Raw genomic sequence first — 54,958 nt, forward strand, 5'->3', positions numbered from 1 at the left:
ATGGCCGCTTTATAGGAGCCACCAGCTCCCCATGTCAACACGAGAGATGAAAGTTTTTCGACAGCCGTTCGTTTTTTTTCCGGCTCGCGATTCTCGGGCGTTTTGCCCGCCTTTCTCACGCCCCGGCCCTACACAGGCTGGCCGAGGGCAAGCGCTCGCCCGCAAACAGCCGCAATTTTTCCCCACAGCCACGGCGAGCGCACGGGAGCCTTTGCCAGGACCAGCCCCAAGATTGATTCCCGCGCGTGACGCAGGCATGCTCTTCTCTATATAGGGGCCATGCTCGTTAACGGCATCGAGCCCGGCGCCCGTCGGGCGTTTCAATGGATTCGCCAGACGCCCGATGAACGCCCCTCCGGACCTCAGAGCGCCGCATGAGCCGCTGACGCCGGAAGCGACAGCACTGCTCGTCGATCTCGGGATCGAGCCGCCGATCACCCCGGCCGGGTCCACGCCCGCCGGCATGGACCGCCGCGGCGTCTCGCTGCGCTGGCTCTTCGCCTGCCTGCTGGTCGGCTCCTGCGGCGCGGCGCTCCTCGGCGGCGCCATCCTGGTCGCGGTGCGCGGCGACACCAGCTTCGCCGAGCGTCCGGAGCCCGTCACTCCGCATCAGACCACCTCGGCCGGCGGCGGCGCCCGCAAGGGCGACAAGCTCGTCGCCGAGCAGCCGATCGCCTCGGCGCGGCACAGCGTGCGCGCCCCGATGTCCCAGCGCATCGGCGACCGCGAGGTCATCCGGGTCCGCCCCTTCGTGCGCCTGTCGACCAATCTGTCGCTGACCAGCGGCGTCTACGCCGCCAACATCCCGCCCTTCAATCCGCTGCGGCTTTTCGCCGAGGGCGCGCCCGGCAGCGAGCGCTATGCCGAGCCGGTCACCGAAATGCCGGATGCGGACGTCTCGATCACCAAGCGCGACCTCGCCGACCTGCCGATCATGCCGGGCAAGGCCAATCTCACCGACGCCGACGTCGTCAACCAGATGGAGGAGGAGCGCGCCAACCTCGCCGCCGCCGACCGCCGCGCTGCGCTGCCGATCCCGCCCCAGCTGATGCTGAGCCGCACCCTGGCCCAGGGCAACCAGGCCGCCGGCGCAGGCGCCGGCAATCTCCTGTCTTACGCGCCCGCCACCGACACCTCCTTCTCGAACATCGAGGTCCGCGTCGTCCCGGAGAACGTGACGAACGCACCGAAGACCCCGATGGCCGCCACGCGCGAGCCGCAGGTCGAGGAGAAGCTGCTGATCACCCGCCGCGGCGAGAACTTCGAGACCGTGATACGCAATGCCGGCGCGAACCGCGACCAGATCGTCTCGATGATGAAGGCCTTCGACGGCCGGGTGAAGGTCGCCGCTCTGCCGGAAGGCCAGGTGCTGCAGGCGCTGTTCGCGCCCGGCCCGCGCCCGGGCGATCCCCGCCAGATCATGCGCGTCGCCCTGCTCGACAACGGCCGGCCCTCCGCCGCGATCGCCGTCAACGACAAGGGTCTGTTCGTCCCGGTCTCCCTGCCGAGAAGCGAGACGATCGGCCCGCAGCAGAAGTCGCAAGTCGGCAACCAGGATGACGAGGAGGAAGAGGAAGAGGAGGCCGGCACCGGAGCCCGGCTCTATGAGAGCCTCTACGAGACCGGCCTGCGCCATGACCTCCCGCGCCCGCTGATCGATGAGCTCGTCCGGATCTTCTCCTATGATCTCGACTTCCAGCAGCGCGTGCGCGGCGGCGACAATCTCGAAGTCATCTTCACCGATGACGACGACGGCGAGCGCGCCGAAATCCTGTCGGCGACCCTCACCGTCAACGGCGAGACGCGCCAGGTCTTCCGCTATCAGGCGCCCGAAGACGGGCTGATCGACTATTTCGACAATGACGGCCGTTCGCTGAAGAAGTTCCTGCTGCGCAAACCGATCACCGATGCCGAGATGCGCTCGGGCTTCGGCATGCGCTATCACCCGATCATGCGCTATTCGAAGATGCACACCGGCATCGATTGGGCCAACAAGATCGGCACGCCGATCCTGGCCGCCGGCAACGGCACGATCATCAAGGCGGAATGGGATTCCGGCTATGGCCGGCGCATCGAGATCCAGCACGCCAATGGCTACGTCACCACCTATTCGCACCAATCGGCCTTCGCCAAGGGCATCGCGCCGGGCGTCAAGGTTCGCCAGGGCCAGGTGATCGGCTTCCTCGGCAACACCGGCCTCTCGACCGGGCCGCATCTGCACTACGAGGTCATGGTCAACGGCAACTTCGTCAACCCGATGAAGATCAAGGTGCCGCGCGGCCGTGAGCTCGATGGCAAGGCGCTCGCCGAATTCAAGCGCCAGCGCGACGAGGTTCAGGGCCTGATCGAGAAGGCCGGAGGCCAGACCGCGCAATTGCGCTGATATTCCACCCCCGTCACAGGCCAGATGCTCTCCTCGCTGCTCATCGTTCTGCCCGTCTTCGGCCTGATTGCGATCGGCTATGCCGCGCGCTGGGTGAAGCTGCTGCGCGAAACCACCGGCGAAGGTCTCTCCGACTTCGTCTTCGTGCTCGCCGTCCCCTGCCTGCTGTTCAAGACCCTGGCGACGGCCGCGATCCCGCCGGACCAGCCCTGGGGTTACTGGATCTCCTATTTCACCGGCCTCGCCATCGTCTGGCTGATCGCGCAACTGGTGGCGAAGCGCCTGTTCGCCCGTAAGGGCCCGGAGCTCGTCGTCTCCGGCTTCGCCGCAGCACAGTCGAATACCGTCTTTGTCGGCGTGCCTATGATCCTGAAGGCCTATGGCGAAGCCGGCGCTGTCCCGCTCGGCCTGCTGCTCGCGGTGCATTTGCCGGTGACCATGACGGCCGCGACCCTGCTCGCCGAAGGCCGCGGCACCTCGCCGCTCCTGCTGCTCAAGCGACTGTTCACCCACCCGATCGTCGTCGGCATCCTGCTCGGCAGCGCCGCGCGCCCCTTCGTCGCCCTGGTTCCAACGCCACTCTGGTCGATCGTCGACCTGATCGCGGGCGCCGCCGTCCCCTGCGCCTTGATCAGCCTCGGCATCGCGCTTCGGCGCTATGGCCTGGCCTCGGGCATCGGCCTGCCGACGGTGCTGAGCTTCCTCAAGCTCGTGCTGCACCCCCTCATCGTCTTCCTGCTGGCGACGAAGGTTTTCGCCATGCCGGCGGCCTGGGCCGGCGTCGCCGTGCTCTTCGCCGCCTGCCCCTGCGGCATCAACGCCTATCTCTTCGCCGAACGCTACAAGCGGGGCGTCGCCGATGCCTCGAGCGCGATCGCGCTCTCGACCGGGCTCTCGCTCTTCACCACGATCGGCTGGCTAACCTTTTTGGGGGTCGGCTGAGCTCACCCAGCCTCACAGGCTGTAGCGATTCACGTGAAACCAAGTTGCCGCCGGATCGCTTCCGCACTCGTCCCCTGAGCCCGCAGATCGGCGAGGCTCTGCGACAGCCGGCTCTTCGCCAGCTTCTGCCCGGTCTCGTCGCTGAGCAACCGGTGGAAATGGTAGCGCGGCGTCGGCAGATCGAGCAGGCGCTGCAGCAGGACATGGATATCGGTCGCAGCTTCCAGGTCCTTGCCGCGCACGACATGGCTGACGCCCTGCAGCGCGTCGTCGACCACCACGGAGAGATGATAGCTCGTCGGCACGTCCTTGCGCGCCAGCACGACATCGCCCCAGCGCGCCGGATCGACGGCGACCTCGCTCTCCGCGACATTCTCGTCGAAGAGGCGATAGGAGAGCGCCGCGCCGGCCATGCGGGCCAGGGCTCGGCCGATGGCGAGGCGTAAGACATGCGGCTCGCCTGCCTCGCGGCGCCGGTGTGACTCCGTCTCGCTCAGGGCACGGCACGTCCCCGGATAGAGTGGCGCACCATCGGCATCGCGAGGCCAGGGCGTTCCGGCCTCGGCTTCGCGCCGGCGTACGGCATCCTTCACCTCCTGGCGCGAGCAGAAGCAGGGATAGACCAGCCCCATCGCATCGAGCCGATCCAGCGCCCGGCGATAATCGTCGAAATGCCGGGATTGCCGCCGCACCTGCGGCGCGAAGCCAATGCCGAGCCAGGCGAGGTCCTCATCAATGCCCTGCTCGAATTCCGGCCGGCAGCGCGTCAGGTCGATATCCTCGATCCGCAGTAGCAACTCACCGCCGAAGCGCGCCGCCAACCGCTGATTCTCCAGTGCCGAATAGGCATGGCCGAGATGCAGCCGCCCGTTCGGACTGGGAGCGAAACGGAAAACGGGTGGAGACGACGCCATCTCCTCCTGTCTATGGTCCGCCGCATCTCCCGCCAAGCCCGCCCTCCTGACAGGACCGGGACTGGTGATCGGCGATAGACCGGACCGACATGACGACGATTTCCTGCAACGCCGATCTCGAAGAAGGCATGGTCGCCCTCGCTGCGCTCGATCCTGCCTGGGAACGGATCATCGCCCGTACCGGCATCCCGCCCTTGCGCCGGCGCGACAGCGGTTTCGTCAGCCTCGCCTCGATCATCGTCTCGCAGCAGCTCTCGGTGGCGAGCGCCCGCGCCGTCTGGGCAAGGGTCGAGAGCGTGCTCAGCCCCCTGACGCCGGAGCGCGTCCTCGCCGCCAGCGACGATGAGATGCGCCTGTCGGGGCTGTCGCGGCCGAAGCAGAAGACATTGCGCGCCGTCGCCGCCGCGATCGCCGAGAATAAGCTCGATCTCGCCGCGCTGGAGACGGCGACGCCGGACTTCGTCCATGCGCACATGACCGCGGTCTCCGGCATCGGCCCCTGGACGGCGGATGTCTATCTGCTGTTCTGCCTTGGCCATCGCGACGGCTTCGCCGCTGGCGACCTCGCCGTGCAGGAGGCGGCGAAGGTCGCTTTTGCACTGCCGGCGCGCCCGAAGCCGGTCGAGTTGACCGAACTGGCGGAGGCATGGCGGCCCTGGCGCGGCGTCGCCGCGCGGCTGCTCTGGGCCTATTATGCGGCGCTGAAATCCCGTGAGGGCATCAACGCCTGAAGCGGCTAAAGCATCGGACCGAAAAGTGGAATCCACTTTTCGGAAAAATCCGATGCAATAACAACGAGATAGATCACCATTATCGCGTCTTGTCGGACGCCGGTGATCTAGCCGCGCGCGATCTTCAGCGCCGTCTGCGCCGCATTGCGCAGGAAGCCCGTGTCGCTCATCACCGTGACCAGCCGCGCGCCGAGCGCGATGCCTTGCGCGGCGCGCTCGGCGCTCGCGGCATAGAAAGCGACCGGCTTCTTCACCGCATTGGCCCGCGCCACGATATGGCGCATCGCATCGTCGACTTCCTTGGCCGCGGCGTTGACGGAAGCCCCACCCGAGAGCGCGATCGAGAGATCGGACGGGCCGACGAAAAGCGCATCGATCCCCTCAAGAGCGAGGATGTCGTCGACGATCGCCATCGCCTCGCGCGTCTCGATCATCGCGAAGGTCAGCGAGAAGGCGTTGGCCTGCCTGAGATAGCTGTTTTGGTCGAGGCCGGAGGCGCCGAGACCGCCATAGCTGCCCCAGCTGCGCTCGCCGAGCGGAGGATACTTGGCATAAGCCGCGAGCCGGCGCGCATCCTCGATCGTGTTGATCATCGGCGCGATCACGCCCGATGCGCCGGAATCGAACAGCTTCGAGACGTTCTGGAACTCGCCGACCGGAATGCGCGCCAGCGCCGGCTTGCCGGCGGCGTTGATCAGCGGAATCGCCCGGATCACCTCGGCCAGCGTGATCGGGCCGTGCTGCATGTCGAGCGTGACCGCGTCGAAGCCCTCCTGCGCCAGGATCGCGGCGATGCTCGGATCGGGCAGGCCGCACCAGGCGGACAGCAGCGTCTCGCCCTTGGCGAGGCGATCGGCGAGCGAGGACAGCACGGTCGGCTTGGCGGCGGTCATGGGCGCATTCATCCGGTTGCCCGCTCTTCACCACTGGCGGGTCCGTGACCCTGGACCGAACCAGCGGTGAAAGGCAAACCATGCGGCATGCGCCATGCTCAAGGGCGCAATGCGTGGAGGCCGCGCAAGCGGCCGCCCCGTCAGCGGCCGGCCTGGACCTCGTCGGCGGCCTTGATCAGCAGCTCCGTCATGGTCCGGCGGATCTCGTCATCGGCGACCGTGACGCCGCCCGCGGCGAAATCGGCCTTGACCTTGCGCAGAACATCGTCGTCGCCGGCCTCCTCGAAATCGGCGAGCACCACCGACTTGGCATAGGCGTCGGCATCGGCGCCGTTCTTGCCAAGCTTCTCGGCCGCCCACAGGCCAAGCAGCTTGTTGCGGCGGGCCGTCGCCTTGAAGCGCAGCTCCTCGTCATGCGCGAACTTGCTCTCGTACGCGTCCTTGCGCTGGTCGAAGGTGGTCATGTGGCTCTTATCCTCTTCGGAGCGGCAAAATCATGCTGCGGCGCGATATCAGCTTCGCCATATAGCAACCTGATGGCGGTGCGGGCTAGAGGCTCAGCTGTTCAAGCTGACCCGCACCGTCGAATCCGGCGCCGCGACGTGGCCCCCGGCGCTTTGTTGCGTTTGCAGCGCGAAAGGCCCATATAGCGCGAGTGTGGCCAGTTCTTCAGGAGCAAGGCCCACATGAACCAGCCAGACCGGCGCGCCAGGATCGAACTCGACAGAGCAACGAGATTGCGCGAGAGCGTGCTGAAAAGGGCCATGATCCCGCCGCGGGCAACCGCGACCAGAGAGAGGCCGACCCTTTGGATTTCCTCAAGCCACGGTATATCCCGATGAACCGCCGCCGTCGCATTTACGAAGGCAAGGCGAAGGTCCTCTATGAGGGACCGGAGCCCGGAACGCTGATCCAGCATTTCAAGGACGACGCGACCGCCTTCAATGCCAAGAAGCATGAAGTGATCGACGGCAAGGGTGTGCTGAACAACCGCATCTCCGAGCATATCTTCAGCAACCTGAACGACATCGGCGTTCCCACGCATTTCATCCGCCGGCTCAACATGCGCGAGCAGCTGATTCGCGAGGTCGAGATCATTCCGCTCGAGGTCGTGGTCCGCAATGTCGCGGCCGGCTCGCTCTCGACCAAGCTCGGCATCGAGGAGGGTACCCAGCTGCCGCGCTCGATCATCGAGTTCTACTACAAGAACGACGCGTTGAACGATCCGATGGTCTCGGAAGAGCATATCACCGCCTTCGGCTGGGCGACGCCGCAGGAGATCGACGACATCATGGCGCTCGCCATTCGCGTCAATGATTTCCTTTCCGGCCTCTTCCTTGGCGCCGGCATCCGTCTCGTCGACTTCAAGATCGAGTGCGGCCGCCTCTGGGAAGGCGACATGATGCGCATCGTCGTCGCCGACGAGATCAGCCCCGATTCCTGCCGCCTTTGGGACATCCGGTCGAAGGACAAGATGGACAAGGATCGCTTCCGCCGCGACCTGGGCGGACTGATCGAGGCCTATACCGAGGTGGCACGCCGCCTCGGCATCCTCGGCGAGAACGAGAAGCCGGGCCCGGCAGGCCCCCGGCTCGTGCAATAATTGCCGCGCCTCGTGCAGTGAGCGTGACGGCTACAGAGGCTATGATCGACGGACGGGGGCGCTTGCGCTCCCGTTTGCGTTTTGGCGCGCTCGCACTCGGCCTCCTGCTGATCGCCGGCTGCGCCGATCATTTCGGACCGGGCCTCGTCCAGCTCGCCGCCGGGCGCGGCTGGGAGCCGCTGCCGATCCAGAACTGGGTGGTGAACGACGGCATCAACCCGAAGGCGATGGTCTTTTGCACGCCGCAGGACTGCCAGCGCCCTGGCGTGGCCGCGTTGCTGAGCTTCGAAGGCCGCGAAGCCGCCGATATGGCGAGGACGCTCGCGCTCAACCCGGTGCGGCTGGCGCGCGAATTCTCGAAGCGTCCGAAGGCGAAGCAGGCGCAGAAGCCGAAGAGCACCACCACCGTCTCCCGCTTCAAGCAGGAGGGTACCGACGGCATTCTCGTCGAGATCCGGGCCAAGGAAGGCGGCCGGCTGGCCGCGACCGCGATCCTCTACGCCCGCAAGGACAATACGCTCGCCATGGCGATCGCGGTGACCGACGATTCGCAAGCGGCCCAGGATTTCGCCCGCGCCACCTGGGCGAGCCGCTGACGCGGCCGATCGATCCGCAATCAGGAGGCCCCGATGGGCGACAAGCCACAGCTCGACCCTCTTCTGGTCCAGGATTTCGTCCGCGCCGCCCATGGCAATCTCGAGCGGGTCACGGCCCTCGTCGCCGAGCATCCGACCCTCGTGAACGCGGTCTGGGATTGGGGCGGCGGCGATTGGGAGAGCGGTCTTGGCGCCGCAGCCCATACGGGTCGGCGCGAGATCGCCGAGTTCCTGCTCGCACGGGGCGCTCGAATGGATGTCTTCGCGGCAGCGATGCTCGGGCATCTCGACCTGGTCCGCGCCCATCTCGCCGCCCTGCCTGCTGCCCTGACTGCATCTGGTCCCCACGGCATCCCGCTGCTCACACATGCCAAGATGGGCGGCGACTCTGCGAGGCCCGTGCTCGATTATCTGCAAGGCCTGCTGGACAACCGCGTCACCGCCGCCGCGTCGGCGGACGCGACAAAGAGTTGAGCCCTCGGCGATTCGCCGCTAAGGCACCCGCACAATCCCGCCCGGAGATCACAATGAAAGCCCGCGTCACCGTCACCCTCAAGACCGGCGTGCTCGACCCGCAGGGCAAGGCGATCGAGGGCGCGCTGAAATCCCTCGGCATCGAAGGCGTCGGCTCGGTCCGCCAGGGCAAGGTCTTCGACATCGAGCTCGACGGCGCCGACAATGCCGCTGCCGAGGCTGCGCTCAAGGCGGCCTGCGAGAAGCTGCTCGCCAACACCGTGATCGAGAATTACCGCGTCGAGTTGCAGGCGTGAGCCTGGACACGTCGATGATCGTACCGGCGACGCCGGCCGATATCGACGCGATCATGGCCTGCGAGCGCAGGCCCGGCTATGAGGCGACCGTCGGGCGCTGGAGCCGCGAGGAACACCTCGCCGGCATGGCCGACCCAACGCATCGCTATTTCGTCTCACGCCAGCCGGATGGCGCCATCGCGGGCTTCGTGATGCTGCAGGAGGTCGGCCTCGCAGCCGATTCCATCCTGGTGCGCCGCATTGCCGTCGACGAGCCGCGGCGTGGCTATGGTCGGCAATTGCTCGGCCATGCGCTGCAAGTGATCTTCGATGAATTCGATGCCCGCAGTGCCCGTCTCGGCGTCCGCGCCTACAATGCAAGTGGCATCGCTCTTTACTCTGCCCTCGGGATGAGGGAGGAGAACCGCCGCGAAGAGCCGGGACATAATGGCAAAACCGTCACGGTGATCACCATGACGATGGATGCCGAGAGCTACCGTCAGCCGAAAAGGGCGAATCCATGAAGGCCGCCGTCATCACCTTCCCCGGCTCGAACCGCGACGGCGACGTCGCCAAGGCGCTGCGCCAGGCCGGCGCGACCGTCGAGAATGTCTGGCATGGCGATCATCAACTGCCGGCCGGAACCGATCTCGTCGTCCTGCCGGGCGGCTTCTCCTATGGCGATTATCTGCGCTGCGGCGCCATCGCCGGCCGCGCCCACATCATGGACGCGACGCGGGCGCATGCGGCGCGCGGCGGCCTCGTCCTCGGCATCTGCAACGGCTTCCAGATCGCCTGCGAGTCCGGGTTGTTGCCGGGCGTCCTCGCTCGCAACGCCAATCTGAAATTTGTCTGCAAACGCCAGCACCTCAAGGTCGAGCGCAACGACACGGCCTTCACCTCGGCTTATGCCAAAGGCCAGGTGATCGATGTCTGCATCGCTCATGGCGAAGGCAACTACATCTGCGATACCGAGACCCTCGCCCGGCTCGAAGGCGAAGGCCTCGTTGCCTTCCGCTATTGCGATGCCGACGGCCAGATCACGGCCGAGGCCGATCCGAACGGCTCGCTCAACCACATCGCGGGGATCTACTCGCCGAACCGCAACGTTCTCGGCCTGATGCCGCACCCGGAAAACCTGATCGACGGCCTCGTCGGCGGCACCGACGGACGCGGCATGTTCGAAAGCCTGGTCGGGGCTAAGAACGCGGCCTGACAAAGCGCGTCATTCTCGGGCGAAGCGCAGCGCAGACCCGAGAATCTCGTGCCGGAAGAGATGCCTTCTCGTCCTGAGATGGTCGGGTCAAGCCCGACCATGACGCGCTGACGCGCGTCATTTCACCAGTGCCGCAGCCTTCGCCAGTATCCGCGACGCCGCCTGCCCGTCGAGCGGGCCGACATGCTTCTCCAAAATTCGCCCGTCCGGCCCGATCAGGAAGGTCTCGGGCACGCCGTAGACGCCCCAGTCGATCGCGGCGCGGCCGGCGCGATCGACGCCGACGGCCGAATAGGGATTGCCGAGCGCGCCGAGGAAGCGGCGGGCATTCTCGGTCTCGTCCTTGTAGTTGAAGCCGACGAGCGCGACCTTGCCCTGCTTCACCGCGGCCGAATCCGCCATGGCGACGAGGAAGGGATGCTCGACCCGGCAGGGCGCACACCAGCTCGCGAAGACGTTGACGATCGTCGCCTTGCCCTTGGCGAGGTCAGTGATGCTGAATGTGGGCACCGGCTGACCGTCGCGCTGCAGCCCTTCCAGCGGGGTCAGCGTGATCGCCGGGGCCGGCTTGCCGATCAGAGCCGAGGGCACCTTGCTGGCATCGCCCGAGAACAACCCCTTGGCGAACACCGCCGCCAGCGCCGCGAAGATCAACAGCGGGATGGCGAAGAGCCAGGGCGAGCGCCGTGGCGGCGAAACCGAGGCTTCGCTCATGGCGTGCCCACCGCTTCGGCGGCCGGCGCCGCGTTCCTCCAGCGCCGCGAGCGCACGCCTCTGCGCGCGCCGGTCGAGCAGGATGGTTGCAGCCAGGCCGAGCAGGATCACCGCAGCCGCCAGATAGGCGGCGAGGATGAAGCCTGCATGCTGTCCGAGCAGGTCCATCATTGCGCCGCCTGCAGGGAAAGCCGGTCGAGCCGCTCGGCCTCGAAGATCGTCAGCGTCCGGACTCGCCGGCGCAGGATCTCGGCCTGCATCGCGGCGCAGTGCAGCGCCAGCGCCAGCAGCGTGAAGCCGAGCGCGGTGATCACGAGCGGCCAGAGCATCGAGGCGTGGATGGTCGGCCCGCCCAGCCGCAGCACCGAGGCCGGCTGGTGCAGCGTGCTCCACCAGTCGACCGAAAACTTGATGACCGGGATGTTGACGCAGCCGACCAGCGTCAGGATTGCGACGGCGCGCCCGGCGCGCGAGGGCTCATCGATGGCACGGCGCAGCGCGATGACGCCGAGATAGAGCAGGAACAGCACCAGCATCGAGGTCAGGCGTGCATCCCAGACCCAGTAGGTGCCCCACATCGGCTTGCCCCAGAACGAGCCGGTGAGCAGGCAGATCAGCGCGAAACAGGCGCCGATCGGCGCCGCGGCCTGCTGGGCGACATCGGCCAGCGGATGGCGCCAGACCAGGACCCCGAGCGCCGAGAGCGCCATCATCGAATAAAACATCAGCGCCAGCCAGGCGGCCGGCACATGGATGTACATGATCTTGATGGTCTCGCCCTGCTGGTAGTCGGACGGGGCGACGAACCAGACGAGATAGAAGCCGATGGCGAGCAGCAGCGCCGCGGTGCCCGAAAGCCAGGGCAGCAACGCGCTCGACAGGCGCATGAAGCGCGCCGGATTGGCCAGTTCGGTAAGGCTCGCCATGAAGGTGGTGGCCGGCTCTGCTCTTTTTTCGACCAGAGAGCATGTAGCAATCGCCGGCCCGGCTCACAATCGATGAGCGACGCCTGCGACGATGAGGCCCCCGATAGCGCTAATCCTTTTCGGAGGCGTTCGACCCAATGCCTGCGTCGTTCTCGAGAACGCTGAAGCTGCCGGAACGGGCGCCATCCGCAGCGACGTCGAAGCCCTCCGCACTCAGGCCACGCCTGAGCAGTTCCCGCACCGCGGCCGCGCGGCTCGGCATGCGCTTGTCGAAGCGCCAGTTCTCGACGGCGCGGAGCTCGTCCGCGCTCAGCATGATCTGCAGACGTTCGCCACGCTCTAGGTCAGACATTGCGCGCTCCCCATCACGCTAAAAATGAGTAAGTGATGGTATAAGCACAAAAGACGCTTTTGCAAGGGGTGGCGCCGGAAGCGCCACCTTAGCGCCATGCCACTGCATCACCTTCGCAGCAACTTACTAACATATTGAAATAATTTAACTTTTTTCTTGAATTGCTTTAGTCCCTGCGCTATCTCTCAGTTCAGGAGGGATAGTCATGCTCATCAAGCTTTCAGACCCCATGCGTCGCGATATCGAAACGACGATTCGCTTGAAGGCCGGTGAATCGCGGATCATCGACGTCTTCGGCGTGGCGGGCGAGGTCCAGCTTCGTTTTGCCGAAGACAATGTTGCACTCGAGGACATCGCCTCTGTCGTTGCGCAGCTTGCGTCCCAATCCGGCTGTGCGCTCGAACTCAATGCCAGCGACGGCCAGCCAACCTTGAACTGAACTCACTCCGGCTGGCGCAACGCCGCCGCAGCCGCGACGCAACCCATCACCGCCGACGCCAACGACAGCGCTCCGAGGATCAGCAGCGGGCTCTGCAGCGACATCGGGCTGCGCGCCGCATCGGCGGCCGAGACACCGAAGATCAGCACCGGCACACAGAGCGGCGCGACCAGGATCGGCAGGATCAAGCCGCCGCGGCGCAGGGTCGCGGTCAGCGCCGCCGCCGCCGCGCCGATGAAGCTCAGCGCCGGCGTTCCCAGCGCGAGGCTCGCCGTCAGCGGCACGACGCCTTCGGCCGGCAGAGCGACGAGCAGGCCGAGCAGCGGCGCAGCGAGCGTCAGCGGCAGGCCCGTCGTCAGCCAATGCGCCAGCGCCTTGGCGAAGACGGCGAGTTCCAGTGGCAGCGCCGCGCCGCGGATCAGGTCGAGCGAGCCATCCTCCTCATCGGCCTGGAACAGCCGGTCGAGCCCGATCAGCGTCGCCAGAAGCGCGCCAAGCCAGAGGATGGCCGGGCCGATCCGCGACAGCAGGTTGAGGTCGGGCCCGAGCGCGAACGGGATCAGCACGACGACGGTCAGGAAGAAGACGAGCGCGAGCTCGCCGCCGCCGCCGGCCCGGATCGCCAGCGCAAGATCACGCCGGAGGATGGCGAGAAAGGCGCGGCTCACGGCCCGATCCTGAGTTCGCGCGCGCCGTCGAGGCCGAGCGGTCCATGGGTCGCGGCCAGGATCGCACCGCCCGCGGCCAGATGCGCCTGCATCAGTTGGGAGAGCATCGTCTGCGAGCCGACATCGAGCGCCGCCATCGGCTCATCGAGCAACCAGATCGGCCGCGAGGCCACCAGGAGCCGCGCCAGCGCGACGCGCCGGCGCTGGCCGGCCGAGAGATAGCCGACCGGCAACGGCCCGACATGCGGCAGGCCGACCGTGGCGAGCGCCTCAGCGGGATTCTGCCCCGGCGAACCAAGCAGCTCCTGCGCAAAACGCAGGTTCTCGGCCGCGGTCAGCGCGGTCTTGAGCCCGTCGCGATGCCCGACCAGATGGGCGGCCTCTGCCAGCGGCATGTCGTCGAGACCATCGAGCCGGATCGCACCCGCCTCGGGGCGCAGGCGTCCGCACAGCATGGCGATCAGGCTCGACTTGCCGGCGCCGTTGCGGCCGGTGAGCGCGATGGCCTCGCCGTTTTCCAGACGAAAGCCGACGCCGTCGAAGATCGCGCGACCGCCACGGCGGCAGGCGAGCGCTTCGGCCGTCAGGGCAAACGTCTGGAATCGAATCTGCGTCACGCCGAGCCTGTCTTCCGAAGCGTCATTAGCTCCTCGTGCGACGCATATCGAGCCTGTAGCGGGCTTCTTGGAATTGATCTATAGAACCCGTGGCTACGCCGCACGCCGATCCGGCGCGGGGCTCGGGCACTCCCGGGGCGGCGTGCGCGTCATGCGCAACAGGCCTTCGACCGGATTCATCCGCAAGGAGGAATTCGGCTCGTGACCGCAACCCCTTGATCAGGATGTAAGCCAAAATGGCCTCGCTCGATTCATTCAAGTGCCGCAAGACGCTGACCGTCGGCACGAAGAAATATGTCTATTACTCGCTGAAGGCGGCCGAGAAGAACGGCCTCGCCGGCATTTCCAAGCTCCCCTTCTCGATGAAGGTGCTGCTCGAGAACCTGCTGCGCTTCGAGGATGGCCGCTCCGTCACCAAGGCCGATATCGAGAATTTCGTCGGCTGGCTCGACGACAAGGGCAAGGCCGGCAAGGAGATCGGCTTCCGCCCTGCCCGCGTGCTGATGCAGGACTTCACCGGCGTGCCGGCGGTGGTCGACCTCGCCGCGATGCGTGACGGCGTCGTCGCGCTCGGCGGCGACCCCAAGAAGATCAACCCGCTGGTCCCGGTCGATCTCGTCATCGACCATTCCGTCATCGTCGACGAGTTCGGCTCGCCCAAGGCGTTCAAGCAGAACGTCGATCTTGAATACCAGCGCAATGGCGAGCGCTACCGCTTCCTGAAATGGGGCCAGGGCGCCTTCGACAATTTCCGCGTCGTGCCGCCGGGCACCGGCATCTGCCACCAGGTCAACCTGGAATACCTCGCCCAGACCGTCTGGACGGCGAAGGAGAAGGTGAAGAAGGGCAAGAAGACCGAGACCGTCGAGGTCGCCTATCCCGACACCGTGGTCGGTACCGATTCGCACACCACCATGGTCAACGGCCTGTCCGTGCTCGGCTGGGGCGTCGGCGGCATCGAGGCCGAGGCCGCCATGCTCGGCCAGCCGCAGTCGATGCTGCTGCCCGAGGTGATCGGCTTCAAGCTCACCGGCAAGCTCAAGGAAGGCATCACCGCGACCGACCTCGTGCTCACGGTCACGCAGATGCTGCGCAAGAAGGGCGTCGTCGGCAAGTTCGTCGAGTTCTTCGGCCCCGGCCTCTACAATCTGACGCTGGCCGACCGCGCCACCATCGCCAACATGGGCCCGGAATACGGCGCGACCTGCGGCTTCTTCCCGGTCGATGCCGAGACCCTGAATTATCTGGAGACCACCAGCCGCAAGGCCGCCCGCGTCGCCCTCGTCGAGAAGTATGCAAAGGCCCAGGGGCTGTTCGCGACCCGCTCGACGCCCGACCCGGTCTTCACCGACACGCTCGAGCTCGACCTCGCCACGGTGCAGGCCTCGATGGCCGGCCCGAAGCGTCCGGAAGGCCGCGCCGATCTCGGCGCGATCAAGAGCGGCTTCGCCGCCGCGATGGACAGCGACTACAAGAAGGGCAGCGAGCTTTCGCGCCGCGTCAAGGTCGAGGGTGAGAAGTTCGATCTCGGCCATGGCGACGTCGTCATCGCCGCCATCACCTCCTGCACCAACACATCGAACCCTTCGGTGCTGATGGCCGCCGGCCTGCTCGCCCGCAACGCCGTGGCGAAGGGCCTCAAGGTCAAGCCCTGGGTCAAGACCTCGCTGGCGCCGGGATCGCAGGTCGTGGCCGAGTATCTCGCCAAGGCCGGCCTGCAGAAGGATCTCGACAAGCTCGGCTTCAACCTGGTCGGCTTCGGCTGCACCACCTGCATCGGCAATTCCGGCCCGCTGCCGGCGCCGATCTCGAAGGCGATCAACGATCAGGGCCTGATCGCCGGCGCCGTGATCTCGGGCAACCGCAACTTCGAGGGCCGCGTCTCGCCGGACGTGCAGGCGAACTATCTCGCCTCGCCGCCGCTGGTCGTCGCCTATGCGCTGGCCGGTTCGGTACAAATCGACCTGACCATCGAGCCGCTCGGCATGGGCAAGGACGGCAAGCCGGTCTACCTCAAGGACATCTGGCCCTCCAACAAGGAGATCCAGGCCTTCATCGCCAAGAACGTCACCAAGGCGATCTTCAAGGCGAAGTATGCCGACGTCTTCAAGGGCGACGCCAACTGGCAGAAGGTCAAGGCGCCGACCGGCCAGACCTATGCATGGGACGACAACTCGACCTATGTACAGAACCCGCCCTATTTCCGCGGCATGGGCAAGCAGCCGGTACCGGTCACCGACGTCGTCGGCGCCCGCATCCTCGGCCTGTTCGGCGACAAGATCACCACCGACCACATCTCGCCGGCCGGTTCGATCAAGGCCGCCTCGCCGGCAGGCGCCTATCTCACCGAGCACGGCGTCGCCGTCGCCGACTTCAACCAGTACGGCACGCGCCGCGGCAATCATGAGGTGATGATGCGCGGCACCTTCGCCAACATCCGCATCCGCAACCACATGATGGGCCCGAACGGGCGCGAGGGCGGCTACACCATCCACTATCCCAGCAAGGAAGAGCTGCCGATCTACGACGCCTCGATGCGCTACCAGGCCGAGAAGGTGCCGCTGGTGATCTTCGCCGGCGTCGAATACGGCAACGGTTCCTCGCGCGACTGGGCGGCCAAGGGCACCAACCTGCTCGGCGTCAAGGCCGTGATCGCCCAGAGCTTTGAGCGCATCCACCGCTCGAACCTGGTCGGCATGGGCGTGGTGCCGTTCACCCTGCAGGAGGGCACGAGCTGGGCCTCGCTCGGCCTCAAGGGCGACGAAAGCGTGACGATCAAGGGCCTCGCCACCGTCAAGCCGCGCCAGACCCTCGAAGCCGAAATCACCTATGCCGACGGCAAGGTGAAGAAGGTTCCGATCCTCTGCCGCATCGATACGCTGGACGAGCTCGACTACTTCAAGAACGCTGGCATCCTGCACTACGTGCTGCGCGGCATTGCCGCGTAAGATTCGGCGGCGACGATACTGGACGCCCGGCCCTCGAGCCGGGCGTCCCTCTTTGGTCGTGACGGTTGTCCTATTCTGCACTGAGGTGTAAGGGGGCGGTCACAGTCATCCTCGGCGGGGGGCTTGGGGCAGGCGCGGGGCGAACGCGCCCGGACGCCATCCGCCATCATCATTCCACGACGGAGCACCCGCATGTCCGCCACGTTCGAGACGGTCGCCGGCATCATTTCGGAGACTTGCGACATTCCTCGCGAGAAGATCACGCCCCAGAGCCACGCGATCGAAGATCTCGGCATCGACTCCCTCGCCTTCCTCGACATCGCCTTCGCGATCGACAAGGCCTTCGGCATCAAGCTGCCGCTGGAGCAGTGGACCCAGGAGGTCAACGAGGGCAAGGCGCCGGCAGAGCAGTATTTCGTGCTCGAGAATCTCTGCAAGCGCATCGACGACCTCGTCGCCGCCAAAGCCGCCTGAACGAGCACCGGCTCGAAAGAGCCACCGCTGGACGTTGAAGCGCCGCAAGCGGGGCAAGACCCCGATCGCGGCGAGACGGGTTGGAGCCGCATGCGCCTCGAATATTTCGACATGATCGACAAGGTCGAGAGCTTCGATCCGGCGAACAAGCGGATCCTGACCCGCTCGACCGTTCCGGCGCAAAGCCCGGTCTTCGAGGGCCATTTCCCCGGCCACCCGCTCGTTCCCGGCGTCCTGCTTACCGAGACCATGGCGCAGGCCTCCGGCTATCTGCTGCTCGGGCTCAACGGCCTGACGCAGATGCCGTTCCTGATGATGGTCGACAAGGCGCGTTTCCGCACTTTCGTCGAACCCGACGCCGTGCTCGACGTCAGCGCTGAGCTCGTCCATGAGGGCTCCGGCTACGCTGCGACAAAGGCGAAGATTTCGATCGCCGGCAAGCCGATCTGCGACGCCGAATTGCGCTTCCGCTTGATGCCGTTTCCCGCCGATATGCGCACCCTGATGCAGGCTCGCATCGCTGCCATCGGCCTCTCGCCGGAGGCAGTCTGACATGGCCCGCGACGTCGTCATCACCGGCATCGGCCTCGCCTCCAGCCTCGGCGAGGGCATCGAGGCGCACGCCCAGGCGCTCGCCTCCAACGCTGCGCCGATCGTCGACAGCCAGGGCTTCGCGCCCTATCCGCTGCATCCGCTGAAGCCACTCGAGCTCGACCGGCAGATCCCGAAGAAGTCTGACCAGCGCCAGATGGAGCCCTGGCAGCGCCTCGGCGTCTATACCGCAGGTCTTGCCCTCGACGATGCCGGGCTGAAGGACGACGCGGAGGCCAAGAGCCAGCTCCAGGTCATCGTCGCCGCCGGCGGCGGTGAACGCGACCACGCCGTCGACGCCGCCGTGCTGACCGGCCTGCGCAACGCCAACCAGCCCGGAGCCTTCCTCAACGAGCGGCTGATGGGCGATCTCAGGCCGACCTTGTTCCTGGCCCAGCTCTCCAACCTGCTCGCCGGCAATATCGGCATCGTCCACGGCATCACCGGCGCCTCGCGCACGCTGATGGGCGAGGAACAGGCCGGCGTCGACGCGATCCGCACGGCCCGGGCGCGGATCGAGGCCGGCCAGGCCGAAATCATCCTCGTCGGCGGCGCCTACAACGCCGAGCGCCGCGACATGCTGCTGCTGCTCGAGCTCGGCGGCTTTCTGCGCGCCGCGGATTTTGCTCCCGTCTTCTCCCGCAACGATGTGCCCGGCATGATCACCGGCAGCGCCGGCGCCTTCCTCGTGGTCGAATCGGCCGAGCGGGCTGCAGCGCGCGGCGCCAGGGCCCATGCCCGCCTCAGCCATGCGGCCGCTCATCGCAGCCGCCGCCAGCCCGGCTCGGTCGCCAAGGCGCTGGACGAATTGCTCGCCGGTTTCGGCCCGCTCGCATCGGACGCACTGGCGATCTCGGCTGCGACCGGCTGCGCCGGGATCACCGAGGAGGAGGCGGCCGCGATCGCCAAGGCCGCGCCAGCTGCGCGCCGCATCGCCACCGGCGACTTCACCGGCCATTCCCTCGAAGCCGCCTTCCCGGTCTCGGTCGCACTGGCAGCCGCAGCCCTCTCGACCGGCGCGGCGAACGAGGCGATCGTCACCGGCACCGCGCATTGGCGCGGCGAGGGCGCTGCCCGTCTGGTCAAGGCTTAAGGAGAGGCGTCATGGGTGCAAACCATCGCGACAGCCAGGGCCGGCCGATCGTCGCCGTCACCGGCCTCGGCATCATCACCTCGCTCGGCCAGGGCAAGGATGCCAACTGGGAGGCCCTGACCGCCGGCCGTTCCGGCATCCACCGCATCGAGCGCTTCCCGACCGAAGGCCTGCGCACCACTATCGCAGCGACCGTCGATTTCCTGTTCGACGGCTCCTTCGCCGCGCCGGAACTTTCCGAGAAGCTCGCCACGCTCGCCGCCGAGGAAGCAGTGGCGCAGAGCGGCCTCGGCGCCGCCGGCGATTTCCCCGGCGAGCTCTTCATGGCAGTGCCGCCGGTCGAGATGGAATGGCCGCAGAAGCAGGAGCTGGCGCAGGCCGTCGATGGCGACGCCGACTATGACGCGCTGCTGCGCGTCGCCGCTCGTCATAAGCACCAGGCGATGCATGAGCTCTTCCTGTTCGGCGGCGTCGCCGAGCACATCGCCGAGAAGTTCGGCACCAAGGGCTCGCCGATCTCGCTCTCGACCGCCTGCTCCTCGGGCGCGACCGCAATCCAGATGGGCGTCGAGGCGATCCGCCGCGGCGAGACTGAAGCTGCGCTCTGCATTGGCACCGACGGCTCGGTCCATGCCGAGGCGCTGATCCGCTTCTCGCTGCTCTCGGCGCTCTCGACCCAAAACGACCCGCCGGAAGCCTCCGCCAAGCCGTTCTCGAAGAATCGCGACGGCTTCGTCATGGGTGAAGGGGCCGGCGCGCTGGTGCTGGAGGATTACGACCACGCGCTCGCACGCGGCGCGACCATTCTCGGCATCGTCGCCGGCTGCGGCGAGCGTGGCGACGGCTTCCACCGCACCCGCTCGAGCCCGGACGGCAAGCCGGCGATCCTCGCCATGCAGGACGCCCTCGCCGATGCCGGCCTCACCCCGGACGATGTCGACTACATCAATGCCCACGGCACTTCGACGCCGGAGAACGACAAGATGGAGGCGATGAGCTGCTCCGCCGTCTTCGGTGAGCGCATGGCGAAGCTGCCGATCTCGTCGAACAAGTCGATGCTCGGCCATACGCTGACGGCCGCCGGTGCGGTCGAGGCGGTGATCTCGCTGCTGACCATCGCCAATGGCCGCATCCCGCCGACGATCAACTACAATACGCCTGATCCGGCGATCGCAATCGATGTCGTCCCCAACCAGGCTCGCGACGCCAAGGTGCGCACCGTGCTGTCTAACTCCTTCGGCTTCGGCGGCCAGAACACCTGCCTCGTCCTGACGGCGGGGCCATCAGCAGCATGACCAAGGTTCTCGTCACCGGCGGCGCCAAGGGCGTCGGCGCCGCGATCGTGCGGGCGCTCGTGGCTGATGGCCACGATGTCGACTTCACCTATCGCTCCTCGGCCGAGCAGGCGCAGGCGCTTGCCGCAGAGATCGCCACCGCCGCGCCCGGCCGCACCGTGCGCGCTCTGCCGCTCGATCTCTCCGACAAACCCGCGCTCGACGCCTTCTGCGAGCACTGCGAGGACGAAGCCTGGTTCGGCCTCGTCCACAATGCCGGCCAGCCCTATGACACGCTCGCCGCCATGCTGGTCCAGGACAAGGCGGAAGCCGCGATGCAGGTCAATTTCTGGGCCTTCACCCGTCTCGCCAAGAGCCTGATGCGCGGCATGATCCGCGCCAGGGCCGGCCGCATCGTCGCGATCGGCTCGGTCGCGGCGCTGCGCGGCAATCCCGGCAACGCGGCCTATGCCGCCTCCAAGGGTGCGCTGATCTCCTATGCCAAGACGCTCGCGGTCGAGACCGGCAAGCGCGGCGTCACCGTCAACGTGATCGCACCCGGCTTCGTCGACACCGACATGATGGCGCCCTACGCCGCCTATCGCGACAAGATGGAAAGCCAGATCCCGGCAGGCCGCTTCGCCAGGCCGGACGAGGTCGCCGGCCTCGCCGCCTTCCTGCTGAGCCCCCCTGCGGCCTACATCACCGGCACCGTGCTGCCGATCGATGGCGGGGTTACCGCGCAGATGGGCGTGCATCGCTAACGTTGGCGCCAACGCTTCACGTGAAACATGGTAAACGGCCGGCGCTTGGCGGAGAGTAGAAGATCGCCTAAGTTCACTTCGAACCGGAGTGAACCATCATGACGGCAGCCTTCACGATTCGCCTCGACGCCGAGACCCTCGCCAAGCTCGACGCGCTGGCATCGGATACCGACCGCTCACGCAACTGGCTCGCTGCCAAGGCGATCGAGAACTACATCAAGCTCAATGCTTGGCAGATCGAGCAAATCAAGGCCGGTCTGGCGGAAGCCGATCGAAGTGAATTCGCGACCGATGAGGAAGTCGACGCTGTCTTCGCAAAGTACCGGACGAAGCCGTGAAGCTTCGCTGGACCAAGCGAGCTCTCGCTGAAATCGACGCGATCTTCGCTTATGTTTCCACCGACAGCCCGACCGCAGCGGAGCGTCTTGCTCTCCTCATCGAGACCAAGGTGCAATCACTGCTTGATCATCCAAATCTCGGCCGGCCCGGCCGTGTTGACGGCACCCGCGAATTCGTGGTGACGGGTACGCCCTACATACTTCCCTATCGCGTCCGTAACGGGCGCGTCGAAATCCTCGCTGTCCTGCACGCCTCGCAGCAATGGCCGGACCAGCTCTGAAAGACGATCCATGCTCTCGCTCCAGCTTCATGGCGACCGCGATCTCCGCCTCGAACAGATCGAGCCGCCACCGCCACCGGCGGCCGGTGAGGTCCAGATCCGCGTGCGCGCCGTCGGGCTGAACTATCTCGACCTCTGGGGCTTCCGCGGCATGGCCTTCGCCAAGCGCAAGATGCCGCAGGCTGCCGGCGTCGAAGCGGCTGGCGAGGTCGTCGCCGTCGGTGAGGGCGTCTCGCGCTTTCGCGAAGGCGATACGGTAACGATGTACGGCGCCGAGACCTGCGGCCAGTGCAAGGCCTGCCGCGAGGGCCGCGACAATCTCTGCGAGAACGTCGCCGGCATCATGGGCTTCCACATCGACGGCTTCGCCCGAGAACTGGTCAACCGGCCCGAGCGCCTCGTCATCAAGGCGCCGAAGGGCGTCTCCTTCGAGGAGGCCGCCTGCGCGCCGATCGGCTTCGGCACGGTCCAGCACATGCTGTTCGACAATGCCGGGCTCGAACCCGGCGAATCGGTGCTGGTCCATGCCGGCGGCTCCGGCATTGGCACCGCGGCGATCCTGATGGCCAAGGCGATCGGCTGCACCGTCTACACCACCGTCGGCGACGACGAGAAAGGCGCGAAAGCCAAGGCGCTCGGCGCCGATTTCGTCGTCAACTACAAGACCGAGCGTTTCGAGGGCGAGGTCCGGCGTCTGACCAAGCGCAAGGGCGTCGACGTCGTCTTCGAACATGTCGGCGCCGACACCTGGAACGGCTCGCTGCTCTGCCTCAAGCGCGGCGGCCGCCTCGTCACCTGCGGTGCCACCTCCGGCCCCTCGGCGACCATCAACCTGATGCAGCTCTTCCAGCAGCAATATCGGATCACCGGCTCGTTCGGCTGCCGGATCGAGAACATCTCGCAAGCGCTGGAGAAGATGGCCGCCGGCATGAAGCCGGTGATCGATACGGTCTTCCCGCTCGCCGAATTCGAGCAGGGCCTCGCCCGGATCGAGGCCCGCAAGGTCTTCGGCAAGGTCATCGTCACGCTCTGATCAGGCCCTTCGAGCCGGCGCGACTTGACGCGCCGGCCACAATCCCGCAAGTCGCGCCGCGATGGCGAGGTCCTTCCCGGACGCTGCGCCGGCGCACCGGGCGGGGATCTTGAGGCAACTGAAGCAATTTGCGACGCGCATCGGCGCTGCGCTGATGATCGGGCTCATCCGCGCGGTCTTCGCCTTCCTGCGCGCGCTCGGCCTTGAGCGGGCTTCCGATCTCGGCGGCTGGCTCCTGCGCAGCGCGAGCCCGCTGATCCCGGTCAACCGGGTCGCCTATGCCAATGTCCGCGCCGCCTTCCCCGGCATCGACGACGCCGAAGCCCGGCGCCTCGTCCGCGGTGGCTGGGAGAATCTCGGCCGCACCGTCGCCGAATACGCCCATCTCAAGACGCTGTTCGACTATGACTACCACAACCCCGACCCCAATGGCCGGGTCGAGGTCGTCGGCATCGAGCATTTCATCGCGCTCAAGGACGACGCCAAGCCGGGGCTGATCTTCTCCGCCCATCTCGGCAATTGGGAACTGCCGGCGATCTGCGCCGCGACCTACGATCTCGACACCACCGCCGTCTTCCGCGCCCCGAACGATCCGGCGATTGCCGCCGTCGTCCACGAGATCCGCTCCGGCGCCATGGGTGGGCTCGCCGCCGCCAAGCAGGGCGCCGCCTTCGCCATGCAGGGCGTGCTCGAGAATGGCGGCCATCTCGGCATGCTGATCGACCAGCATTTCACCCGCGGCGTGGTCGTGCCTTTCCTGGGACGTCCGGCGCTGACCAATCCGATCCTCGGCAAGTTCGCCCGCCGCTTCGAATGCCCGGTGCATGGCGTGCGCGTCATCCGCCTACCGAACCGGCGTTTCCGCATCGAACTCACGCCGCCGCTCGATCTGCCGCGCGATACGAATGGCGAGATCGACGTCACCGGCGCCATGGCGATGATGACCGCCGTGGTCGAGGGCTGGGTCCGGGAGCATCCCGAGCAATGGCTCTGGATGCACCGGCGCTGGCGTCCGAACCTGATCGGCGCCGAGGCGCTGGCACGTTTTCGCGAGCAGGCGCCGCAGAAGCCTGTTTTCAAGGCAACGTGATTTCCAATTGAGTGGAGAGTAGCGCTTTTGGTAACCGCCTGCTTCTATACAGGCGTCGAGTTTGAATGATGGTCCGCCACATCAGCAACATCGCTGCTGCCGCTGCTCTCCTGCTCCTCGCAGGGCTCCCGGCGCATGCCCAGCAGCCCACGGCCCAGCCGCAGGCGGTGGTGGAGCTCTTCACCAGCCAGGGCTGCTCGTCCTGCCCCGCGGCGGACGCGCTCTTCACCGAGCTTGCCAAGGACCCAAAGCTGATCACGCTCACCCTGCCGGTGACCTATTGGGACTATCTCGGCTGGAAGGACACGCTCGGCCAGGAGGTCTTCAGCAAGCGCCAGAAGCTCTACGCCAAGGCACGCGGCGACGGCCAGATCTACACGCCCCAGGCGGTGGTCAATGGCACCGCCCATATCGTCGGCTCCGACAAGGGCGGCATCGACAAGCTCGTCAAGGAGCAGGGCAAGGACGGTTTCCCGGTCAAGATCGACCTCGTCGAGGCGGACGGCACGTTGCGTGTCGGCTTGGGCACGGCCCCGTTCACCGGCGAGAAGCCGGCCGTGGTCCTGCTGCTGCAGGTCAGCCGCACCGCGACCGTGCCGATCGAGCGCGGCGAGAACAGCGGCAAGACCGTGACCTATGCCAATGTCGTGCGCGGCATCAGTCGCATCGGCGAATGGAACGGAGCAGCTGCGTCGCTGACCGTGCCGCTCGAGACCGTCCGCTCAGCCGCAAAGGCCGATTCCTATGTCGTGCTGGTTCAGGGCGATCCCTATGCCCGCCAGAGCGCGATCCTCGGCGCGGCCCGCGGCCCGGCCAAGTAAACGGCCAAAGGAAGCCGGCCTCTACAGGATCACCACCTTGTTGGGCAGTTCGTCGACATCGTCGGCGGCCGGCGGCGCATGCGCGGTAAGCACGGCGCCGACATCGCGCACCGCCGCGATCAGGCCTTCTCGCAAGGCGTCCTGCGCCGCCGCAGCGAGCAGCGGCTCGACGATCTTCTGCCAGGCCTCGCCATCGACCTTGGCGGAGATGCCGGCATCGGCCACCACTTCGGCATAGCGCTCCTGCACGGCGATGTAGAGCAGCACGCCGGTGCGTCCCCGCGTCAGCGTCAGCCCGCGCGCGGTGAACTCGCGCAGCGCCGTCTCATGCGCCTGCCGCCGCTTGACGAAGCCAGGCACGAAGCGCCCGCCGCGCCCATACCAGAGCAGGGTCGCAAGCAGCAGCGCCGCCGCGATGAGCTGCGTCAGGAAGATGCTCGCGGCGCTCAATGTCGTCAGCAGCAGGAATGGCCAGGGCACGACCAGCGCGAGCGCCAGCGCCAGCACGAGCGGCACCGCGACATAGCTGCCGGCGGCGCGGTCGACGACGACGACGATCTCGCCGGAGGTCTGGCGCTCGGCCTCGCGCACGGCTTCGGCGATGGCGTCGCGATCGTCGGAATTCAGCATCTCACCAATCCCCCGAGGCACCGCCACCACCGGACGAGCCACCACCACCCGAGAACCCGCCCGAGCCCGAGCCGCCTCCCAAGCCGCCCGAAGAAGAGCCCCCGCCCCAGCCCGAGCCGCGGGAGGGCGGCAGGACGATCCAGCGGCCGTCCCGCGTCCGGTGCCGGCGCGAGCCGCCGGAAGAGCGGCCGAGCTCCCGCATGAAGCTCACGATCAGGATGAACACCATGATCATGACGAAAATCACCGCGGCGGTCTCGACCCAGGAGGATTCGTCGCTGCGAATCTGCGCCCGCCGTTGCCATTCCTCGGCATCGCCGGTCAGGATCGACAGGATCGCGTCGACGCCGCCCTCGATACCCCCCGCGAAATCGCCGTTCTTGAACTTGGGCGCGACCGCGGTGGTGATGATCACCTTGGAGAGCGCATCGGTCAGCGCGCCCTCGAGCCCATAACCGACCTCGATGCGCACCTTGCGTTCGTTCGGCGCCACCAGCAGCAGCAGGCCATTGTTCTTCGCCTTGTCGCCGAGCTTCCAGGCCCGGAACAGGCCGTTGGCGAACTCCTCGATCGGGTAGCCCTGCAGCGAGGGCAGAGTCGCGACCACGACCTGATCGCTGGTCTTCTCCTCATGCGCCCTGAGCTTCTGCTCGATCCGGGCGGAAGCCTCGGCGTTGAGCAGGTTTGCATTGTCGACGATGCGGCCAGTCAGGGCGGGGTAATTGGGCTCGGCCGCGGCCGCGAGGAAGGGGATGAGGAGGAAGAAAAGTAGCGAAAGCCACGCCGAAACGATCGGGCGAGCGCGCCTCTTCCCTTCTCCCGAATGGGAGAAGGTGGCGCGGAGCGTCGGATGAGGGCCTGCGCTATCCGCAGAAGGCACAACCACGCCGCTGCTCCCTATCCGGAAAGGGCGGTCCCTCACCCCTGCCCCTCTCCCACACGGGAGAGGGGTTCCTCGCGCCTCATCACGACCGATAGAGCTCACGGAACGCTGGCAGTCAGAACTTCACCGCCGGCGGCCGCTCCGCGCCGGCCGTCGCCGAGAAGCTCTCCATCGGCTTGGCGCCCCAGAACAGGCGGGCCCAGATCACGCCCGGGAAGGTCCGGATCTCGGTGTTGAAGGCCTGCACCGCCTGGATGTAGTCGCGTCTGGCGACGGCGACCCGGTTCTCGGTGCCCTCGAGCTGCGACTGCAATGCCAGGAAGTTCTGGTTCGACTTGAGATCGGGATAGCGCTCGACCGTCACCATCAGGCGCCCCAGCGCGCCGCTGAGCTGGTTCTGCGCGTCCTGGTATTCCTTGAACTTGGCGGGGTCGGTGATGGTCGAGGCGTCGACCTTGACCTGCGTCGCCTTGGCGCGTGCCTCGATCACCTGGGTCAGAACCTCGCGCTCCTGCTGGGCGTAACCCTTCACGGTCTCGACCAAGTTGGGGATCAGATCGGCGCGGCGCTGATACTGGTTCTGCACCTCACCCCAGGCCGCCTTGGCCTTTTCCTCCAGCGTCGGCACGTTGTTGTAGCCGCAGCCCGCCAAAACCAGGCCGAACAGCCCGACCAGCAGCATGACGAGGGGCCGGCGAAACACCGGAGACTGCGAGAGCACCATGACGAACCCCTTCGGCTAGGCAGGACAAATCAGGTTTCGACCATAGCTGCGCCGCGAGGCAGAGCAAACCAACGCCACAAGCATGGCGCGTAGGCCGGCAAGCAGGCTAGTCTGTGCAGCCAACGAGGAGGCGTGGGCCATGCAGCTTACATCGTCCGCATTCGCTACCCGCTCGATCATAGCGCTCGGCCTTTGCTTCGCCGCAGCAACCGCAGCCCCTGCCCAGACCATGGCGCCAGCGCCGGAAGCCGCGACCGGCCGCACCGCCAAGACGCTCGGCACGGCGCAGCGCTACATGGCCGCAGCCGCCAACCCGCTCGCCGCCTCGGCCGGCCGCGAGATCCTGCGCGCCGGCGGCAGCGCGACCGATGCGGCGATCGCGATCCAGCTCGTGCTCAACCTGGTCGAGCCGCAGAGCTCGGGCATCGGCGGCGGCGCCTTCTTCGTCTATTGGGACGAGGCCGGCCGCCAGCTGACGACGCTCGACGGGCGCGAGACCGCGCCGAAAGCCGCGAACCCCGAGCGCTTCCTCGGCGCCGACGGCAAGCCGATGAAATTCGCAGACGCCGTCGTCGGCGGCCGCTCTGTCGGCGTGCCCGGCACGGTCAGGCTGCTCGAGGAGGCGCATCGGCGCTGGGGCAAGCTGCCCTGGGCCGAAGTCTTCACCCCGGCGATCAAGCTGGCGGAGGAGGGCTTTGCGATCTCGCCGCGTCTGGGCGGCCTGCTCGCGCTGGAAAAGAACCTCGGCAAGGACGCCCAGGCCGCCCCCTATTTCTACGAGGCCGACGGCAAGCCGAGAGCGGTCGGCACCATCCTGAAGAATCCCGCCTTCGCCGCGACGCTCCGCGCTATCGCCGGCCGCGGCGCCGACGCCTTTTACGAGGGCGCGATCGCCGAAGACATCGTCGCGACAGTGACCGGCCACAAGGACAATCCCGGCGATATCACGCTCGACGACCTCAAGGACTATAAGGTCGAGGAGCGCGCGCCGCTCTGCGGCCGCTACCGCGCCTATACGCTCTGCGGTATGGGCCCGCCGAGTTCGGGCGCCATCGCCGTGCAGCAGATCCTCGGCATCCTGGAGACGAAGGACATCGCCCGTCTCGGTGCGGGCGCTGAAGCCGCGCATATGTTCGCGGAGGCCGGCAAGCTCGCCTTCGCCGACCGGGCTCTCTATCTCGGCGACCCCGCCTTCGTCAGCGTCCCGACCCAGGGCCTGATCGACGAAGGCTATGTTCACGAGCGCGCTATGCTGGTCAGCCCCGACAGGGCGATGGCCAAGGCCGCCGCCGGCAACCCGCCGAACAAGCGCGCGCTCCTGCTCGCGCCCTCCGAGGGCATCGAGAACGGCACCAGCCATATCTCGGTGATCGACGCCGCCGGCAATGCGGTGTCGATGACGACGACGATCGAGGACGGCTTCGGCTCGCGCCTGATGACCAAGGGCGGCTTCCTGCTCAACAACGAATTGACCGATTTCTCTTTCGCACCCGCCGAGGACGGCAAGCCGGTCGCCAACCGGGTCGAGCCTGGCAAGCGCCCGCGCTCGTCGATGGCGCCAACCATCGTCTTCGACGCCTTCGGCCGGCTCTACGCCGTCACCGGTTCGCCCGGCGGCAGCCAGATCATCGGCTATGTCGCCAAGACGCTGGTCGCGCTGCTCGACTGGAAGATGGACCCGCAGCGCGCCGTCGACCTCGCCAATTTCGGCAACCGCAACGGCCCGACCGAGCTGGAGAAGAGCAGCGAGGCGGAAAGCTGGAAGACCGCGCTGGAGGCCAAGGGTCACGAGATCAGGCTGATCGAGATGACCTCGGGCATCCAGGCGATCGTCAAGACGCCGGAAGGCTATCTCGGCGGCGCCGATGGGCGTCGCGAGGGCGTCGCGATCGGCGATTGAAGCCGACGCTACCCGCAGCGTGACAAGCGTCGCGAGGGCTTGCCGCGCTCCGACCAGACCAGCACGTCGCCGTCCCGGCTGAGATTGATCCGGCGTTTCTCAGTCATGCCTTCGCCGCGGCAGGTCGCTGCAATGTCCCAGCGACCGTTGCCGCCACCGACCTTGTCGAAGGTGCAGGCGAATTCGAAACCCTCGACGCCGCGCGCCGTGAAGCGCATCGGAATCTCGTCGGTGGTGCCGAGCTTGTTGCGGCACCACCCGGCTTCGCTGGCCCAGCGGCCGGCATAAGCGGGCTGCTGGGCAGCTGCAGTGTGAATCAGGCCGAGCGACGAGAGGCTGATGAGCAAGGCGTAGCGGAGCATGGCATCCCCCATCATGGTGACGATGCCAGATTTGGCGAAGTCAGACGGGTTTTGTCCAGATCAGGCCCGCTCGGGCCGCCTCGGCTCGCCGCCCGCCCCGCGTCCGGCAATGACCCAGTAGACAAAGCCTGTGGCGGCGCCGACCAGGAAGAGCGCTGCCACGACCTGCAGCTCACGCGCGCTCGGCGTTCTGGTCATTCCGAGCATGGCAAGGGGCAGCAGTGCCGCCAGCAGGCCGGTGAGGCCACTCTGGATCAAACCACTGCGCAGGCGGAAGAGCTCGGACCCGACCGCGACCAGCACCACCGGCAGGACCAGGATGGCGAAGCCGAGTCGGCCGAGCAGCGAAAAGGCCGCCTGCGCCGTCGGGCCGGGATCGAAGCCGCGCTCGGCCTGGTCGAACAGCGTCGCGAGCAGGCGCTCGAAGCCGCCACCGATCAGCAGGCCGAGATCGGGCGAGGCGACGCCGGCGATCATCAGCGCGACCAGGCCGAAGCCGATCGCAAACAGCAGCGCGAAGGGGATCAGCAGCAGCCAGCGCAGCATGTCAGTGCGCGACCGCTGTGGTTTCGGCCTCGTCCTGCTCCAGCATCAGCCGGGCCCGGGCCGAGAGCTTCTCGGTCTCGCTCTTGAGCTGGCCGCAGGCGGCGAGGATGTCGCGTCCGCGCGGCGTGCGCACCGGCGAGGCATAGCCCGCCTTGAAGACGATCTCGGAGAAGCGTTCGATCCGCTCCCAATCCGAGCATTCGTAGCGCGTGCCGGGCCAGGGATTGAACGGGATCAGGTTGATCTTGGCCGGAATGCCCTTGAGCAGGCGCACCAGCTCGCGCGCCTCGGCGTCGCTGTCGTTGACGCCCTTCAGCATGACGTACTCGAAGGTGATCCGCTTGGCGTTCGACAGGCCGGGATAGTTCCGGCAGGCCTCGAGCAGATCCTTGATCGGGTACTTCTTGTTGAGCGGCACCAGTTCGTTGCGCAATTCGTCGCGCACCGCATGCAGCGAGATCGCCAGCATCGTGCCCATCTCGTCGCCGAGCGGGCCGATCTGCGGCACCACGCCCGAGGTCGAGACGGTGATGCGCCGGCGGCCGAGCGACAGGCCCTGATCATCGGTGATCACGCCGATCGCATCGCGCACGCCGTCGAAATTATAGAGCGGCTCGCCCATGCCCATGAAGACGATGTTCGAGACGAAGCGCCCGCCATCATTGGGAACGAAGGCGCCCTCGGGTGCACTGCGATGCGGAAAATCGCCGAGCCGGTCGCGCGCCACCATCAATTGCGTGACGATTTCTTCGGTGGTGAGATTGCGGACGAGCCGCTGCGTGCCGGTATGGCAGAAAGTACAGGTCAGGGTGCAGCCGACCTGGCTGGAGACGCAGAGCGTGCCGCGATCGACCTCAGGGATATAGACGCACTCGATCTCGGCGCCGCGATCGCGCGGGCCGGTCGGGGCCATGCGCAGCAGCCATTTGCGGGTGCCGTCGCTGGAGACCTGCTCGGCGGTGACTTCCGGCAAATCGAGCGTGAAATGTTCGGCGAGCTGGGCCCGCAAGCCCTTGCCGATCGTCGTCATCTCAGCGAAGTCGCGGACGCCAAAATGGTAGATCCAGTTCCAGAGCTGGCCGACGCGCATGCGCCGTTCCTTCTCGGGAATGCCGATCTCGGCCAGGGCCGCATCCAGACCGGCGCGCGTGCGCCCGGCCAATGAAGGCCGCCGCACAACAGGTTCGGCCGCCGGAGAGGCGGCTTCAGCAACAGAGAGATTCATCGGAACTCGGCTCATAGCGGGCGCTTCCCGCCCGGAATTGGCCGCCTCATAGCACGAGAGCGGCCTATCGCGAAATCGTCCTGGGCATCGGACCGAAAAGTGGAACCCACTTTTCGGATAAATCCGATGCATCATCAAAGTGTTCGATCGCTACTTCGCGCCCGAAAGGGCGCGCCGCGATCTACTTGCAGGCGTCCTCGGCCCGCTTGACGATCTGCGAGATGCCGGCGAGCGAATACTTGTCGCTGGTCGGATTGCCGCGCTTCGAGGTGCCCTTGATTTCGAGCCCGGAGCCCTTGCGCAACGCATCGAGCATGCGGCCTTCCTCGGCCGGGTTCTTCAGCCAGACATTCTGGCCCTTGGCGACCAGCGCGAAGCGGTCGCTGCCGATGATCGCCTGATGCTCGACATCTTCCTTGAGGTCGAAATTCATCACGAGGCTGATCTCGTTGCGCACGCCCTCGCCCGGGCGGCTGGAGATGAACAGCAGGCCCTCGACATCCTTGAGATTGGCGGGGATGCGGGTCTCGGCCTTGGACAGGGCGTAGCAGATCTTCGAGCGACCCTGCTGCGAGGAGAAGGCCTGCCATTTGCCGGCGGTTTCGAGCAGCAGCGCCTGGCCCTGCCCGCCGGCCGCGGCGGGCTTCGCCGACGCCGGCTTGGCGGCTGGAGCGCGCTGGGCCTGCGCCGGAACGGCCGCAAAGCTGATGACCGCCAGGCCGAGCATGGCAGCGGCCAGGAGCGGGAGCGGGGCGGAAGAGGGAGCCGAAATGCGAATCATGGATCGCCAGTAACCAACAAAAACCTTAACGCCGAATGGAGAATGCGCGGGATCGGCGATCCGGATTGACGCAACGCGTCGGATAGGATGTCACGATCCTGGCGAAAATGCGAACGTCCGCTGCAGCTGCGCCAAAGGGACGACGCCTTCTCCTTCAATAGTTTAGGAAGAGCTCCGAGCTGGTTCCGTTCGGCTTGCGCCTGTGTCAGCCTTGTGCAGATGCGAAGAGACCGGCCTGATGGGATGGAGGATCGATGAAGGCGCTGCTGTGCGAAGCCCTCGGACCGGCTGAGACCCTGGTGATCCGCGACCTGCCCGAGCCGAAGCCAGGCCCCGGCGAGATCGCGATCCGGGTCACGGCCGCGGCGCTCAATTTCTTCGACACGCTGGTGATCCAGGGCCGCTACCAGGTGAAGCCGCCTCTGCCGTTCTCGCCCTCGGCCGAATGCGCCGGGGTGGTCAGTGCCGTCGGCGACGGCGTCACCGATTGGCGGGTCGGCGAGCGCGTCGCCGCCTGGCTCGGCCATGGCGCAGCACGCGAGACGGTCGTCGTCCCGATCGAGGCAGCGATCCGGATTCCCGACAAGCTCAGCGACCATCAGGCCGCCGGCCTCTTCGTCACCTATGGCACGGCGATGCACGGGCTGATCCAGCGCGGCGGGATCGCGCCAGGCGAAACGCTCGCCATCCTCGGCGCCGCCGGCGGGGCCGGCCTAGCCGCGGTCGAGATCGGCGCCCTGCTCGGCGCGCGGGTGGTCGCCTGCGCCTCCTCGCCGGAAAAGCTCGCGCTCGCCCGCGAGCATGGCGCGCAGGAGGCGATTGACTACGCTGCCGACGATCTCCGGGTGGGGCTGCGGCGCCTCGCTCCCGCCGGTCTCGACGCGCTCTACGACACGGTCGGCGGCGCACTCGCCGAGCCGGCGCTGCGCTCGATGGGCTGGGGCGGGCGCTATCTCGTCGTCGGCTTCGCCGGCGGCGAGATCCCGAAGATCCCGCTCAACCTCCTGCTGCTGAAGGGCTGCGACCTGCGCGGCGTGTTCTGGGGCGATTTCGTCCGGCGCGATCCGGCCGGACATCGCGCCAATATGGAGCGACTGCTCGCCTGGGCCGCAGCCGGGCAAATCCGCGCCCATGTCCACGGCGCTTATCCCCTGGAGCAGGCGGCGGAAGCGCTCGCGCTGATCGCCGGCCGCAAGGTCCAGGGAAAGGTCGTGCTGGTTCCCTGACCGATCAGAGATCGGCCAGCATCTCCTTGGCCCTCTCGCGGTGCTCCGGCGTGATCGAGCCGGCGACGGCGGCCAGCGCCGCCGCGATCACCGCGGCATCGTCAGTGAAGCCGAGCAGCGGCATCACATCGGGAATCGCATCCAGCGGCAGCACGAAATAGCCGAGCGCCGCCAGCAGCGTCAGCTTGACGCGCCGCGGCGTCGACGGGTCGCGCGTGCAGACGAAAGCCGCGAGCAGATCCTCGGCGAAGGGGATGCGCTTCGCCATCCGCTTCAGCCGGCCGAGGAACTCGGAGCCGAAGCGCGCCTCGTCGCGCAGGCTCTTGCGGATCGCCGCCATCTCCTCGCGCGTGAAACTCTGTCCGAAACCGAAGCTGTCGCTCATCCGTCCTCTCCCTTGGCAGGCCAGTTCTAGCCCGCCGTCGACGCAAAAATGTGGCCCCGCATGAAGGGCTGCACAAGGGATCGACTCAGAATCGCACGTCGGACCCTCTTGGATACCGAGCATCGCGCCTCTAAAGCCGATGCAGCAATGTCAAAAGACGCGAGGAACGCCATGAAACTCGACTCCTCCATCGCCGCCATCGTCACCGGCGGCGCCTCCGGCCTCGGCGAGGGCACGGCCCGCATGCTCGCCGGCCATGGCGTCAAGGTCGCGCTGTTCGATCTCAACGCCGAGCGCGGCGAAGCCATTGCCAAAGAAATTAGCGGTCTGTTCTGCCTTTGCGACGTCACCAGCGAGCAATCGGTCGACGCGGCCCTCGAGAAGGCGCGCGCCGCCCATGGCGTCGCCCGGATCGTCGTCAACTGCGCCGGCATCGCGCCCGGCCGCCGCGTCGTCTCGAAGAAGCGCGACAGCGGCGAGCTCGTCGCCCATGACCTCGCCACTTTCGAAAAAGCGGTCGCGATCAACCTGACCGGCACCTTCCGGCTGATCGCCAAATCGGCGGTGGCGCTCGCCGGCCTCGATCCGATCACCGAGGATGGTGGCCGCGGCGTCTTCGTCTGCACGGCCTCCGTCGCCGCCGAGGACGGCCAGATCGGTCAGGCCGCCTATGCCGCCTCAAAGGCCGGCGTGGTCGGCTTGACGCTGCCGGTCGCCCGCGATCTCGCCGGCGTCGGCATCCGCGTGGTCACGATCATGCCCGGTCTGTTCGAGACACCGATGTTCGCCGGCCTGCCCGACGATGCCCGCGCCTCGCTCGCCGTCTCGGTTCCGCATCCCTCGCGCCTCGGCCGGGCCTCGGAATATGCCGCACTGGTCAAGAGCATCGTCGAGAACGACATGCTGAACGGCACCGCGATCCGTCTCGACGGTGCGATCAGGCTCGCGCCGAAATAGAGGCGAGCACGTCATGCTCGGGTCTGCGCTTCGCCCGAGAATGACGCCCGCCCTTACTCCGCTGCTTCCGGCCGCTTGATCTCGTGCTTTAGGATCAGCGGCGTCTGGGCCAGCGCGAAGATCATGGTCAGCGGCATCACGCCCCAGACCTTGAACGCGACCCAGAAATCCTGGGTCTGCGTGCGCCAGACCACCTCGTTCAGCACGGCGAGGACGAAGAAGAACAGGCCCCAGCGCAAGGTCAGCTTGCGCCAGCCCTCCGCGTCGAGCTGCAAGACGCTGTCGAGCACCAGCGCCAGCAGCGAGCGGCCGAAATAGAGCCCGCCGAGCAGGATGCAGCCGAACAGCGCGTTCACGATGGTCGGCTTGACCTTGATGAAGAAGGCGTCGTCGAGCGCCAGCGTCAGCCCGCCGAAAACCGTCACCACGACCGCGTTGACGATCGCCATGCGCGGCAGGTGGTTCATCACGATCTTCGACAACGCCAGCGCGATCAGCGAGGCCGCGATGAAGATGCCGGTGGCGACGAAGATGCGCCGGTCCTCGGCGACGCCGAACCAGCGGTCGCCATAGGAATTGGCGAAGAAGAAGATCGCCAACGGCCCAAACTCGAGCGCGAGCTTGAGGAGCGGATTGATCGGTTTTGCCTTGCTCGGGCTCGCCGCCGTCCCACTCATGCCGCTTCTCCCAGCCCTGCCACGGCGCGGGCGAAATCACGCGCCGAGAATGGTTCGAGGTCGTCGACGCTCTCGCCGACGCCGATGAAATGCACGGGCAGGCCGAACTGGGCCGCCAACGCCACGAGGATGCCGCCGCGCGCCGTGCCGTCGAGCTTGGTCATCACCAGCCCGGTGACGCCGGCCGTGTCGCGGAAGGCCTCGACCTGGCTGACCGCGTTCTGGCCGACGGTGGCGTCGAGCACCAGCAGCGCCGCATGCGGCGTCTCGGGATCCAGCTTGCGGATCACCCGCACCACCTTGGCCAGTTCGTCCATCAACCCCGTCTTGTTCTGCAGCCGCCCGGCCGTGTCGATCAACAGTACGTCGGTGCCCCCGGCCTTGGCCTTCTGCAGCGCCTCGAAGGCAAGCCCGGCCGCATCGGCGCCCTGCTGGCCGGAAATGACTTCGGCACCCGTACGCTCGCCCCAGACCTTGAGCTGTTCGATCGCCGCCGCGCGGAAAGTATCGCCCGCCGCCAGCATCACCGACTTGCCCTCGGCCCGAAACTTGGCCGCGAGCTTGCCGATCGTCGTCGTCTTGCCCGAGCCGTTGACCCCGACCATCAGGATCACGAACGGCTTTTTGGTGGCGTCGATCGCAAGCGGGGTGGCGACCGGGGTCAGGATCGTCTCGATCTCGCGGGCCAGGATCGTCTTCACCTCCTCGGGCTCGATCTGCTTGTCGTAGCGCCCCTCGCCGACGGCCTTGGCGATGCGGGCCGAGGTCGCAAGCCCGAGATCCGCCTGGATCAGAATGTCTTCCAGGTCCTCCAGCGTCGCCGCATCGAGCTTGCGCTTGGTGAAAAGGTCGCTGATGCCGGTCGTCAGCGCCGACGAGGTGCGCGACAGGCCATCGCGCAGCCGGCGCCACCAGCTACGCTTCGGCTGCACCGGTTCCGGCTCAGCCACCACGATCGGCAGCGGCGCATCCTCGCCGAGCAGGATTTCGGGCGCGAGCGGCGCCTCCGGCTCGGCTTCGGGCACGATCTCGGCCGCGGGCTCGGCTGGCGGCTCCGGATGCGGGATGGGCGCCGGTTCCGGCGGCCGCACCTCTGCCTGGTCCAGTCCGAACAGCTTCGAGAAGAAGCCGCGTTTCTTCGGTTCGGTCTCGCTCATCGCTCGTCCCGCCGCCGTAAGCGGCGACGCTTGGGGTTGCACCGCCCTGCGGTCATGTTTAGCGCAATGCCATGACGAGCCCCGAGCGACCAGCCTTTTCGCAGGACGACCTGCCCTTCGCGCTTTTGCATCGCGACGCGATGATGCTCGTCATCGACAAGCCCGCGGGGCTTCCCGTGCATCGCGGCCCGGCGGCGAAAGGCCGCATCATCCCGGTGCTGACCGATCATCTCGACGCCCTGCGCTTCGGCCTGCCGCGCCGGCCGGAAGCGGCGCACCGGCTCGACAAGGACACCTCCGGCTGCCTTGTGCTCGGCCGGCATCCCCGTGCCATGGCGCAGCTCAACCAGCTATTTCGCGATGGCCGCATCGAGAAAACCTATTGGGCGGTCGTCGAAGGCGACCCCGCGGAGGACGCAGGATTGATCGACCTGCCTCTGGGGAAGCGCTCGCCCGAACGCGGCTGGTGGATGAAACCGGACCCGGACGGCCTGCCCTCGCAGACACGCTACCGCGTGCTCGGCCGCGGCCATGTCAACGGCACCGCCATCGCCTGGCTGGCGCTCGAGCCGCTGACCGGCCGCACGCACCAATTGCGCGTGCACTGCGCCGCAAGCTTCGGGCCGATTCATGGTGACGAAATCTACGGTTCGGCGCCACGCGATGCCGGTCCGGGCTTGCACCTGCATGCGCAAAGCATCGCGATTCCGCTCAATCCGAAGCGCGAGCCGGTGACAGTCGCCGCCCCGCCACCACAGCATATGCACGCGGCGCTCGCGGCCTGCGGCTGGTCCGCGGCGACAAGCTTTCCTAAACCCTAACGCCGCCGCGACCGACGACAAGACCTCGTCAACCATTCCCTAAGGCGCATCTGCTATCCCCGGTTGCACTGGCCCACGGGGTTTCTCATGCTGGATAAGGTGGCGAGAACGGCGGAAGCGCGCGATGCGCTGCTGACCTTCGCGCAGGCGCGGGTCGACATCGCTGCCGATGCCGGGGCTAACGCCGCGCTCGCCACGCTTTTGGACTGGGTCGAGAGCTATCTGATGCGCGAGCATCCCGATCTCGGCCGCACCGGCGCCGTCTGCCCCTTCACGCGCCAGGCCGCCCGCATCGACACGGCGCGGCTCGCCATCTGCACGGCCGGGCCGGACGAGGAGGAGCGCGCCTTCGCCCTGATCCGCGGCAGTTTCGGTGCGCTCGACGCCATTCCCTGCAAGCCCGGCATGGTGCATTTCCGCACCGTCATCGTCGGCTTCCCGAACTGCGCCGACGCGCGCGGCGTCGCGATGCTGCAGCGCGTCCAGAAGCGCCACAAATTCTATTCCCTCTCGCGCGGCCGCATGATCGGGCTGATGTATGGGGGCTCTGAAGCGCCGGGCTTGTGGAACCGCGATTTCCGGCCCTTGCGGGCGCCGTTGCCCGTCCTCGCCATTCGCCACATGGTCGAGCACGATGCGCCCTTCGCAGCCCGGCATCCGCTGCTGCTCGCCCCTTATCTCGCGAAATTCCGGCTGGCGGGGGCAAAGCGCCTGATCGACCACCTCCGCGGCCAGGGTTGAGCATGCCCGCCAAGTCCATGCGTCGGAATTCGGAAAGATCGCTCTCGCCCGGCGGCGAGACCGCTGCCGGCTTCTCCGTCGAGATCCTCTCCGGCCGCGACGCTTTCCTTGCCCTGAAGCCGGAATGGGATGCGCTCTTCGCCCGCGCCGGCCTGCCGCATCAGCTTTTCCAGAATCATGCCTTCCTGCGGCACTGGTGCGACCACTATCTCGGCGCCGATGATCGCCTTTGCCTCCTCGTAGGCCGCGAGGCAGGCCGCCTCGTCATGCTCTGGCCGCTGGAGCGCCGGCGCCGCCTCGGCCTGGAGCTGGTGCGCCTGATGGGCGCGCCGGTGGCACAGTTCGGCGATGTCCTGATCGAGGCCGGCCCGAAGCGCGAGCATTGGCTGGAACGAGGCTGGGAGGCGCTGCGCCGGCGCGGTGTCGATCTCGTCGAACTACGCCTGGTCCGGGCCGACGCGGCACTTGCCCATTGCGGCCGGCTCGGGACCGTCGCGCCGGTGGTGAGCCAGGAGGCGCCGTTCGCCGACCTCGGCCTGCGCGTCACGCCGGATGGGCCGAGCCTCGTCTACCCGGCGCGCGACCGCTCCAATTATCGCCGCCGCCTGCGCCGGCTCGCCGAGCGCGGCGAGATCGCCTTCGCCCATCAGGAGCCCGGGCCCGAGGCGGCCATGCTGGCCGAGCAGGCGGTGGCGATGAAGCGCGCCTCCCTCGCCCAGCACGGTATCGTCGCTCCCGCGATCCTGAATCCACGCTTCGGGCGCTTCTTCGCGGCTGTCGCCGCCGACCGAAGCGAGGATACGGGCCTGCGCCTCTCGGTCGTGACCTGCGACGACCGGCCCGTCGGGATCGACCTGTCCTTCGATTGCAAGGGCCGCAGCTTCGGCCATGTCATCGCCAGCGATCCCGCCTTCGAGCGGGAAGGCCTCGGCCGGGTGCTGATCCACCATGCCTTCGCCAGCGCCAGGGCGCGCGGCAACTCGATCTTCGATCTGCTGGCGCCGGCCGATCCCTACAAGCACGAGCATGCCGACGGGGCCGTGCCGGTGCGCGATTTCACCGTGCCCTTGAGTTGGCGCGGGCAGCTCGCCTGCGATGTCGCGCTGCCGCATCTGCGCCCGACGCTGAAGGCGATCGCCAAGCGCCTGCCGGCGGGCTGGGTGCGACGCTTCGCAAACTAAGGCCTCGGCTTATCCGAAAACCGGCACCCATTTTCCGGGCCGATGCGACTAGCTCGCCATCGCGTCCATGGCGCGCGCCAGCCTGACGTCGAGCTCGGTCAGGCCGCCGGCATCATGCGTCATGAGCGTCACCTCGACCGTCTTGTAGACGTTCGACCATTCCGGGTGATGGTCGAGCTTCTCCGCCAGCAATGCGACGCGGCTCATCCAGCCGAACGCCTCGTTGAAGTCGCGGAAGACGAAGCGCTTGCTCATCGCCTCGCGGCCTTCGACCAGCGTCCACCCGGTCAGGATCGACAACGCCTCCTTGCGGGCCTCGGGGCTCAGGCGCTTCGGCCGATCATGTCCCATTGTCACCTCCGCTGCGAAACCGCGCCGAGAGGGCGATTCGGATAGTGCAGCCCAAGCGGATAGGCCGCCTCCAGCACATAAGGACCGCCACCGATCGAATCACGCGAGGACATCAACGCGAACCGCCGTGCCGTGAAACTGATCGGCTGCACGATCGGGTGCGTGGTGAGATAGTGTGCGACATCGATCGGCGAGCCGTCGCGCAAGCGTGCAAGGGTCACATGCGGCGTGAACTTGCGTGATTCGGCCGGCAGGCCGAGCCGCCGCATCAGCCGCTCCAGATCAGCCTGCAATTCGTTGAGCCCTTGCGAGGGCTGGACGCGCGCGAACACCGCGCGCGGCCGGTCGCCACCGAAGCTGCCGAGCTGATCGAGCGTGATCGTCAGCGGCTCGCTGCCGACATCGTTGAGGAAGCTGTCGACGTCATGGGCCATGCGCCGGTCGACATCGCCGAGGAAGCGCAAGGTGATGTGATAGTCGGCGGGCTCGATCCAGCGGGCGCCAGCCAATCCGCCGCGATGCAGCGTCAGGCTCGAGGCGACGTCAGCGGGAATTTCCAGGGCGGTGAATAGCCGGGGCATGACGAATCAGTGCCAAGCATTTGTGACTCTGGCGAGACGGCAGCCTTGCATCATGCGCCACTGCCGACAAGCCGGCTCTGCATCCGGCTCATGGGCAGGGATTGCCGACCCGCTGATGGATCGCGTCGATCCGCGCCACTAGCTCGGGCGAGATCGTGACCTCGGCCGAGCCGATCGCCGTCCTGAGTTGCTCCATGCTGGTCGCCCCGATGATGTTCGAGGTGAGGAAGCAGCGCGAGGTCACGAAGGCCAGCGCCATCTGCACGGGATCGAGCCCGGCCTCACGGGCGAGCGCGATATAGGCCTTGATCGCCTCTTCCGACCCCTCGGTCTGGTAGCGCTGGGCGCGGTCGAACAGCGTGGTGCGCGTGCCCGCCGGCCGGGCGCCGTCGAGATATTTGCCGGAGAGGTAGCCCTGGGCCAGCGGCGAATAGGCGAGCAGCCCGACCTGCTCGCGCATGGCGATCTCGGCCAGCGCCGTCTCGAAGGTCCGGTTCAGCAGGTTGTAGGCGTTCTGGATCGACTGCACGCGCAGCCGCCCCTTCGCCTCGGCGAGGAAGCTCATCGTGCCCCAGGCGCTCTCGTTGGAAAGGCCGAGATGGCGGATCTTGCCGGCCTTGACGATTGCGGCGAAGGCGTCGAGCTGCTCGGCGAACGGCGTCTCGTCCTGCGCCTGCTCGAACGCCCCCTGGTTGAAGCGCGTCGGGTTCGAGCCCCACTGCATCGGCCGGTCGGGGAAATGGATCTGGTAGAGGTCGATATAGTCGGTCTGCAGCCGCTTCAGGCTCTTGTCGACGGCCTCCTCGATCTGCCTGCGGTTGACGCGGGTCGGACCCTTGTCGTCGCGAAACCAGTCATTGGCCGAGCGGCCGACGATCTTGGAGGCGAGGATCACCTTGTCGCGATTGCCGCGCGCCTTGAACCAGCTGCCGATGATCCGCTCGGTCGAGCCTTGCGTCTCCGCCTTGGGCGGAATCGAATAGAGCTCGGCCGTGTCGAAGAAGCTCACGCCCTGGTCGAGCGCGTAGTCCATCTGCTTATGGCCCTCGGCCTCGGTGTTCTGCTGGCCCCAGGTCATCGTGCCCAGGCAGATCGCCGAGACCTTCAGGTCGGTGCGGCCGAGACGGCGGTATTCCATGGCGAAAGGCTCCGATGGCGGGCGCATCGGAACGCGCCGCGCATGACTGAAGTGATGGCAGGATGCGCCCTTGCTCAGGAGCGCGGGCGCAGGGAGGACAGGAACCGCTCCACCGTCGGCAGGATGCGCTGCGCGATGACGCGCACGCCCTCAGCTTTCGGATGCAGCATGTCGGGCTGGTTCAATACCCGGTCCCCCGCGATCCCGTCCAGAAAGAAGGGATAGAGGATCAGCCCGTGCTTCTCAGCGAGTTTCGGGTAGATCGCGTCGAAGCGGGCGACATAGTCGGGGCCATTGCTGCGCGGCGCGTACATGCCGGCGAGCAGGACCGGGATGCCGCGCGCCTTCAGCCCGGTCACGATCGCGTCAAGAGACCTCTCCGTCAGCGCCGGATCGACGCCGCGCAGGGCGTCATTGGCGCCGAGCTCGAGGATGACGCCATCGGTCCCGTCGGGCACCGACCACTCGACCCGCTCCAGCCCGCCCTGCGAGGTGTCGCCGGAGACGCCGGCATTGGCGATCTCGACCGAAATCCCCTTGTCCCGCAGCATCTTCTCCAGCACCGTCGGGAAGGCGGCGCTGCCCGGCAGATTGTAGCCGGCGGTCAGGCTGTCGCCGAACGCGACCAGCTTGAGAGGCTTGGTCTGGGCGAGGCTCGGGCTGTTCATCGAAAAAGAACCTAGGCTGGCGAAGACGAGCAGCATCGCCGCCCAAATGCGCGGTGACAGCTGGATTCGAGACATCAAGCGCCCATATCGGGTGGCGGCGCGACGCATGGCGGTTCTGGTCCCTTCGGCTCGGAATGGCAGTCGAAGCGACGGCATCGGATGGGATGAAAGCGGAAACATGGCGGTGAGCGAAGGAACCCCGGCGGTAATCGAACTGAGCGACGTCGAGCTCAGTCTGGGGCGTGGCGCTGCCCGCGTCCATATCCTCAAGGGCGTCTCGCTGACGATCCCGCAAGGACAGGCCACCGGTATGGTCGGCCCGTCCGGCTCCGGCAAGTCGACCCTGCTGATGACCATGGCCGGGCTGGAACGGCCCGATTCCGGCGTGGTGAAGGTCGCCGGCCAGGATCTCGGCGCGCTCGGCGAGGACGCGCTCGCCCTCTTCCGCGGCCGCCATATCGGCATCGTCTTCCAGTCCTTCCACCTCGTGCCGACCATGACGGCCCGCGAGAACGTCGCGCTGCCGCTCGAACTCGCCGGTATCGACGATGCCTTCGAACGCGCCGCCGCCGAACTGCGCAATGTCGGTTTGGCTGAGCGCATGGACCATTACCCGGCCCAGCTCTCTGGCGGCGAGCAGCAGCGCGTCGCCATCGCTCGCGCCGTCGCGCCCGACCCGGCGATCCTCGTCGCCGACGAGCCGACCGGCAATCTCGACGAGAGCACCGGCCGCTCGATCGTCGACCTGATCTTCGCGCTCCGGCGCGAGCGCGGCGCCACCCTCGTGTTGGTCACCCATGATCTCTCGCTCGCGGCGAACTGCGATCGGACCGTGCGGCTGCGAGCCGGCCGCATCGAGACCGAGGCCGGCACCGAGGCACTGGCGATCTGAGATGCACGCCCCCGTCAAACCGTCGGCGGCTCCGTCGCCCCCCGTGCACCGTCCCGTCGGTCTGAAGCTCGCCTTGCGCCTCGCCTGGCGCGATCTGCGCGGCGGCCTGCGCGGCTTCGGCGTCTTCATCGCCTGCCTCGCGCTCGGCGTCATGGCGATCGCCGCCGTCTCCTCGGCCTCGCGCGGACTGAGCGAGGGTCTCGGCCGCGAAGGCCGGCGCATTCTCGGCGGCGATGCCGCCTTCAGCCTGATCCATCGTGAGCCGACCGCGGAGGAACACGCCTTCCTCGCCCGTCATGGCCGCGTCTCGACCATCGCGACGCTGCGCAGCATGGCCAATGCCGGCGAGAAGGGCGCGGCCCTGGTCGAGCTCAAGGCCGTCGACGGCTCCTATCCGAGCATCGGCGAATTGCGCACCGATCCGGCCCAGCCCACCGCCGAGCTGCTCGCTTTGCGCGACGGCGTCTATGGCGGCATCGCCGATCCCGTCCTGTTCGGCCGGCTCGACCTCAAGCCTGGCGATACCGTTCTGATCGGCTCGGCTCGAGTGCAACTCCGGGCCAATCTCGCCTCCGAGCCCGACAAGATCGCCGCCGGCGTCGGCTTCGGCCCGCGCCTGATCCTCTCGCAGGAGGCGCTGCGGGCCTCGGAGCTGCTCCAGCCCGGCAGCCTGGTGCGCTGGACCGCCCGCGTCATCCTGCCTGATGGCGCGAGCACCGATGCTGCGCTCGATGCCCTCCTCGCCAACGCCGCCCGCGAGCAGCCCAATGCCGGCTGGGAGATCCGCTCGCGCGCCAATGCCGCGCCGAACTTCCAGCGCAATATCGAGCGCTTCACCCAGTTCCTGACCCTGGTCGGCCTGACCGCGCTTCTGGTCGGCGGTGTCGGCGTCGCCAATGCGGTGCGCCGCTTCGTCGAGGCCAAGCGGCTCGACTTCGCCACGCTGAAAGCGATCGGCGCAACCGGCGGCCGGGTCGTCGCCATCCACCTGATCGAGGTCATGCTGGTCGCCGGTTTCGGCATCGCGATCGGGCTCGCGCTCGGCGCCGCCGCGCCCTTCGCACTTGGCTATGCGCTCGCCGATATCCTGCCCTTGCCCTTCGAACCGACCCTCGCCCCGGCCGAGCTCGCCATCGCCGCGCTCTACGGCCTGCTGACCGCGCTGGTCTTCGCCATCATCCCGCTCGGCCGCGCCCATGATGTACCGGTCTCGGCCCTGTTCCGCGACCAGATCGAGCCCGACCGGCGCCAGCCGCGCTGGCTCTACCGGGTGATCTTCCTGGTTGCGCTCGCCGGCCTCGTCGCCGTCGCGCTCGCCTTCGCCTATGACCGGCGCATCGCGCTGATCTACATCGCCGCCGCCGGCTTCGTCTTCCTGCTGCTGCGCCTGGTCGCCTGGGGGCTGATGGCGCTCGCCCGCCGCGCCGGACGCCCGAAAGCGCCGGCGCTGCGCATGGCGCTCGCCAACACCTATCGCCCCGGTGCTCTGACGCCCTCTCTGGTGCTCTCGCTCGGCCTTGGCGTCGCGCTGCTCTCGACGCTCGCCTTCATCGATGTCAGCCTCCGGCGCCAACTCACCCAGTCGCTGCCGCAGAAGGCGCCGAGCTTCTTCTTCCTCGACATCCCCAACGCCCAGGCCGCCGCCTTCGACCGCTTCCTCGCCGAGCAGCGCCCCGGCGCGCATGTCGAGCGCGTACCGATGATGCGCGGGCGCATTGTCAGCGTGAACGACGTGCCGGCCGAGCAGGTCAAGGCGAGCGAGCAGATGGCCTGGGTGCTGGAGGGCGACCGCGGCATCACCTACTCCGCTGGTATGCCCGAGGCCTCCAGGCTCGCCTCGGGCGAATGGTGGCCGGCGGATTATCGCGGCGAGCCGCTGGTCTCCTTCGACGCCCGCGCGATCGAGGGTCTCGGCCTCAAGCTCGGCGACAAGCTCACCGTCAACGTGCTCGGCCGCAACATCACCGCGCGGATCGCCAATTTCCGCGATATCGAATGGCGCTCGCTCGGCATCAACTTCGTCATGGTGTTTTCGCCGAACACCTTCGCCGGCGCGCCGCACACCAACCTCGCCACCGTGACCGACAAGGACACGACACCCGCAACCGGCGATCCCGCCCTTATGCGCCAGCTCGCCATCGCCTTCCCAGCGGTGACGGCGGTCCGGGTCAAGGACGCGCTGGAGGCGGTCAACACCATCGTCGGCCAGCTCGCCGGCGCGATTCGCGGCGCCTCCGCTCTCGCCATCGGCGCCAGCCTGCTGGTTCTGGCAGGCGCTCTGGCAGCCGGACAAAGGGCGCGGCTCTATGACGCGATGATCCTGAAGACGCTCGGCGCCACTCGCCGCTTCATACTTTCGTCGTACATCCTCGAATACGCAGGCATCGGCGTCGTTTCCGCCCTGTTCGGGCTCCTGGCAGGTGCCGCGGCCGGCTGGGGCGTCGTGACGCAAGTGATGAAGATAGATTTCGTTCCCGATCCAACAGGCGCAATCATCGCTGCGACTGCAGCTGTCGTGGTCACCGTCGTGTTCGGATTGGTCGGGACGCTGCAGATACTATCGAAAGCGCCCGCTTCTCATCTCAGGAATTTATGAGTTCTGACTCACCGCAGCGCGGCATAAACATGAACAGAGCGTAATGTTGCATCGACTGGCCGGCGAATTTCTATGCCGGCAGCGGCGCTAACCATGCTTGCCTCTTGTAAGGCCGCGTGATCCCCCTCATATTTCCGGTTGTCGCGACGATGGTGCGCGGCGGTGGGCGTCGCAGGTGCGCTGCCTGCCAGGCAAAGTTTCAAGGGGAACTCTCTCCATGAGCGATTTCGACCGCAATGCTCAGGTCTGGGGTGCCGGTCGCGCACAGACCAGCGCCGTCGAGATGGATCAGGGCCTTCGCTCGTTCATGCTCGGCGTCTACAACAATATGACGATCGGCCTGGCCATCACCGGCCTGATGGCGATCGGCATCTCGATGCTCGCCATCGCCGGCTACTCGCCCTCGGGCAAGGTCACCGCGCTGACGCCGCTCGGCCAGGCGCTCTACCTCAGCCCGCTGAAGTGGGTGGTGATGCTGGCGCCGCTAGCCTTCATCTTCTTCTTCTCGTTCAAGGCCGAGAGCATGAGCTCGTCGACGGCCCGCGCCATGTTCTTCGCCTTCGCGGCGGTGATGGGCATCTCGCTGTCCTCGATCTTCGTGGTCTTCACCGGTGAGTCGATCGCCAAGGTGTTCTTCATCACCGCGGCTTCCTTCGCTGGCCTCAGCCTCTACGGCTACACCACGAAGAAGTCGCTGTCGGGCATGGGTTCTTTCCTGATCATGGGCCTGATCGGCCTGGTGATCGCCTCGGTCGTGAACATCTTCCTGGCCTCGAGCGCGCTGTCCTTCGGCATCTCGGTGATCGGCGTGCTGGTCTTCGCCGGCCTGACCGCCTGGGATACGCAGCGCCTGAAGGAAATGTACCTGTACTCGGACATGGACTCCGAGTCGGCCGCGAAGCTCTCGGTGAACGGCGCCCTGTCGCTCTACCTGAACTTCGTCAACATGTTCCAGATGCTGCTCTCGCTCTTCGGCTCCAAGCAGGAGTGACCCGGGCGACAGCCTGAAAGAACGAAGCCCCGGCCTCACGGCCGGGGCTTTTCTTTTGGCGTGAGCCTCATGGGCGGGTTCAGCTCACCACGCTCAATCGCTTGTCGAGAACCTTGAGCACCCGACCAAGCTCGGCACCGCGCTTCAGGATCAGGCCGGTCGCGGTCACCACCGAATAGGCGCCCTGGCGCCGGGCCAGCGAGGGATCCTTGACGATCCGGTAGAGCGGCACCTCGGCGGTGCGCCGGAATACCGAGAACTGCGCCTTGTCGCGCAGGAAATCGATGGCGTAGTCGCGCCATTCGCCGGCCGCGACCATGCGGCCATAGAGATTGAAAAGCTCGTTGAGCTCACGCCGGTCGAAGGTGACCGAGGATGGCGCGGCAGCCGGAAAGGCGACGACCGCGCCCGCTCGCTGACCTGGCGGAGTTTCGCTTTCGCTCATCGCGCCTCCTTTCCATCAATCGCCCCTCATTCGCCAATGGATGATGCGCCCACCCCCCGAAGCTGGCAAGACAACTTGATGACGCTGCCCGATCTTCTCGCCGCCCGATCGCGATTGCCATGATTTTGCCGCGCTTGCGCCAAGCGAGCGCCCCGTTGCGGCATTCAACTCCGAATCGTTGCCTCGGCGGCCCGGCCTGTCCGGTTCCGGACACGTCAGCCCCCCAGCCCCTCCGGCGCTGCGGCGGGCCGGGCCAACGAGCCGAGGCCAACTCACGGCTGGCGGTTTCCGCCGGCCGTTTTTCTTTTGTGGCCTCGCTTGCTGCAAACGCGCCGGAATGCTCCCGATCCCTGCCTCTCAGCGCGACGCGCCGTGGTATTCGGGATTGGGCCGCATATCGACAGCCGAGGCGATCCGGTTCGACATGTTGAAGAAGGCGGCGACCGCCCCGATATCCCAGATGTCGCGCTCGCCGAAGCCGGCCTTGCGCAGGGCTTCCCGGTCTTCCTCCTCGATCTCGTGCGGTGTCTCGGTCAGCTTCACCGAGAAATCGAGCATGGCGCGATGGCGCGGCGAGAGCCGCGCAGCGCGGTAGTTCATCACCATCATCTCGCCGAGCACGGCATCGCCGGAGAGCTGGCGCACCGCCTGGCCATGCGCCGTCAGGCAGTAATAGCAGCGGTTCACGCTGGAGACCGCGACCGCGATCATCTCGCGCTCCAGCTTCGACAGGCCGGACGGCGCCAGCATCAGGTCGTTGTAGAAGCCAGCGAAGGCCTGAAGCTTGGCGTCGTCATGCGCATAGGCGAGCAGGACGTTCGGGACATAGCCGAGCTTCTCCTCGCATTTGGCGAAATAGGCCTGCATCTCCTGCGACAGGTCGGCTTGCGGCAGCGCGAGCGCCATCACGGCGGGCGGCGCGTCCTGTTTTTCAGGCTGCTCACCCACCATCGCTTTGTCATGCTTCTTCGTCATCTCTGCACTCCTCGCGCTGATATCCACGCGGATAGGCCACAACTTGCCGTTTCCGCGCCATATTGGTGCAATCTGGCTGCTGCGATACGACGAAAGTTGCAGCAGCCTGTGAGCTATGTCATCGCTTCGGCAAAATAGCAGGGGGAAGAAGACTATGGCCAAGCGCGAAGCGAATGCCACGGCTGCAGTTGTGATCGCGATCGAGGCGGCGGCTCGCGAGCTCGGCTCGGCGATGCCCGCGGAATTCCCCAAGCTGCTCTATGGCCGCACCGTCGCCGAGGATCTCGTAGCCCTGCCTGCGGACCTGCTCGCCCGTGCTGCTGATGCCGCCTATGCCCATCTGACCAGCCGCCGCAAGCCCGGCGAACCCAATCTGCGCTTCCGTGACGAAGCGGTCAGCGACGGCGAGCGCGAGCGCCAGATCACGATCCTCGAGGTCGTCAACGACAACAAGCCGTTCCTGCTCGATTCGACCCTGGCCGAACTGGCCGAGCAGGGCTACGAGCCGCGCCTCGTCGCCCATCCCATCCTCGCCGTGGTGCGTAAGGACAACGGCACCTTCGAATTGCTCGCCGGCGAGGCGTCGGGCCGCGCCGTCGAGGGCACGCGCCGCGAGAGCCTGATCCACATCCATCTCGACCGGATCGACACGGCCGAGGCGCGCGAGCGGCTCGCTGCCGGCCTCGCCCGGGTCTATGTCGATGTCGGCCTCGCGGTCGACGACTGGGCTGCGATGCGCGGACGCATCACCGAGGTGATCCAGTCCTACCGCGCCAATCCGCCGCCGCTGCCGGAGGACGAGGTCACCGAGGCCCTGAACTTCCTCGAATGGATCGCCAGCGACAACTTCACCCTGCTCGGCGTGCGCGCCTATCGCTTCGCCGGCGGCGACACCGCGGCCGACCCGGTCGATTCCTCCGGCCTTGGCATCCTGCGCGATCCCGATGTCCGGGTGCTCCGCAAGAATCGCGAGCTCGTGGTGATCACGCCGGAGATCCGGGCCTTCCTGGCCAAACCGCTGGCGCTGATCATCACCAAGGCCAACGTCAAGAGCCGCGTCCATCGCCGCGTTCATCTCGACTATGTCGGGGTCAAGCTCTTCACTCCCGACGGCCGGCTCGACGGCGAATTGCGCATCGTCGGCCTGCTCACCTCGAACGCCTATACCGGCAGCGCCCGCGCCATTCCCTATCTGCGCCTCAAGGTCGCGCGCGTGCTCAAGAGCACCGGCTTCGACCCGTCGAGCTATTCCGGCCGCGCCCTCTACAACGTGCTCGACGCCTTCCCACGCGACGAGCTCTTCCAGATCGACGTCGAGACGCTGGAGCGCTTCGCCCTCGACATCATGCAGCTGACCGAGCGGCCGCGCATCCGCGCGCTCGCCCGCGCCGACGAGTTCGACCGCTTCGTCTCGGCGCTCGTCTTCATTCCGAAGGACCGCTACGACACCACGGTGCGTCGCCGCGTCGGCGAGTTCCTCGCCCGCGTCTACCAGGGCCGCGTCTCGGCCGCCTATCCGGCCTATCCGGAAGGCCCGCTCGCCCGCACCCACTACATCATCGGCCGCGACGAGGGCCGCACGCCCAAGGTCGACCGCAACACGCTCGAAGCCGGCATCGCCGCGATCATCCGCACCTGGAGCGACGGCCTCAAGGACGCGCTCGACGCCGGCAAGGCCGGGCCTGCCGCTCGCGCGCTGGCAGAGCGCTACGCCGAGGCCTTCGGCGCCGCCTATCGCGAGCGCTATTCCGCCGAGGACGCGCTGATCGACGTCGACATGCTGCAGAAGCTGTCGGATGAGCGCCCGCGCGCGGTCAACCTCTACCGTCGCGAGGGCGACGGGCCGACCCGCGCCAATCTCAAGCTGTTCTCGCGCGGCGCCGCGATCTCGCTCTCCGAGCGCGTGCCGATGCTGGAGAACATGGGCTTCCGCGTCGTCAACGAGCGCACCTTCAACATCACGCCGCAGCAGAATGGCGGAGCGGGCACCGACAGCCGCGTCTGGCTGCACGACATGACCCTGGAACGCGCCAGCGGCGGCGAGATCGACATCGAGCGCCTCGATCCGACGATCGAGGCGGCGCTGATGGCGCAGTTCCGCGGTTTCACCGAATCCGACCGCTTCGACCAGCTCGTGCTCGCCGCCGGTCTCGCCTGGCGCGAAGCTGCGCTGCTGCGGGCGCTCGGCCGTTATCTGCGCCAGGTCGGCGCGCCCTATGCGCAGGGCTACATCGCCGACGCGCTGACCCGCCATTCCGGCATCGCCACCGGGCTGGTCAAGCTCTTCATCGCCAAGTTCGATCCGCGCCTCTCCGACAAGAAGCGCACCGAGCAAGTGAAGGCCGAGCGCGAGCGCATCGAAGCGGCCCTCGCCGACGTCACCAGCCTCGACGAGGACCGCATCCTGCGTCGCTTCGTCAACCTGATCGACGCAGCGCTGCGCACCAATTTCTTCCAGATCGGCGAGGGCGGGCACCCGCGCGGCACGATCTCGTTCAAATTCGCCTCGGGCCAGGTCGACGGCATGCCGCTGCCGCGCCCGCTCTACGAAATCTTCGTCTATTCGCCGCGCGTCGAAGGCATCCATATGCGCTTCGGCAAGGTCGCCCGCGGCGGCCTGCGCTGGTCGGACCGGTCGCAGGACTTCCGCACCGAGGTGCTCGGGCTGGTCAAGGCGCAGCAGGTCAAGAACGCGGTCATCGTCCCGGTCGGCGCCAAGGGCGGCTTCGTGCCCAAGCAACTGCCGCCGGCGAGCGACCGCCAGGCCTGGCTCGCCGAAGGCACCGAGAGCTACCGCATCTTCATCCGCACCTTGCTCGAGCTCACCGACAATCTCGACGGCGAGAAGATCCTGCCGCCGCCGGACACGGTCCGCCATGACGGGAACGACCCCTATCTCGTCGTCGCCGCCGACAAGGGCACCGCGACCTTCTCCGACACCGCCAACGAACTCTCGGCCGAGAAGCATCACTGGCTCGGCGATGCCTTCGCCTCCGGCGGCTCGCAGGGCTACGACCACAAGGGCATGGGCATCACGGCGCGCGGCGCCTGGGAGGCGGTGAAACGCCACTTCCGCGAGATCGACGTCGATATCCAGACGACGCCCTTCACCGTCGCCGGCGTTGGCGACATGTCGGGCGACGTCTTCGGCAACGGCATGCTGCTCTCGCCGGCGATCAAGCTGGTCGCCGCCTTCGACCATCGCGACATCTTCCTCGATCCCGATCCCGACATGGCCAAGAGCCTGGCCGAGCGCCAGCGCATCTTCGCCCTGCCGCGCTCCTCCTGGGCCGACTACGACAAGGCCCTGATCTCCAAGGGCGGCGGCATCTTCTCGCGCCAGGCCAAGAGCATCGCGCTCTCGGCCGAGATCCGGCAGGCCATCGGCTTCGACAAGGCGCAGGTCACCCCGGCCGAGCTGATGACGGCGATCCTCAAGGCGCCGGTCGACCTGCTCTGGTTCGGCGGCATCGGCACCTATATCCGCGCCGGGGACGAGAGCGACGCCCAGGTCGGCGACCGCGCCAACGATGCGATCCGCGTCACCGGCGCCGATCTGCGCGCGAAGGTGGTTGGAGAAGGCGCCAATCTCGGCGCGACCCAGCGCGGCCGTATCGAAGCGGCCCGCAACGGCGTGCGCCTCAACACCGACGCGATCGACAACTCCGCCGGCGTCAACACCTCCGACGTCGAGGTCAACATCAAGATCGCGCTCGCGGACCCTGTCCGTGACGGCCGTCTGCCCGAGGCCAAGCGTAACGCCCTGCTTGCGCAGATGACCGACGAGGTCGGACTGCTCGTCCTGCGCAACAACTACTTGCAGACCCTGGCGCTCTCGCTGACCGAGGCGCAGGGCATCCAGGCGACGCCGCATCTGCGCCGGCTGATGGTCAAGCTTGAGAGTGAAGGCCGGCTCGACCGCGGCGTCGAGTATCTGCCGCCCGATGCGGTGCTGATCGAGCGCGAGAAGCGCGGCGAGGGCCTGACCCGGCCGGAGCTCGCAGTGCTGCTCGCCTATGCCAAGCTCGCTCTTCACGACGCGCTGCTCGACTCGGCGATCCCCGACGATCCCTATCTGAAGAGCGAGCTCGTCCGCTATTTCCCGCAGCCGCTGCGCGAGGGCTATGGCGCCGAGATCGCCAGCCATAGGCTGCGCCGCGAGATCGTCGCGACCCAGCTCGCCAACGCCATCATCAATCGCGGCGGCCCGGCGATCGTCGCGACTCTGGCGGACCAGACCCGCGCCGAGGCGCCGGAGATCGCGGCGGCCTATGCCGTCGCCCGCGATGCCTTCGACCTGATCACGCTGAACGGCGCCATCGACGCGCTCGACGCCAAGCTGTCGGGCAAGGCCCAGACCGGGCTCTATGCCGCCGCGCAGGAGCTGGTCGTCGATCGGATGCGCTGGTTCCTGCGTCGTGGCGTCGCCAAGCCCGGCGCGATCGAGCAGACCGTGGCGCATTATGCCAAGGGCGTCGCGGCACTGGAGGGCGCACTCGCCGAGCTTTTGCCGGAGGCAGCCGCCCAGGCCCGCAGCGCCCGTATCGCCGCGCTGACCGCCGAGGGCGTGCCCGAGGCGCTGGCGTCGCGCATCGCCAGCCTGCCCTGGCTCGCCGAGGCGACCGATATCGTCGATATCGCCAGCCGGACCAAGCGCGACATCGTCGAGGTCGCCCGGATTCATTTCGGAGCCGATTCGGTCTTCGGCTTCTCGGCGCTGATGTCGGCAGCCGCGTCCGTGCCGGCGACCGACGATTACGAGCGCCTGGCGCGTCAGCGCGCGGTCGAGACTCTGACCGACGCCCATGCCGGGCTGACGCAGGAGATCGCCACCGGCAGATCCAGCCCCGACGCGCTGAAGGACTGGTTGGCGGAGCGCGGCACCGACGCCGAGCGGACCCGCGCCACCGTCTCGGCCATTGCCATGTCCGGCCTCTCCCTGCCAAAGCTGATGGTGGCGGCCGGCATGCTGGCTGATCTGCCGCGCCGGTAAGGCCGGTCATCAGGATATTGATCGTCGTGACCCGAGCGGTGCGCGGCGACCCCAGGAGAGAGCGTGACGATGAATCCCGAAGACGACGGCACGGTGGCGACCCGGATCGACCCGAAGCTGCTGGAAATCCTCGTCTGCCCGGTCAGCAAGGCGACGCTGGAATACGACGCCGCGCGCCAGGAGCTGATCAGCCGCGCCGCCAAGCTCGCCTATCCGATCCGCGACGGCATCCCGATCATGCTGCCGGAAGAGGCGCGCCAGCTCGAAGGGTAGGGCCGGTAGTGCCGCACGTCATTCTCGGGCGAAGCGAAGCGCAGACCCGAGAATCTCATGACACGGTAGTGCTAGCCCCAAGCCTCCGCCGGCCTGATATGCTCGGGTCAAGCCCGAGCATGACGCTTGGAGCTACAACATCTCGCCCTTGAGCAAGCGCGGCGTCGGCCCGGCCAGCCCGGCGGCCTCGCGGATGAAGACCCGCTTCAGCCCCGGCATGCGCTCGACCAGGCCGAGGCCGAGATCGCGCGCCAATCGTAACGGCGTCGAATCGTTCGAGAATAGCCGGTTGAGCCCGTCGGTGACGATGCCCATGGCGACCGTGTCGAAGCGCCGTCCCTTCTCATAGGCTTCGAGCACCTCGGAACCGCCGACGTCGAGGCCGAGCCGGGCCGCATCGACGATCGCCTCGGCGAGGGCTGCAACGTCCTTCAGCCCGAGATTGAGCCCCTGGCCGGCGATCGGATGGATGACATGGGCGGCGTCGCCCAGCAGGGCCAGCCGCTCGCCAACGAAGCGGCGCGCCACGCCAAACGAGAGGGGATAGGCGCCGGGGCGGCTCTCCATGCTGATCTCGCCGAGCTCGAGGCCGAAACGGCGCTCGACCTCGAGCAGAAGATCGCTCTCGTCGAGCGCCAGCAGCGCCGCAATGTTCTCGCTGCGCTCCGTCCAGACGATCGAGGAGCGATGGCCGAGCTTGCCGCCATCGGCCAGCGGCAGGATGGCGAACGGGCCGGACGGCAGGAAATGCTCGACCGCCCGCCCCTCATGCGGCCGTTCATGGCCGATGGTCGCGACGATTCCCGATTGCGGATAGGACCAGCCGACCCAGCCGATACCGGCCTGCTCACGCAATTTCGAGCGGGCGCCGTCGGCGGCGACCAGCAGCGCCGCATCGAGCTTCTCGCCACCGCTGAAGACAACGGCGATCGCGCCATCGTCTTCCGCGGCAGAGCGGACCCCCTCGGCCCGTAGCTCGACGCCATTGGCGCGCGCGACCTGGAGCAGCGCCGCAACCAGCGCGCCGTTCTCGACCATATGGGCGAAGGGCTGGCCGGGCAGGGCCTCGCCATCGAAGCTCAGGAATACCGGCCGCACCAGATCGGGCGTGCGGCTGTCGGTGATGATCATCTCGGTCATCGGCGTCGCGGCCGCTTCGGCGAGGCGCCAGATGCCGAGCGCCTCCAGCATGTTGCGCGCCGCCGCTGCGACCGCGTAGGCGCGGTCGTCGGCGCGCGGCCGCCCTGCCAGCGTCGGATCGGCGACGATCACGCGAAAGCTCTCGCCCAGCGTCTGCTTCAGCGCGACCGCCAGCGTCAGCCCGGCGACGCCGCCGCCGGCGATGACGATGCGTTGGCTCGCGCTCCCTGGATTTTGCGTCATAGCCTTCCTTGCATCGCGCCGCTTGACGCGGTCGGATCGCTCGTTGCTGATGCTTCCCGTCTTGCCCATAGCCGCCCCGGGCCGCAAGCCCGCGCCGAGCCGGTTTTCTCGCCGATGAACCCAGCCGCGAACACACTGCTCCCGATCTTCGATCTCGAATCGCTTGGACACAACCGGTTCCAGGGTCGCAGCCCCGACAATGGCTGGACCCGCGTCTTCGGCGGCCAGGTGATCGGCCAGGCGCTCTATGCCGCCTGCAAGACGGTGGAGGAGCGCCAGCCGCATTCGCTGCACGCCTATTTCCTGCTGCCGGGCGATCCGACCATCCCGATCGTCTACGAGGTCGAGCGGCTGCGCGACGGCGGCTCGTTCTCGACGCGACGCGTGCTGGCGCTGCAGAAGGACGCGGCGATCTTCGCGATGTCGGCTTCCTTCCAGATCGCCGAGCCAGGCTATGATCACCAGATACCGATGCCGGCGGTACCGACGCCCGATGAGCTGCCCGATCGCGATGGCATGGAGCGCGACGTTCTCCCGCACATGCCCGAGGCCGTGCGTGCCTACTACCGGCGCGAGCGGCCGATCGATATTCGCCCCGTCGAGTTGAGCCGCTACGCTGCGGGCGCTCCGCGGGAACCGAAGTTCAACGTCTGGGTCAAGGCTGCTCAAAAGCTGCCGGACGAACCGGCGCTGCATCAGAGCGTGCTCGCCTACGCCTCCGACCTGCTGCTGCTCGATTCCAGCCTGGTCACCCATGGCACCAGTGTCTTTGACCGGCGCATCCAGAGCGCCAGCCTCGACCATGCACTCTGGTTTCACCGCCCCTTCCGCGCCGATGAATGGCTGCTCTACGCGCAGGACAGCCCCTCGGCCTCGGGCGCGCGCGGCTTCTCGCGCGGGCTGATCTTTGACCGAGAGGGACATCTCGTCGCCTCGGTCGCGCAGGAAGGCTTGATCCGGCCGCGCCCCGACCGCGCCTGAGCGAGCGTTCGCCCGCTTTCGCGGCATCTGCCCAAATATTAGCCA

At 67.2% G+C, this 54,958-nt stretch carries 58 protein-coding genes and 1 pseudogene; 33 read left to right on the top strand and 26 right to left on the bottom strand.

Features of this window, described 5'->3' with window-relative positions:
• The first annotated feature begins 343 nt into the window (after positions 1–343).
• Positions 344–2,383: a M23 family metallopeptidase gene (locus ASE66_RS22320; protein ID WP_057191970.1), complete on the top strand. Its 2,040-nt coding sequence runs from the start codon at positions 344–346 to the stop codon at positions 2,381–2,383.
• Between the two features lie 24 nt (positions 2,384–2,407).
• Positions 2,408–3,325 carry an AEC family transporter gene (locus ASE66_RS22325; RefSeq protein ID WP_057191971.1) on the top strand — a complete coding sequence of 306 codons (918 nt, stop codon included), beginning with the start codon at positions 2,408–2,410 and terminating at the stop codon, positions 3,323–3,325.
• Between the two features lie 29 nt (positions 3,326–3,354).
• Here ASE66_RS22325 and gluQRS read toward each other — a convergent pair whose 3' ends face one another.
• The gene (gluQRS, locus tag ASE66_RS22330; RefSeq protein WP_057191972.1) at positions 3,355–4,239 is read right to left on the bottom strand and encodes a tRNA glutamyl-Q(34) synthetase GluQRS; all 885 of its coding nucleotides are present in this window, start codon (positions 4,237–4,239) and stop codon (positions 3,355–3,357) included.
• Positions 4,240–4,328: 89 nt separating this feature from the next.
• Here gluQRS and ASE66_RS22335 point away from each other — a divergent pair, with 89 nt between their 5' ends.
• The gene (locus ASE66_RS22335) at positions 4,329–4,970 is read left to right on the top strand and encodes a DNA-3-methyladenine glycosylase family protein (protein ID WP_057191973.1); all 642 of its coding nucleotides are present in this window, start codon (positions 4,329–4,331) and stop codon (positions 4,968–4,970) included.
• A gap of 107 nt (positions 4,971–5,077) precedes the next feature.
• On the opposite strand, the gene ASE66_RS22340 is transcribed toward ASE66_RS22335, so the two are convergent.
• Together ASE66_RS22340 and ASE66_RS22345 are read right to left on the bottom strand one after the other, a co-directional pair.
• Positions 5,078–5,863 carry an HpcH/HpaI aldolase family protein gene (locus ASE66_RS22340; protein ID WP_057191974.1) on the bottom strand — a complete coding sequence of 262 codons (786 nt, stop codon included), beginning with the start codon at positions 5,861–5,863 and terminating at the stop codon, positions 5,078–5,080.
• Positions 5,864–6,003: 140 nt separating this feature from the next.
• A complete protein-coding gene (locus ASE66_RS22345; protein ID WP_057191975.1) occupies positions 6,004–6,327 on the bottom strand; it encodes a DUF1476 domain-containing protein in 324 nt (107 codons plus the stop codon).
• A gap of 344 nt (positions 6,328–6,671) precedes the next feature.
• Here ASE66_RS22345 and purC point away from each other — a divergent pair, with 344 nt between their 5' ends.
• From purC to purQ, 6 genes are all read left to right on the top strand, one after another.
• The gene (purC, locus tag ASE66_RS22350; protein ID WP_057191976.1) at positions 6,672–7,466 is read left to right on the top strand and encodes a phosphoribosylaminoimidazolesuccinocarboxamide synthase; all 795 of its coding nucleotides are present in this window, start codon (positions 6,672–6,674) and stop codon (positions 7,464–7,466) included.
• Between the two features lie 62 nt (positions 7,467–7,528).
• The gene (locus ASE66_RS22355; protein WP_156412282.1) at positions 7,529–8,062 is read left to right on the top strand and encodes a hypothetical protein; all 534 of its coding nucleotides are present in this window, start codon (positions 7,529–7,531) and stop codon (positions 8,060–8,062) included.
• A 33-nt stretch (positions 8,063–8,095) separates the two neighbouring features.
• Positions 8,096–8,536, top strand: coding sequence for a hypothetical protein (locus ASE66_RS22360; RefSeq protein ID WP_057191978.1), 441 nt, complete (start codon positions 8,096–8,098; stop codon positions 8,534–8,536).
• A 53-nt stretch (positions 8,537–8,589) separates the two neighbouring features.
• Positions 8,590–8,832, top strand: a complete 243-nt coding sequence (gene purS / locus ASE66_RS22365; RefSeq protein WP_057191979.1) for a phosphoribosylformylglycinamidine synthase subunit PurS — start codon at positions 8,590–8,592, stop codon at positions 8,830–8,832.
• On the top strand, positions 8,829–9,335 hold the full coding sequence (locus ASE66_RS22370) for a GNAT family N-acetyltransferase (protein WP_057191980.1): 507 nt from the start codon (positions 8,829–8,831) through the stop codon (positions 9,333–9,335). Before purS ends, ASE66_RS22370 begins: the two co-directional genes overlap by 4 nt.
• Positions 9,332–10,027: a phosphoribosylformylglycinamidine synthase subunit PurQ gene (gene purQ, locus ASE66_RS22375; protein ID WP_057191981.1), complete on the top strand. Its 696-nt coding sequence runs from the start codon at positions 9,332–9,334 to the stop codon at positions 10,025–10,027. The genes ASE66_RS22370 and purQ overlap by 4 nt, the downstream gene beginning before the upstream one ends.
• A gap of 117 nt (positions 10,028–10,144) precedes the next feature.
• On the opposite strand, the gene ASE66_RS22380 is transcribed toward purQ, so the two are convergent.
• The 4 genes and pseudogenes from ASE66_RS22380 to ASE66_RS22390 form a co-directional block, all read right to left on the bottom strand.
• Complete coding sequence (locus tag ASE66_RS22380) at positions 10,145–10,741, bottom strand: DsbE family thiol:disulfide interchange protein (RefSeq protein ID WP_057192062.1); 597 nt, start codon at positions 10,739–10,741, stop codon at positions 10,145–10,147.
• A gap of 36 nt (positions 10,742–10,777) precedes the next feature.
• A pseudogene (gene ccmD, locus ASE66_RS33740) lies at positions 10,778–10,912 on the bottom strand (heme exporter protein CcmD); the annotation flags it as partial.
• Positions 10,909–11,667 (bottom strand): heme ABC transporter permease, encoded by a 759-nt coding sequence (locus ASE66_RS22385; protein WP_057191982.1) that lies wholly within the window; start codon positions 11,665–11,667, stop codon positions 10,909–10,911. The gene ASE66_RS22385 and the pseudogene ccmD, both read right to left, overlap by 4 nt.
• Positions 11,668–11,776: 109 nt before the next feature.
• Positions 11,777–12,019, bottom strand: a complete 243-nt coding sequence (locus ASE66_RS22390; RefSeq protein WP_057191983.1) for a hypothetical protein — start codon at positions 12,017–12,019, stop codon at positions 11,777–11,779.
• A 205-nt stretch (positions 12,020–12,224) separates the two neighbouring features.
• On the opposite strand from ASE66_RS22390, the gene ASE66_RS22395 reads away from it, so the two are divergent.
• Positions 12,225–12,458: a hypothetical protein gene (locus tag ASE66_RS22395; RefSeq protein WP_057191984.1), complete on the top strand. Its 234-nt coding sequence runs from the start codon at positions 12,225–12,227 to the stop codon at positions 12,456–12,458.
• Between the two features lie 2 nt (positions 12,459–12,460).
• Here the strand turns inward: ASE66_RS22395 and ccmB are convergent, their stop codons facing one another.
• Positions 12,461–13,126 (bottom strand): heme exporter protein CcmB, encoded by a 666-nt coding sequence (gene ccmB, locus ASE66_RS22400; protein WP_057191985.1) that lies wholly within the window; start codon positions 13,124–13,126, stop codon positions 12,461–12,463.
• Positions 13,123–13,743, bottom strand: a complete 621-nt coding sequence (ccmA, locus tag ASE66_RS22405) for a heme ABC exporter ATP-binding protein CcmA (protein ID WP_244495026.1) — start codon at positions 13,741–13,743, stop codon at positions 13,123–13,125. Before ccmA ends, ccmB begins: the two co-directional genes overlap by 4 nt.
• A gap of 236 nt (positions 13,744–13,979) precedes the next feature.
• On the opposite strand from ccmA, the gene acnA reads away from it, so the two are divergent.
• From acnA to ASE66_RS22460, 11 genes are all read left to right on the top strand, one after another.
• A complete protein-coding gene (gene acnA / locus ASE66_RS22410; protein WP_057191986.1) occupies positions 13,980–16,691 on the top strand; it encodes an aconitate hydratase AcnA in 2,712 nt (903 codons plus the stop codon).
• Between the two features lie 192 nt (positions 16,692–16,883).
• Entirely contained in the window at positions 16,884–17,165 is a 282-nt protein-coding gene (locus tag ASE66_RS22415) for an acyl carrier protein (protein ID WP_057191987.1), read from the top strand.
• 90 nt (positions 17,166–17,255) lie between these two features.
• A complete protein-coding gene (locus ASE66_RS22420; RefSeq protein WP_057191988.1) occupies positions 17,256–17,717 on the top strand; it encodes a 3-hydroxyacyl-ACP dehydratase FabZ family protein in 462 nt (153 codons plus the stop codon).
• A 1-nt stretch (position 17,718) separates the two neighbouring features.
• Positions 17,719–18,849 (top strand): beta-ketoacyl-ACP synthase, encoded by a 1,131-nt coding sequence (locus tag ASE66_RS22425; protein ID WP_057191989.1) that lies wholly within the window; start codon positions 17,719–17,721, stop codon positions 18,847–18,849.
• A gap of 11 nt (positions 18,850–18,860) precedes the next feature.
• A complete protein-coding gene (locus tag ASE66_RS22430; RefSeq protein WP_057191990.1) occupies positions 18,861–20,144 on the top strand; it encodes a beta-ketoacyl-ACP synthase in 1,284 nt (427 codons plus the stop codon).
• On the top strand, positions 20,141–20,887 hold the full coding sequence (locus tag ASE66_RS22435; protein ID WP_057191991.1) for an SDR family oxidoreductase: 747 nt from the start codon (positions 20,141–20,143) through the stop codon (positions 20,885–20,887). Before ASE66_RS22430 ends, ASE66_RS22435 begins: the two co-directional genes overlap by 4 nt.
• A 98-nt stretch (positions 20,888–20,985) precedes the next feature.
• The gene (locus ASE66_RS22440; RefSeq protein ID WP_057191992.1) at positions 20,986–21,225 is read left to right on the top strand and encodes a CopG family ribbon-helix-helix protein; all 240 of its coding nucleotides are present in this window, start codon (positions 20,986–20,988) and stop codon (positions 21,223–21,225) included.
• Positions 21,222–21,506 carry a type II toxin-antitoxin system mRNA interferase toxin, RelE/StbE family gene (locus ASE66_RS22445; protein WP_057191993.1) on the top strand — a complete coding sequence of 95 codons (285 nt, stop codon included), beginning with the start codon at positions 21,222–21,224 and terminating at the stop codon, positions 21,504–21,506. Before ASE66_RS22440 ends, ASE66_RS22445 begins: the two co-directional genes overlap by 4 nt.
• 10 nt (positions 21,507–21,516) lie before the next feature.
• A complete protein-coding gene (locus tag ASE66_RS22450) occupies positions 21,517–22,539 on the top strand; it encodes a zinc-binding dehydrogenase (protein WP_057191994.1) in 1,023 nt (340 codons plus the stop codon).
• 61 nt (positions 22,540–22,600) lie between these two features.
• Positions 22,601–23,629: a lipid A biosynthesis lauroyl acyltransferase gene (locus ASE66_RS22455; RefSeq protein ID WP_200964637.1), complete on the top strand. Its 1,029-nt coding sequence runs from the start codon at positions 22,601–22,603 to the stop codon at positions 23,627–23,629.
• A gap of 68 nt (positions 23,630–23,697) precedes the next feature.
• Positions 23,698–24,450, top strand: coding sequence for a DUF1223 domain-containing protein (locus tag ASE66_RS22460; RefSeq protein ID WP_057192065.1), 753 nt, complete (start codon positions 23,698–23,700; stop codon positions 24,448–24,450).
• 21 nt (positions 24,451–24,471) lie between these two features.
• On the opposite strand, the gene ASE66_RS22465 is transcribed toward ASE66_RS22460, so the two are convergent.
• The 3 genes from ASE66_RS22465 to ASE66_RS22475 all read right to left on the bottom strand — a co-directional run bounded on the left by ASE66_RS22465 (position 24,472) and on the right by ASE66_RS22475 (position 26,645).
• Positions 24,472–25,080 (bottom strand): TPM domain-containing protein, encoded by a 609-nt coding sequence (locus ASE66_RS22465; protein ID WP_057191995.1) that lies wholly within the window; start codon positions 25,078–25,080, stop codon positions 24,472–24,474.
• A gap of 1 nt (position 25,081) precedes the next feature.
• Positions 25,082–25,873 carry a TPM domain-containing protein gene (locus ASE66_RS22470; protein WP_057192066.1) on the bottom strand — a complete coding sequence of 264 codons (792 nt, stop codon included), beginning with the start codon at positions 25,871–25,873 and terminating at the stop codon, positions 25,082–25,084.
• Between the two features lie 205 nt (positions 25,874–26,078).
• Complete coding sequence (locus tag ASE66_RS22475) at positions 26,079–26,645, bottom strand: LemA family protein (protein ID WP_244495030.1); 567 nt, start codon at positions 26,643–26,645, stop codon at positions 26,079–26,081.
• Between the two features lie 181 nt (positions 26,646–26,826).
• Between ASE66_RS22475 and ggt the strand changes: the two genes are divergently transcribed.
• Positions 26,827–28,587 (top strand): gamma-glutamyltransferase, encoded by a 1,761-nt coding sequence (gene ggt, locus ASE66_RS22480; RefSeq protein WP_057191997.1) that lies wholly within the window; start codon positions 26,827–26,829, stop codon positions 28,585–28,587.
• Between the two features lie 8 nt (positions 28,588–28,595).
• Here ggt and ASE66_RS22485 read toward each other — a convergent pair whose 3' ends face one another.
• From ASE66_RS22485 to ASE66_RS22500, 4 genes are all read right to left on the bottom strand, one after another.
• A complete protein-coding gene (locus ASE66_RS22485; RefSeq protein WP_057191998.1) occupies positions 28,596–28,949 on the bottom strand; it encodes a hypothetical protein in 354 nt (117 codons plus the stop codon).
• Between the two features lie 60 nt (positions 28,950–29,009).
• A complete protein-coding gene (locus ASE66_RS22490) occupies positions 29,010–29,495 on the bottom strand; it encodes a hypothetical protein (protein ID WP_057191999.1) in 486 nt (161 codons plus the stop codon).
• A gap of 1 nt (position 29,496) precedes the next feature.
• Positions 29,497–30,720, bottom strand: a complete 1,224-nt coding sequence (gene rlmN / locus ASE66_RS22495) for a 23S rRNA (adenine(2503)-C(2))-methyltransferase RlmN (RefSeq protein ID WP_057192000.1) — start codon at positions 30,718–30,720, stop codon at positions 29,497–29,499.
• 181 nt (positions 30,721–30,901) lie between these two features.
• Positions 30,902–31,447: a hypothetical protein gene (locus tag ASE66_RS22500; RefSeq protein ID WP_156412284.1), complete on the bottom strand. Its 546-nt coding sequence runs from the start codon at positions 31,445–31,447 to the stop codon at positions 30,902–30,904.
• A gap of 308 nt (positions 31,448–31,755) precedes the next feature.
• Between ASE66_RS22500 and ASE66_RS22505 the strand changes: the two genes are divergently transcribed.
• Positions 31,756–32,727 carry an NADPH:quinone oxidoreductase family protein gene (locus tag ASE66_RS22505; RefSeq protein ID WP_057192002.1) on the top strand — a complete coding sequence of 324 codons (972 nt, stop codon included), beginning with the start codon at positions 31,756–31,758 and terminating at the stop codon, positions 32,725–32,727.
• A gap of 4 nt (positions 32,728–32,731) precedes the next feature.
• Here the strand turns inward: ASE66_RS22505 and ASE66_RS22510 are convergent, their stop codons facing one another.
• Positions 32,732–33,112: a YkvA family protein gene (locus ASE66_RS22510; protein ID WP_057192003.1), complete on the bottom strand. Its 381-nt coding sequence runs from the start codon at positions 33,110–33,112 to the stop codon at positions 32,732–32,734.
• A 171-nt stretch (positions 33,113–33,283) separates the two neighbouring features.
• Here ASE66_RS22510 and ASE66_RS22515 point away from each other — a divergent pair, with 171 nt between their 5' ends.
• Complete coding sequence (locus ASE66_RS22515; RefSeq protein ID WP_057192004.1) at positions 33,284–34,069, top strand: SDR family NAD(P)-dependent oxidoreductase; 786 nt, start codon at positions 33,284–33,286, stop codon at positions 34,067–34,069.
• A gap of 53 nt (positions 34,070–34,122) precedes the next feature.
• On the opposite strand, the gene ASE66_RS22520 is transcribed toward ASE66_RS22515, so the two are convergent.
• Both ASE66_RS22520 and ftsY read right to left on the bottom strand, forming a co-directional pair.
• On the bottom strand, positions 34,123–34,746 hold the full coding sequence (locus tag ASE66_RS22520) for a septation protein A (protein WP_057192005.1): 624 nt from the start codon (positions 34,744–34,746) through the stop codon (positions 34,123–34,125).
• Entirely contained in the window at positions 34,743–35,996 is a 1,254-nt protein-coding gene (ftsY, locus tag ASE66_RS22525; protein ID WP_082613664.1) for a signal recognition particle-docking protein FtsY, read from the bottom strand. Before ftsY ends, ASE66_RS22520 begins: the two co-directional genes overlap by 4 nt.
• Here ftsY and ASE66_RS22530 point away from each other — a divergent pair.
• The 3 genes from ASE66_RS22530 to ASE66_RS22540 all read left to right on the top strand — a co-directional run bounded on the left by ASE66_RS22530 (position 35,975) and on the right by ASE66_RS22540 (position 38,646).
• Positions 35,975–36,724, top strand: a complete 750-nt coding sequence (locus ASE66_RS22530) for an RluA family pseudouridine synthase (protein ID WP_057192007.1) — start codon at positions 35,975–35,977, stop codon at positions 36,722–36,724. The genes ftsY and ASE66_RS22530 overlap by 22 nt on opposite strands.
• An 87-nt stretch (positions 36,725–36,811) precedes the next feature.
• Positions 36,812–37,465 carry a DUF6875 domain-containing protein gene (locus ASE66_RS22535; protein WP_057192008.1) on the top strand — a complete coding sequence of 218 codons (654 nt, stop codon included), beginning with the start codon at positions 36,812–36,814 and terminating at the stop codon, positions 37,463–37,465.
• A gap of 17 nt (positions 37,466–37,482) precedes the next feature.
• Positions 37,483–38,646 carry a GNAT family N-acetyltransferase gene (locus tag ASE66_RS22540; protein ID WP_162262526.1) on the top strand — a complete coding sequence of 388 codons (1,164 nt, stop codon included), beginning with the start codon at positions 37,483–37,485 and terminating at the stop codon, positions 38,644–38,646.
• A 48-nt stretch (positions 38,647–38,694) separates the two neighbouring features.
• Here the strand turns inward: ASE66_RS22540 and ASE66_RS22545 are convergent, their stop codons facing one another.
• From ASE66_RS22545 to ASE66_RS22560, 4 genes are all read right to left on the bottom strand, one after another.
• Positions 38,695–38,997: a 4a-hydroxytetrahydrobiopterin dehydratase gene (locus ASE66_RS22545; protein WP_057192010.1), complete on the bottom strand. Its 303-nt coding sequence runs from the start codon at positions 38,995–38,997 to the stop codon at positions 38,695–38,697.
• Positions 38,998–38,999: 2 nt separating this feature from the next.
• A complete protein-coding gene (gene thpR, locus ASE66_RS22550) occupies positions 39,000–39,578 on the bottom strand; it encodes an RNA 2',3'-cyclic phosphodiesterase (RefSeq protein WP_057192011.1) in 579 nt (192 codons plus the stop codon).
• A gap of 88 nt (positions 39,579–39,666) precedes the next feature.
• Positions 39,667–40,716, bottom strand: coding sequence for an aldo/keto reductase (locus ASE66_RS22555; RefSeq protein WP_057192012.1), 1,050 nt, complete (start codon positions 40,714–40,716; stop codon positions 39,667–39,669).
• A gap of 74 nt (positions 40,717–40,790) precedes the next feature.
• Positions 40,791–41,384, bottom strand: a complete 594-nt coding sequence (locus ASE66_RS22560; protein WP_057192067.1) for an arylesterase — start codon at positions 41,382–41,384, stop codon at positions 40,791–40,793.
• A gap of 184 nt (positions 41,385–41,568) precedes the next feature.
• On the opposite strand from ASE66_RS22560, the gene ASE66_RS22565 reads away from it, so the two are divergent.
• The 3 genes from ASE66_RS22565 (at position 41,569) to ASE66_RS22575 (ending at position 45,863) form a co-directional block, all read left to right on the top strand.
• Positions 41,569–42,276 carry an ABC transporter ATP-binding protein gene (locus tag ASE66_RS22565; protein WP_244495027.1) on the top strand — a complete coding sequence of 236 codons (708 nt, stop codon included), beginning with the start codon at positions 41,569–41,571 and terminating at the stop codon, positions 42,274–42,276.
• 1 nt (position 42,277) lies between these two features.
• The gene (locus tag ASE66_RS22570; protein ID WP_057192014.1) at positions 42,278–44,872 is read left to right on the top strand and encodes an ABC transporter permease; all 2,595 of its coding nucleotides are present in this window, start codon (positions 42,278–42,280) and stop codon (positions 44,870–44,872) included.
• 217 nt (positions 44,873–45,089) lie between these two features.
• Positions 45,090–45,863, top strand: coding sequence for a Bax inhibitor-1/YccA family protein (locus tag ASE66_RS22575; protein ID WP_057192015.1), 774 nt, complete (start codon positions 45,090–45,092; stop codon positions 45,861–45,863).
• A 79-nt stretch (positions 45,864–45,942) separates the two neighbouring features.
• Here ASE66_RS22575 and ASE66_RS22580 read toward each other — a convergent pair whose 3' ends face one another.
• Positions 45,943–46,308: a DUF2794 domain-containing protein gene (locus tag ASE66_RS22580; protein ID WP_057192016.1), complete on the bottom strand. Its 366-nt coding sequence runs from the start codon at positions 46,306–46,308 to the stop codon at positions 45,943–45,945.
• A 357-nt stretch (positions 46,309–46,665) separates the two neighbouring features.
• The gene (locus ASE66_RS22585; protein WP_244495031.1) at positions 46,666–47,214 is read right to left on the bottom strand and encodes a peroxidase-related enzyme; all 549 of its coding nucleotides are present in this window, start codon (positions 47,212–47,214) and stop codon (positions 46,666–46,668) included.
• A gap of 223 nt (positions 47,215–47,437) precedes the next feature.
• Here ASE66_RS22585 and ASE66_RS22590 point away from each other — a divergent pair, with 223 nt between their 5' ends.
• Positions 47,438–52,276, top strand: coding sequence for an NAD-glutamate dehydrogenase (locus tag ASE66_RS22590; protein ID WP_082613667.1), 4,839 nt, complete (start codon positions 47,438–47,440; stop codon positions 52,274–52,276).
• Positions 52,277–52,345: 69 nt separating this feature from the next.
• The gene (locus ASE66_RS22595; protein ID WP_057192018.1) at positions 52,346–52,549 is read left to right on the top strand and encodes a Trm112 family protein; all 204 of its coding nucleotides are present in this window, start codon (positions 52,346–52,348) and stop codon (positions 52,547–52,549) included.
• 132 nt (positions 52,550–52,681) lie between these two features.
• On the opposite strand, the gene ASE66_RS22600 is transcribed toward ASE66_RS22595, so the two are convergent.
• A complete protein-coding gene (locus tag ASE66_RS22600) occupies positions 52,682–53,932 on the bottom strand; it encodes a ubiquinone biosynthesis hydroxylase (RefSeq protein ID WP_057192069.1) in 1,251 nt (416 codons plus the stop codon).
• Between the two features lie 114 nt (positions 53,933–54,046).
• On the opposite strand from ASE66_RS22600, the gene ASE66_RS22605 reads away from it, so the two are divergent.
• A complete protein-coding gene (locus tag ASE66_RS22605) occupies positions 54,047–54,913 on the top strand; it encodes an acyl-CoA thioesterase (RefSeq protein WP_057192019.1) in 867 nt (288 codons plus the stop codon).
• Positions 54,914–54,958 lie beyond the last annotated feature (45 nt).

It is taken from the genome of Allobosea sp. Root483D1 (assembly GCF_001429505.1).
GTDB lineage: Bacteria > Pseudomonadota > Alphaproteobacteria > Rhizobiales > Beijerinckiaceae > Allobosea.

Bases quoted from the DNA above. Each gene is read 5' to 3' on its own strand.
- ASE66_RS22510 (WP_057192003.1), bottom strand. From the start codon at position 33,112: ATGAGCGACAGCTTCGGTTTCGGACAGAGTTTCACGCGCGAGGAGATG.
- ASE66_RS22420 (WP_057191988.1), top strand. From the start codon at position 17,256: ATGCGCCTCGAATATTTCGACATGATCGACAAGGTCGAGAGCTTCGAT.
- ASE66_RS22485 (WP_057191998.1), bottom strand. From the start codon at position 28,949: ATGCTCCGCTACGCCTTGCTCATCAGCCTCTCGTCGCTCGGCCTGATT.
- ASE66_RS22605 (WP_057192019.1), top strand. From the start codon at position 54,047: ATGAACCCAGCCGCGAACACACTGCTCCCGATCTTCGATCTCGAATCG.
- ggt (WP_057191997.1), top strand. From the start codon at position 26,827: ATGCAGCTTACATCGTCCGCATTCGCTACCCGCTCGATCATAGCGCTC.
- ASE66_RS22540 (WP_162262526.1), top strand. From the start codon at position 37,483: ATGCGTCGGAATTCGGAAAGATCGCTCTCGCCCGGCGGCGAGACCGCT.
- ASE66_RS22395 (WP_057191984.1), top strand. From the start codon at position 12,225: ATGCTCATCAAGCTTTCAGACCCCATGCGTCGCGATATCGAAACGACG.
- ASE66_RS22440 (WP_057191992.1), top strand. From the start codon at position 20,986: ATGACGGCAGCCTTCACGATTCGCCTCGACGCCGAGACCCTCGCCAAG.
- ASE66_RS22385 (WP_057191982.1), bottom strand. From the start codon at position 11,667: ATGGCGAGCCTTACCGAACTGGCCAATCCGGCGCGCTTCATGCGCCTG.
- ASE66_RS22455 (WP_200964637.1), top strand. From the start codon at position 22,601: ATGGCGAGGTCCTTCCCGGACGCTGCGCCGGCGCACCGGGCGGGGATC.
- ASE66_RS22435 (WP_057191991.1), top strand. From the start codon at position 20,141: ATGACCAAGGTTCTCGTCACCGGCGGCGCCAAGGGCGTCGGCGCCGCG.
- ASE66_RS22475 (WP_244495030.1), bottom strand. From the start codon at position 26,645: ATGCTGCTGGTCGGGCTGTTCGGCCTGGTTTTGGCGGGCTGCGGCTAC.
- ASE66_RS22500 (WP_156412284.1), bottom strand. From the start codon at position 31,447: ATGCTCGGCCTGGCGGTCATCAGCTTTGCGGCCGTTCCGGCGCAGGCC.
- ASE66_RS22360 (WP_057191978.1), top strand. From the start codon at position 8,096: ATGGGCGACAAGCCACAGCTCGACCCTCTTCTGGTCCAGGATTTCGTC.
- ASE66_RS22505 (WP_057192002.1), top strand. From the start codon at position 31,756: ATGAAGGCGCTGCTGTGCGAAGCCCTCGGACCGGCTGAGACCCTGGTG.
- ASE66_RS22415 (WP_057191987.1), top strand. From the start codon at position 16,884: ATGTCCGCCACGTTCGAGACGGTCGCCGGCATCATTTCGGAGACTTGC.
- thpR (WP_057192011.1), bottom strand. From the start codon at position 39,578: ATGCCCCGGCTATTCACCGCCCTGGAAATTCCCGCTGACGTCGCCTCG.
- gluQRS (WP_057191972.1), bottom strand. From the start codon at position 4,239: ATGGCGTCGTCTCCACCCGTTTTCCGTTTCGCTCCCAGTCCGAACGGG.
- rlmN (WP_057192000.1), bottom strand. From the start codon at position 30,720: ATGAATCTCTCTGTTGCTGAAGCCGCCTCTCCGGCGGCCGAACCTGTT.
- acnA (WP_057191986.1), top strand. From the start codon at position 13,980: ATGGCCTCGCTCGATTCATTCAAGTGCCGCAAGACGCTGACCGTCGGC.
- ASE66_RS22380 (WP_057192062.1), bottom strand. From the start codon at position 10,741: ATGAGCGAAGCCTCGGTTTCGCCGCCACGGCGCTCGCCCTGGCTCTTC.
- ASE66_RS22450 (WP_057191994.1), top strand. From the start codon at position 21,517: ATGCTCTCGCTCCAGCTTCATGGCGACCGCGATCTCCGCCTCGAACAG.
- ASE66_RS22390 (WP_057191983.1), bottom strand. From the start codon at position 12,019: ATGTCTGACCTAGAGCGTGGCGAACGTCTGCAGATCATGCTGAGCGCG.
- ASE66_RS22340 (WP_057191974.1), bottom strand. From the start codon at position 5,863: ATGACCGCCGCCAAGCCGACCGTGCTGTCCTCGCTCGCCGATCGCCTC.
- ASE66_RS22570 (WP_057192014.1), top strand. From the start codon at position 42,278: ATGCACGCCCCCGTCAAACCGTCGGCGGCTCCGTCGCCCCCCGTGCAC.
- ASE66_RS22345 (WP_057191975.1), bottom strand. From the start codon at position 6,327: ATGACCACCTTCGACCAGCGCAAGGACGCGTACGAGAGCAAGTTCGCG.
- ASE66_RS22555 (WP_057192012.1), bottom strand. From the start codon at position 40,716: ATGGAATACCGCCGTCTCGGCCGCACCGACCTGAAGGTCTCGGCGATC.
- ASE66_RS22465 (WP_057191995.1), bottom strand. From the start codon at position 25,080: ATGCTGAATTCCGACGATCGCGACGCCATCGCCGAAGCCGTGCGCGAG.
- ASE66_RS22530 (WP_057192007.1), top strand. From the start codon at position 35,975: ATGACGAGCCCCGAGCGACCAGCCTTTTCGCAGGACGACCTGCCCTTC.
- ASE66_RS22595 (WP_057192018.1), top strand. From the start codon at position 52,346: ATGAATCCCGAAGACGACGGCACGGTGGCGACCCGGATCGACCCGAAG.
- ASE66_RS22335 (WP_057191973.1), top strand. From the start codon at position 4,329: ATGACGACGATTTCCTGCAACGCCGATCTCGAAGAAGGCATGGTCGCC.
- ASE66_RS22515 (WP_057192004.1), top strand. From the start codon at position 33,284: ATGAAACTCGACTCCTCCATCGCCGCCATCGTCACCGGCGGCGCCTCC.
- ASE66_RS22430 (WP_057191990.1), top strand. From the start codon at position 18,861: ATGGGTGCAAACCATCGCGACAGCCAGGGCCGGCCGATCGTCGCCGTC.
- ASE66_RS22575 (WP_057192015.1), top strand. From the start codon at position 45,090: ATGAGCGATTTCGACCGCAATGCTCAGGTCTGGGGTGCCGGTCGCGCA.
- ASE66_RS22535 (WP_057192008.1), top strand. From the start codon at position 36,812: ATGCTGGATAAGGTGGCGAGAACGGCGGAAGCGCGCGATGCGCTGCTG.
- ASE66_RS22580 (WP_057192016.1), bottom strand. From the start codon at position 46,308: ATGAGCGAAAGCGAAACTCCGCCAGGTCAGCGAGCGGGCGCGGTCGTC.
- ASE66_RS22325 (WP_057191971.1), top strand. From the start codon at position 2,408: ATGCTCTCCTCGCTGCTCATCGTTCTGCCCGTCTTCGGCCTGATTGCG.
- ASE66_RS22590 (WP_082613667.1), top strand. From the start codon at position 47,438: ATGGCCAAGCGCGAAGCGAATGCCACGGCTGCAGTTGTGATCGCGATC.
- ASE66_RS22520 (WP_057192005.1), bottom strand. From the start codon at position 34,746: ATGAGTGGGACGGCGGCGAGCCCGAGCAAGGCAAAACCGATCAATCCG.
- purQ (WP_057191981.1), top strand. From the start codon at position 9,332: ATGAAGGCCGCCGTCATCACCTTCCCCGGCTCGAACCGCGACGGCGAC.
- ASE66_RS22425 (WP_057191989.1), top strand. From the start codon at position 17,719: ATGGCCCGCGACGTCGTCATCACCGGCATCGGCCTCGCCTCCAGCCTC.
- ASE66_RS22460 (WP_057192065.1), top strand. From the start codon at position 23,698: ATGGTCCGCCACATCAGCAACATCGCTGCTGCCGCTGCTCTCCTGCTC.
- ASE66_RS22600 (WP_057192069.1), bottom strand. From the start codon at position 53,932: ATGACGCAAAATCCAGGGAGCGCGAGCCAACGCATCGTCATCGCCGGC.
- ASE66_RS22585 (WP_244495031.1), bottom strand. From the start codon at position 47,214: ATGGCGCTCGCGCTGCCGCAAGCCGACCTGTCGCAGGAGATGCAGGCC.
- ASE66_RS22320 (WP_057191970.1), top strand. From the start codon at position 344: ATGAACGCCCCTCCGGACCTCAGAGCGCCGCATGAGCCGCTGACGCCG.
- ASE66_RS22490 (WP_057191999.1), bottom strand. From the start codon at position 29,495: ATGCTGCGCTGGCTGCTGCTGATCCCCTTCGCGCTGCTGTTTGCGATC.
- purS (WP_057191979.1), top strand. From the start codon at position 8,590: ATGAAAGCCCGCGTCACCGTCACCCTCAAGACCGGCGTGCTCGACCCG.
- ASE66_RS22560 (WP_057192067.1), bottom strand. From the start codon at position 41,384: ATGAACAGCCCGAGCCTCGCCCAGACCAAGCCTCTCAAGCTGGTCGCG.
- ASE66_RS22545 (WP_057192010.1), bottom strand. From the start codon at position 38,997: ATGGGACATGATCGGCCGAAGCGCCTGAGCCCCGAGGCCCGCAAGGAG.